The sequence below is a fragment of the Streptomyces sp. NWU339 genome, assembly GCF_003143855.1.
Classification (GTDB): Bacteria; Actinomycetota; Actinomycetes; order Streptomycetales; family Streptomycetaceae; genus Streptomyces.
In genome coordinates, this window is the sequence record NZ_QFRK01000029.1 from 1 (window position 1) to 55318 (window position 55318).

The 55318-nt window shown below is 68.8% G+C and carries 51 protein-coding genes, 1 tRNA gene and 6 pseudogenes (1 of these 58 cut by a window edge); 32 read left to right on the forward strand and 26 right to left on the reverse strand.

Features of this window, described 5'->3' with window-relative positions:
* Positions 1–350 precede the first annotated feature (350 nt).
* The 3 genes and pseudogenes from DIZ27_RS28005 to DIZ27_RS28015 all read left to right on the forward strand — a co-directional run.
* Positions 351–671: pseudogene (locus tag DIZ27_RS28005) on the forward strand (transposase); the annotation flags it as partial.
* Between the two features lie 3 nt (positions 672–674).
* A pseudogene (locus DIZ27_RS28010) lies at positions 675–831 on the forward strand (IS6 family transposase); the annotation flags it as partial.
* 66 nt (positions 832–897) lie between these two features.
* A complete protein-coding gene (locus DIZ27_RS28015; RefSeq protein ID WP_258308565.1) occupies positions 898–1302 on the forward strand; it encodes a transposase in 405 nt (134 codons plus the stop codon).
* Positions 1303–1627: 325 nt separating this feature from the next.
* On the opposite strand, the gene DIZ27_RS28020 is transcribed toward DIZ27_RS28015, so the two are convergent.
* Positions 1628–2005: a MerR family transcriptional regulator gene (locus DIZ27_RS28020; protein WP_109381244.1), complete on the reverse strand. Its 378-nt coding sequence runs from the start codon at positions 2003–2005 to the stop codon at positions 1628–1630.
* A gap of 173 nt (positions 2006–2178) precedes the next feature.
* Here DIZ27_RS28020 and DIZ27_RS28025 point away from each other — a divergent pair, with 173 nt between their 5' ends.
* Both DIZ27_RS28025 and DIZ27_RS28030 read left to right on the forward strand, forming a co-directional pair.
* Positions 2179–2595 (forward strand): carboxymuconolactone decarboxylase family protein, encoded by a 417-nt coding sequence (locus tag DIZ27_RS28025; RefSeq protein WP_109381245.1) that lies wholly within the window; start codon positions 2179–2181, stop codon positions 2593–2595.
* Position 2596: 1 nt separating this feature from the next.
* Positions 2597–3313 carry an SDR family oxidoreductase gene (locus DIZ27_RS28030; RefSeq protein ID WP_109381246.1) on the forward strand — a complete coding sequence of 239 codons (717 nt, stop codon included), beginning with the start codon at positions 2597–2599 and terminating at the stop codon, positions 3311–3313.
* A gap of 424 nt (positions 3314–3737) precedes the next feature.
* Here the strand turns inward: DIZ27_RS28030 and DIZ27_RS28040 are convergent, their stop codons facing one another.
* From DIZ27_RS28040 to DIZ27_RS28050, 3 genes are read right to left on the reverse strand one after another with little or no spacing between them, the layout of a single operon-like run.
* Positions 3738–4247, reverse strand: coding sequence for a hypothetical protein (locus DIZ27_RS28040; protein ID WP_109381247.1), 510 nt, complete (start codon positions 4245–4247; stop codon positions 3738–3740).
* 46 nt (positions 4248–4293) lie between these two features.
* Complete coding sequence (locus DIZ27_RS28045) at positions 4294–5823, reverse strand: hypothetical protein (protein WP_109381248.1); 1530 nt, start codon at positions 5821–5823, stop codon at positions 4294–4296.
* A 60-nt stretch (positions 5824–5883) separates the two neighbouring features.
* A complete protein-coding gene (locus tag DIZ27_RS28050; RefSeq protein ID WP_258308566.1) occupies positions 5884–6498 on the reverse strand; it encodes a hypothetical protein in 615 nt (204 codons plus the stop codon).
* 286 nt (positions 6499–6784) lie between these two features.
* On the opposite strand from DIZ27_RS28050, the gene DIZ27_RS28055 reads away from it, so the two are divergent.
* Positions 6785–7525, forward strand: coding sequence for a cupin (locus tag DIZ27_RS28055; protein WP_109381249.1), 741 nt, complete (start codon positions 6785–6787; stop codon positions 7523–7525).
* 31 nt (positions 7526–7556) lie between these two features.
* Here DIZ27_RS28055 and DIZ27_RS48825 read toward each other — a convergent pair whose 3' ends face one another.
* Positions 7557–7817 (reverse strand): hypothetical protein, encoded by a 261-nt coding sequence (locus DIZ27_RS48825; RefSeq protein WP_375232010.1) that lies wholly within the window; start codon positions 7815–7817, stop codon positions 7557–7559.
* A 161-nt stretch (positions 7818–7978) separates the two neighbouring features.
* On the opposite strand from DIZ27_RS48825, the gene DIZ27_RS28065 reads away from it, so the two are divergent.
* Positions 7979–11467, forward strand: coding sequence for a ThuA domain-containing protein (locus DIZ27_RS28065; RefSeq protein WP_109381251.1), 3489 nt, complete (start codon positions 7979–7981; stop codon positions 11465–11467).
* 16 nt (positions 11468–11483) lie between these two features.
* Positions 11484–12368, forward strand: a complete 885-nt coding sequence (locus tag DIZ27_RS28070) for a sugar phosphate isomerase/epimerase (RefSeq protein WP_109381252.1) — start codon at positions 11484–11486, stop codon at positions 12366–12368.
* A gap of 69 nt (positions 12369–12437) precedes the next feature.
* Here the strand turns inward: DIZ27_RS28070 and DIZ27_RS28075 are convergent, their stop codons facing one another.
* The 3 genes from DIZ27_RS28075 to DIZ27_RS28085 are packed head-to-tail and all read right to left on the reverse strand — an operon-like array spanning position 12438 to position 15211.
* Complete coding sequence (locus tag DIZ27_RS28075) at positions 12438–13283, reverse strand: ABC transporter ATP-binding protein (RefSeq protein ID WP_109381253.1); 846 nt, start codon at positions 13281–13283, stop codon at positions 12438–12440.
* Complete coding sequence (locus DIZ27_RS28080; protein ID WP_109381254.1) at positions 13280–14302, reverse strand: ABC transporter substrate-binding protein; 1023 nt, start codon at positions 14300–14302, stop codon at positions 13280–13282. Before DIZ27_RS28080 ends, DIZ27_RS28075 begins: the two co-directional genes overlap by 4 nt.
* Before the next feature lie 45 nt (positions 14303–14347).
* On the reverse strand, positions 14348–15211 hold the full coding sequence (locus tag DIZ27_RS28085; RefSeq protein WP_109381255.1) for an ABC transporter permease: 864 nt from the start codon (positions 15209–15211) through the stop codon (positions 14348–14350).
* 205 nt (positions 15212–15416) lie between these two features.
* Between DIZ27_RS28085 and DIZ27_RS28090 the strand changes: the two genes are divergently transcribed.
* A complete protein-coding gene (locus tag DIZ27_RS28090) occupies positions 15417–16463 on the forward strand; it encodes a LacI family DNA-binding transcriptional regulator (protein WP_109381256.1) in 1047 nt (348 codons plus the stop codon).
* Between the two features lie 288 nt (positions 16464–16751).
* Here DIZ27_RS28090 and DIZ27_RS28095 read toward each other — a convergent pair whose 3' ends face one another.
* Positions 16752–17471, reverse strand: a complete 720-nt coding sequence (locus DIZ27_RS28095) for an IS6 family transposase (protein ID WP_109381257.1) — start codon at positions 17469–17471, stop codon at positions 16752–16754.
* Positions 17472–17839: 368 nt separating this feature from the next.
* On the opposite strand from DIZ27_RS28095, the gene DIZ27_RS28105 reads away from it, so the two are divergent.
* Both DIZ27_RS28105 and DIZ27_RS28110 read left to right on the forward strand, forming a co-directional pair.
* Positions 17840–20080: a helix-turn-helix transcriptional regulator gene (locus DIZ27_RS28105; protein WP_109381258.1), complete on the forward strand. Its 2241-nt coding sequence runs from the start codon at positions 17840–17842 to the stop codon at positions 20078–20080.
* Between the two features lie 6 nt (positions 20081–20086).
* Positions 20087–20644 carry a DNA-binding protein gene (locus tag DIZ27_RS28110; RefSeq protein WP_109381259.1) on the forward strand — a complete coding sequence of 186 codons (558 nt, stop codon included), beginning with the start codon at positions 20087–20089 and terminating at the stop codon, positions 20642–20644.
* Between the two features lie 179 nt (positions 20645–20823).
* Here DIZ27_RS28110 and DIZ27_RS28115 read toward each other — a convergent pair whose 3' ends face one another.
* The gene (locus DIZ27_RS28115) at positions 20824–21264 is read right to left on the reverse strand and encodes a hypothetical protein (protein ID WP_146228999.1); all 441 of its coding nucleotides are present in this window, start codon (positions 21262–21264) and stop codon (positions 20824–20826) included.
* A gap of 487 nt (positions 21265–21751) precedes the next feature.
* Here DIZ27_RS28115 and DIZ27_RS28120 point away from each other — a divergent pair, with 487 nt between their 5' ends.
* The 8 genes from DIZ27_RS28120 (at position 21752) to DIZ27_RS28155 (ending at position 28071) form a co-directional block, all read left to right on the forward strand.
* On the forward strand, positions 21752–21955 hold the full coding sequence (locus DIZ27_RS28120; protein WP_109381261.1) for a helix-hairpin-helix domain-containing protein: 204 nt from the start codon (positions 21752–21754) through the stop codon (positions 21953–21955).
* 148 nt (positions 21956–22103) lie between these two features.
* The gene (locus DIZ27_RS28125; RefSeq protein ID WP_375232011.1) at positions 22104–22577 is read left to right on the forward strand and encodes an XRE family transcriptional regulator; all 474 of its coding nucleotides are present in this window, start codon (positions 22104–22106) and stop codon (positions 22575–22577) included.
* Positions 22578–22886: 309 nt separating this feature from the next.
* Complete coding sequence (locus DIZ27_RS28130; protein ID WP_181383720.1) at positions 22887–23435, forward strand: RNA polymerase sigma factor; 549 nt, start codon at positions 22887–22889, stop codon at positions 23433–23435.
* On the forward strand, positions 23432–24259 hold the full coding sequence (locus tag DIZ27_RS28135; RefSeq protein WP_181383721.1) for a zf-HC2 domain-containing protein: 828 nt from the start codon (positions 23432–23434) through the stop codon (positions 24257–24259). The genes DIZ27_RS28130 and DIZ27_RS28135 overlap by 4 nt, the downstream gene beginning before the upstream one ends.
* A 35-nt stretch (positions 24260–24294) precedes the next feature.
* A complete protein-coding gene (locus DIZ27_RS28140) occupies positions 24295–25101 on the forward strand; it encodes an ABC transporter ATP-binding protein (RefSeq protein ID WP_109381263.1) in 807 nt (268 codons plus the stop codon).
* Positions 25098–26495, forward strand: coding sequence for a hypothetical protein (locus DIZ27_RS28145; protein ID WP_109381264.1), 1398 nt, complete (start codon positions 25098–25100; stop codon positions 26493–26495). The genes DIZ27_RS28140 and DIZ27_RS28145 overlap by 4 nt, the downstream gene beginning before the upstream one ends.
* Positions 26492–27064 (forward strand): hypothetical protein, encoded by a 573-nt coding sequence (locus DIZ27_RS28150; protein WP_109381265.1) that lies wholly within the window; start codon positions 26492–26494, stop codon positions 27062–27064. The genes DIZ27_RS28145 and DIZ27_RS28150 overlap by 4 nt, the downstream gene beginning before the upstream one ends.
* A 437-nt stretch (positions 27065–27501) precedes the next feature.
* Entirely contained in the window at positions 27502–28071 is a 570-nt protein-coding gene (locus tag DIZ27_RS28155; RefSeq protein WP_258308580.1) for a helix-turn-helix domain-containing protein, read from the forward strand.
* Between the two features lie 15 nt (positions 28072–28086).
* Here DIZ27_RS28155 and DIZ27_RS28160 read toward each other — a convergent pair whose 3' ends face one another.
* Positions 28087–28320 carry a hypothetical protein gene (locus DIZ27_RS28160; protein ID WP_146229000.1) on the reverse strand — a complete coding sequence of 78 codons (234 nt, stop codon included), beginning with the start codon at positions 28318–28320 and terminating at the stop codon, positions 28087–28089.
* A 1610-nt stretch (positions 28321–29930) separates the two neighbouring features.
* Here DIZ27_RS28160 and DIZ27_RS28165 point away from each other — a divergent pair.
* From DIZ27_RS28165 to DIZ27_RS28175, 3 genes are all read left to right on the forward strand, one after another.
* Positions 29931–30269, forward strand: a complete 339-nt coding sequence (locus tag DIZ27_RS28165; protein ID WP_109381267.1) for a MerR family transcriptional regulator — start codon at positions 29931–29933, stop codon at positions 30267–30269.
* A 202-nt stretch (positions 30270–30471) separates the two neighbouring features.
* Complete coding sequence (locus DIZ27_RS28170; RefSeq protein WP_109381268.1) at positions 30472–30678, forward strand: hypothetical protein; 207 nt, start codon at positions 30472–30474, stop codon at positions 30676–30678.
* Between the two features lie 169 nt (positions 30679–30847).
* Positions 30848–30982: a terminal protein gene (locus DIZ27_RS28175; protein WP_258308569.1), complete on the forward strand. Its 135-nt coding sequence runs from the start codon at positions 30848–30850 to the stop codon at positions 30980–30982.
* Here DIZ27_RS28175 and DIZ27_RS28180 read toward each other — a convergent pair.
* Positions 30957–33806, reverse strand: coding sequence for a BTAD domain-containing putative transcriptional regulator (locus DIZ27_RS28180; protein WP_258308570.1), 2850 nt, complete (start codon positions 33804–33806; stop codon positions 30957–30959). The two genes, DIZ27_RS28175 and DIZ27_RS28180, sit on opposite strands and share 26 nt — an antisense overlap.
* 218 nt (positions 33807–34024) lie before the next feature.
* On the opposite strand from DIZ27_RS28180, the gene DIZ27_RS28185 reads away from it, so the two are divergent.
* Positions 34025–35089 (forward strand): hypothetical protein, encoded by a 1065-nt coding sequence (locus tag DIZ27_RS28185; RefSeq protein WP_109381270.1) that lies wholly within the window; start codon positions 34025–34027, stop codon positions 35087–35089.
* 245 nt (positions 35090–35334) lie between these two features.
* Here the strand turns inward: DIZ27_RS28185 and DIZ27_RS28190 are convergent.
* Positions 35335–36134, reverse strand: a protein-coding gene (locus DIZ27_RS28190; RefSeq protein ID WP_181383727.1) for an IS5 family transposase whose coding sequence is annotated in 2 segments (ribosomal slippage) — positions 35335–35786 and positions 35786–36134 — 801 coding nt in all. Because the reading frame shifts where the segments join, the coding sequence is not laid out codon by codon here.
* 282 nt (positions 36135–36416) lie between these two features.
* Between DIZ27_RS28190 and DIZ27_RS47465 the strand changes: the two genes are divergently transcribed.
* Positions 36417–36992: a hypothetical protein gene (locus DIZ27_RS47465; RefSeq protein WP_258308571.1), complete on the forward strand. Its 576-nt coding sequence runs from the start codon at positions 36417–36419 to the stop codon at positions 36990–36992.
* 72 nt (positions 36993–37064) lie between these two features.
* Here the strand turns inward: DIZ27_RS47465 and DIZ27_RS28200 are convergent.
* From DIZ27_RS28200 to DIZ27_RS28210, 3 genes and pseudogenes are all read right to left on the reverse strand, one after another.
* Positions 37065–38068: pseudogene (locus DIZ27_RS28200) on the reverse strand (IS5 family transposase).
* 635 nt (positions 38069–38703) lie between these two features.
* A complete protein-coding gene (locus DIZ27_RS28205; protein ID WP_181383722.1) occupies positions 38704–39198 on the reverse strand; it encodes a DUF1877 family protein in 495 nt (164 codons plus the stop codon).
* Between the two features lie 397 nt (positions 39199–39595).
* Complete coding sequence (locus DIZ27_RS28210) at positions 39596–40024, reverse strand: hypothetical protein (RefSeq protein ID WP_146229001.1); 429 nt, start codon at positions 40022–40024, stop codon at positions 39596–39598.
* Between the two features lie 372 nt (positions 40025–40396).
* Between DIZ27_RS28210 and DIZ27_RS45930 the strand changes: the two genes are divergently transcribed.
* Positions 40397–40488 (forward strand) — tRNA-OTHER (locus DIZ27_RS45930).
* Between the two features lie 50 nt (positions 40489–40538).
* Here the strand turns inward: DIZ27_RS45930 and DIZ27_RS28215 are convergent.
* The 3 genes and pseudogenes from DIZ27_RS28215 to DIZ27_RS28225 form a co-directional block, all read right to left on the reverse strand.
* A pseudogene (locus DIZ27_RS28215) lies at positions 40539–40862 on the reverse strand (helix-turn-helix domain-containing protein).
* Positions 40862–41041, reverse strand: a pseudogene (locus DIZ27_RS28220) (type II toxin-antitoxin system RelE/ParE family toxin); the annotation flags it as partial. The pseudogenes DIZ27_RS28215 and DIZ27_RS28220, both read right to left, overlap by 1 nt.
* Before the next feature lie 205 nt (positions 41042–41246).
* Complete coding sequence (locus tag DIZ27_RS28225; RefSeq protein WP_109381274.1) at positions 41247–41534, reverse strand: hypothetical protein; 288 nt, start codon at positions 41532–41534, stop codon at positions 41247–41249.
* A gap of 374 nt (positions 41535–41908) precedes the next feature.
* Here DIZ27_RS28225 and DIZ27_RS28230 point away from each other — a divergent pair, with 374 nt between their 5' ends.
* Both DIZ27_RS28230 and DIZ27_RS28235 read left to right on the forward strand, forming a co-directional pair.
* Positions 41909–42175, forward strand: a complete 267-nt coding sequence (locus DIZ27_RS28230; protein ID WP_109381275.1) for a hypothetical protein — start codon at positions 41909–41911, stop codon at positions 42173–42175.
* Complete coding sequence (locus tag DIZ27_RS28235) at positions 42172–42618, forward strand: hypothetical protein (protein WP_109381276.1); 447 nt, start codon at positions 42172–42174, stop codon at positions 42616–42618. Before DIZ27_RS28230 ends, DIZ27_RS28235 begins: the two co-directional genes overlap by 4 nt.
* A 693-nt stretch (positions 42619–43311) precedes the next feature.
* On the opposite strand, the gene DIZ27_RS28240 is transcribed toward DIZ27_RS28235, so the two are convergent.
* Complete coding sequence (locus DIZ27_RS28240) at positions 43312–43542, reverse strand: hypothetical protein (protein ID WP_258308572.1); 231 nt, start codon at positions 43540–43542, stop codon at positions 43312–43314.
* Positions 43543–44430: 888 nt separating this feature from the next.
* Here DIZ27_RS28240 and DIZ27_RS28245 point away from each other — a divergent pair.
* The 3 genes from DIZ27_RS28245 (at position 44431) to DIZ27_RS28255 (ending at position 46704) form a co-directional block, all read left to right on the forward strand.
* Entirely contained in the window at positions 44431–45657 is a 1227-nt protein-coding gene (locus DIZ27_RS28245) for an amidase domain-containing protein (RefSeq protein WP_109381277.1), read from the forward strand.
* Positions 45658–45706: 49 nt separating this feature from the next.
* The gene (locus DIZ27_RS28250) at positions 45707–46114 is read left to right on the forward strand and encodes a hypothetical protein (RefSeq protein WP_146229002.1); all 408 of its coding nucleotides are present in this window, start codon (positions 45707–45709) and stop codon (positions 46112–46114) included.
* Positions 46115–46494: 380 nt separating this feature from the next.
* Entirely contained in the window at positions 46495–46704 is a 210-nt protein-coding gene (locus tag DIZ27_RS28255; RefSeq protein WP_258308573.1) for a hypothetical protein, read from the forward strand.
* A gap of 368 nt (positions 46705–47072) precedes the next feature.
* On the opposite strand, the gene DIZ27_RS28260 is transcribed toward DIZ27_RS28255, so the two are convergent.
* The 3 genes from DIZ27_RS28260 to DIZ27_RS28285 all read right to left on the reverse strand — a co-directional run bounded on the left by DIZ27_RS28260 (position 47073) and on the right by DIZ27_RS28285 (position 49551).
* Entirely contained in the window at positions 47073–47540 is a 468-nt protein-coding gene (locus DIZ27_RS28260; protein ID WP_109381279.1) for a type II toxin-antitoxin system VapC family toxin, read from the reverse strand.
* Complete coding sequence (locus DIZ27_RS28265) at positions 47530–47799, reverse strand: type II toxin-antitoxin system Phd/YefM family antitoxin (protein WP_109381335.1); 270 nt, start codon at positions 47797–47799, stop codon at positions 47530–47532. The genes DIZ27_RS28260 and DIZ27_RS28265 overlap by 11 nt, the downstream gene beginning before the upstream one ends.
* A gap of 1485 nt (positions 47800–49284) precedes the next feature.
* Positions 49285–49551 carry a hypothetical protein gene (locus DIZ27_RS28285; protein ID WP_109381281.1) on the reverse strand — a complete coding sequence of 89 codons (267 nt, stop codon included), beginning with the start codon at positions 49549–49551 and terminating at the stop codon, positions 49285–49287.
* A 580-nt stretch (positions 49552–50131) separates the two neighbouring features.
* Here DIZ27_RS28285 and DIZ27_RS28290 point away from each other — a divergent pair.
* Entirely contained in the window at positions 50132–50566 is a 435-nt protein-coding gene (locus tag DIZ27_RS28290; RefSeq protein ID WP_109381282.1) for a DUF5959 family protein, read from the forward strand.
* A 218-nt stretch (positions 50567–50784) separates the two neighbouring features.
* Positions 50785–51006 (forward strand): hypothetical protein, encoded by a 222-nt coding sequence (locus DIZ27_RS28295; RefSeq protein WP_109381283.1) that lies wholly within the window; start codon positions 50785–50787, stop codon positions 51004–51006.
* 484 nt (positions 51007–51490) lie between these two features.
* Here the strand turns inward: DIZ27_RS28295 and DIZ27_RS28305 are convergent, their stop codons facing one another.
* The 3 genes and pseudogenes from DIZ27_RS28305 to DIZ27_RS28315 form a co-directional block, all read right to left on the reverse strand.
* A complete protein-coding gene (locus tag DIZ27_RS28305; protein ID WP_181383723.1) occupies positions 51491–51889 on the reverse strand; it encodes a pyridoxamine 5'-phosphate oxidase family protein in 399 nt (132 codons plus the stop codon).
* A 359-nt stretch (positions 51890–52248) separates the two neighbouring features.
* Positions 52249–53006, reverse strand: a pseudogene (locus tag DIZ27_RS28310) (IS630 family transposase); the annotation flags it as partial.
* Positions 53007–53304: 298 nt separating this feature from the next.
* Positions 53305–55318 carry the 3' portion of a VCBS repeat-containing protein gene (locus tag DIZ27_RS28315; protein ID WP_109381285.1) on the reverse strand. The gene runs 74 nt beyond the window's last position, so only the last 2014 of its 2088 coding nucleotides appear in the window; its start codon lies off the right edge, out of view — the gene reads right to left on this strand; the stop codon is at positions 53305–53307.

Here is a 55318-nt window from a genome sequence, read left to right on the forward strand (position 1 = left end):
CAACAGGGTCTTACCCTCGGCGTCCAGAACAAGGCCGTGGTGATGGCCCTTGCCACTGTCGATCCCCGCCCATATCCGGCTCATCGTGCTCCTGACGTGCGTGTTCGTACTGCTCGTGCCACGGACGACTTCGCCGGCATTGCTCTACACAGCGACTTGTTCGCACTTCCTAATCGGCGGCCGAGTCGTCGTGGGGCGCCGGGCGGCGAAGCAAGGAAAGCCACGAGACGGCAGCCGCCTGATAGCCACACCCAGCGCCCCTGGGCGACCCAACCCTACGAATGGCTCGATCAACCCGATCAAGAAGGTAGAGCCGCCTGAGCAGGGCGGATGATTAATCGGCACCCACACAGTTCCCCAAGGTCAAAGCCATGCTCCTGGAGGCCAAGACGGACCTGACCGCGTTCGCGGACTTCCCCGAGCGACATTGGAAGAAGATCCAGTCGACCAACCCCCTGGAGCGGGTCAACCGGGAGATCAAGCGCCGCGTCGACGTCGTCCAGATCTTCCCCAACCCCGACGCCCTCGAACGCCTCGCCACCGTCGTCCTCGTCGAGATGCACGACGAATGGATCGCCTTCCCCCGCCGCTACCTCCCCGAAGGCAGCATGGACAGGATCTACCTCAACGAAGATCAACCCGACGCCGTTACACCACTGCAAGGGACATGACCAGCGCAGCGGTTTCTGTCCGCGTTCAGCGGCATCTCACCCCCACTTCAGGCCCCGACGCCACCTGATGACCGCCACCGACCACCGCGCCGAGATGACCGTCCGCTTCGCGATCTGGGAGCAGATCACCGGCACCGTCGGCCTGCCCGCCACGGCCTGAGCGCGGAGCCGGAAACCGGCCCCAGCACGCCCCGACGCCCCGCCAAGCGCCAACACCCTCGACAACGTGACAACGCCCCTGTGGCAACTCGGCAACCGAGTCTCGGACTTCACGCACCTGATCCGCGACCGAGATGCGAAGTTCACTACCGCCTTCGACGCCGTCTTCATCAGCGAGGACATCACCGTTGCCAAGATCCCGCCGAGGAGCCCGCACTGCAACCCGCACGCCGAACGCTTCGTCCGCTCCGCACGGGAGGAGTGCACCGACCGGTTCCTGATCTACGGCCGCGACCACGCCGAGAAGATCCTCCACGAGTACGCGACCCACTTCAACCGGCATCGGCCTCACCAAGGCCGAGATCAGCTGGCTCCCCTCGACGACCCGAAGGTCATCCCCTTCCCCACGGCCCGAATCCAACGCCGACAAGCCGTCGCCAGCCTTATCAACGAGTACCGCCCGGCGAGCTGACCACCCGAGACCGACACACTTCAGAGGCTGTGAAGCCATTTTGAAGCGGTACGGGGGCTCTGCCGCCCGTGTCTGGCCTGGTCTCCCCACCGGCCCCGTGGAGCGTGCGGGGCGGGACCGTGGAAGGCGCTGCTGGTGTGGTCCGCCGGAGTTGGTACGCGGTGGGGGATGCCCTAATCAGCCCGCGGTCCAGAACTCTGCCGCAGACCGGGCAGCCGTAGAGGGCGGTGAACTGCTGTTGAAGTCCCACCTGGCAGGCTTCGAAGAAGACCAGGCTGCTGCGATCTGCCCCATGCTGGCATGAGGCGGGGCGAGGACCTGATCGTCACCCGGCGGCTTGCGGTGACGGTTCGTCGTAGATCCCGACGCGTAGGACGTGCTCGATGACGCCGTCGAGCTTGTCGCGTGCCGCGGTCAGCTCAGTGATGCGCTGCTGGATGGCGTCGCGCTCGTGCCGGATCTTGTCGTACATGCTGCCGGTGACCATTCCCGTAGACACGCACGGCAGCAGATCGACGATCGTGTGGCTGGGCAGGCCTGCGGCGTAGAGCTGCTGGATGAGCTGAACTCGCTCGACCGCGCCCTCGTCGTAGGTACGCTGCCCGCCCGCGGTGCGGTCCGAGTCCAGCAACCCCTGCTGCTCGTAGTAACGCAGCGAGCGCACGCTGACGCCGGCTCGATCCGCCAGTTCCCCGATCCTCATCGTGTCTCCCGTCACATTCGCCTTGGCGGATTTGTCTCTGACATCAATGTCAGGTTCTAGCGTAGGCGACGGCTCCAAGAACGGAGACCACCACACACCCGGCCCGTTCTCGCGCCCTGGTGCACGAGCAGACGGGACCGGGCAGAACGAATCGGCCTGAGGAGGCACACATCATGAGTGACAGCATCGACCTGTCCGGCAAGAGCGAGCGGTACAAGAAGGGCATCGCCTACTACGAGTCGATCCACGGCGCGGCCGGCGCGCGGTCCTTCGACGCTTTGGAGGGCATCGCCCCCGGGTTCGCGGACCTGCTCATCGAGTTCACGCTCGGCGACATCCACTCCCGCCCCGGCCTGGACGTCAAGACGCGCGAGCTCATCACCGTGGCCGCGCTGACCGCCATGGGCACCGCGAACCTCCAGCTCAAGACCCACGTCGACAGCGCGATGAACGTCGGCTGGACCAAGGAGGAGATCATCGAGACCATCACCCAGATGGCCGTCTACGCCGGGTTCCCCGCCGCTCTCAACGGGTTCTTCGCCGCGGCCGAGGTCTTCGCCGCCCGCGAGGCCGCCGGCCAGGAGGCCTGAAATGGAACTCGCAGGACAGACCGCCCTGGTCACGGGCGCGAACCGGGGTATCGGCCGCCGGTTCGTCGCCGAGCTCCTCGCTCGTGACGTGCGCAAGGTCTACGCCGGCATCCGCAACCCGGATACCGCCGACCAGGAGATGCGTGAGGACCCACGCGTCGAGCTCGTGCGCCTGGACATCACCGACAGCGACGCGGTCGAGGCGGCAGCACGCCGGGCCGAAGACGTGTCGGTGTTGGTCAACAACGCCGGGATCTCCACCTCCCAGCCCCTCCTGGAGGCCGACGTTGACACCGTCAGGCGCGAGATCGAGACACACGTGTTCGGGACCCTTTCCATGGCCCGGGCGTTCGCCCCCGCACTACGAGCGCACCAGGGCGCGATGGCCAACATCCTGTCCGCGCTGTCATGGTTCTCCTACCCCGGCTCCGGTGCCTACTCCGCGGCCAAAGCAGCCGAATGGAGCCTGACCAACAGCCTGCGTCTCGAGCTCGCCCCCGCAGGTGTCCTGGTCCAGGGCGTACATCTGGGAGCGGCCGACACCGATATCAGCGCCGGGTACGAGGGACCCAAGATCGACCCCACCGACGTCGCACGCTTCAGCCTCGACGGGATCGAGAACAATCAGATCGAAGTCCTCGTCGACGACTGGAGTCGAACCGTCAAGGCCGCACTCACCAGCGAACCCAACGCCGTGCTCACCGCACTGGCCGGCTAGAAAAAGCCGACCACAGGTGTGTGGCGTGCCCGTGCTGGCACGGGCACGCCACACACGGCATGGGTGCCGCACTCGGCCAGGACCGCCACCCTCGCCTGCGGATACGCACTGCGGCCCTGCCCGCGAATGGTGCCAGGACGCCCGAAGAGCTGAGCGTTCGCCGCGATGTCCGGAATGTCGAAGACCGTGCCCCCCACCGCGACAAGCCGCCACCACCGATACCAGGCGCCCTGCGTCCGCGCGACCGCGACCGGCCGGCACACGCCCACGCCGACTTCGCCGCCCTCCAGGCGGGCGAGAGCAACCGGTCACTCTGAGCTACTTGCCACTTTGCCGGAGTTTCGGGAGGACAGGGCCGTGATTCCCGTGGGTTCGGGGAAACCGAGGACTCTTCAGCTCGAACCCACGGGTCCAACGGTGTGCTTCAGGTCTGTGCATCCGTGGGTTCGGTTGAAACACAAGGGTGCTGAGCGAGCCGGAGGACTTCGGCCGTGACATCGGCGTCGACCTGCGCCGATGTTCTGTCGCCGTATTCGAGGGTGTCGTACTCGTCATCGAGTTCGGCGAGCCGTTCGGCCAGCGGCAGCTCGTGTCCGAAGCGCTGGTGGATCCGGAAGGCCAACTCTCGTGGGGTCAGCTCGCCGGCCAGCATCCGGGCGGCAAGTGCTCGTGCGGCAGCTTCCTGGCCGCCAACGCTGCCGGGCGGATAGAAGGTGAGGCCCAGTTCGTCGAGCACTGGGGGCAGGAGCTCGGGAACGTCGTAATCCGCCTCCGCACGTGTGCAAGCGGCAAGGATCCGCAGGGCGGGACCGTCGAGGCCGGCAACGAGTGCATCACAGGCAGCGTTGACGACGTCAATGGCACGGCTCTCGCCGATGCTCCAGAGAACGGCATGGTCCTGAAGCGCGCGGGCTGCTGATTCGGTCGACGGCATCTGTCCATGATCTCGGCACAGGGTGAACCAGGGCGAGCCGATTTCGTCACTGTGATGCCTGCTCGGCGGCCTCTCCCAGAAGTGCGCGGGCCGAGTCCGCGTAGCGGATGGCGGTCTTCTCGTCGATGCCGAAGACGAGGGCGAGGTGGAGTGGGTCGGCGCCGTGGGTGAGGGCCTCTTCGAGCTGGCGGTCGACGCGGAGCCGTTCGAGGGTGGCGGTGAGGTTGCGGGTGGCCCGGGTGGTCCAGAGCTTGCCGGCCGGGCCGAGTTCGACGGCGGTCTTCTGGGGGATCAGCAGGTGAGGGTTGGCCGTGGTCGGCCAGCGGCTGCGGCGGTAGTCGAGCCAGTCCAGGAGAGCACGGCGGGTGAGGTCGTCGAGCGGGCGGACGTGGCCGCCGACGGTGATGCGCCGGTTGCCGATGTCCACATCGTCCAGCAGCATCGTGCGGATCGTCTTGGGCCGTGCCGCGTGGACGGCGGCCAGGGCGATGATGAGCCGGAGGTCCGGGGTGGTGGTGGCGGTGGTGATGACCTGGTCGACGTCTGCCTGGTCGAGGGCCTGGATCACACCGTCGGCCTGCCGGGGGACACGGATGCGGATCGTGGGGTTGCGGAAGATCTGCCCATTCTTTTTCGCCTGCCGGAACAGCGACCGCAGAGCGACGATCCGGCTCTCGCGTTGTTTGCCGGTGGCGGCGTCCCGGGCCGCGATGATGTCCTGTCGGGTGACTTCCCGCAGGTGGTCATAGCGGCCAGACCACTCCAGCAGCACCGGCTGGATCTCACCCAGGTAGGCCCATGCCGTGTGCCGGGAGCGGGGTTCGGACCGCGGGCCGCCGTCGAGGAGAGTGCGAACCCAGGCTTCGACGGCGCGATGGATGCCCGGGGCCATCCCGTCGCGTTTTTGCTCCAGCCACCGGTCGACGGCGGGGGCCCGGTCGTCGACGAACAGGCCGAGGCGGTCGAGGACTTCGGCGGTCCGCACGACGGGCAGCCCCCGGACGCGCAGGGCCGGGAAGAGCTCGGAGTACCGGATCGGCTCACCTTCGCGGAAGCCGGACAGCACGATGACCAGGGCTCGGTTCACGTCGCTGGTGATCCAGCGGCTCCAGCCGCGGGCCTCGCCCAGTGCCCGAGCGGCCTGCCGGGCCCGGACCAGCCACGGATTGGCCAGGTCGGCGTGGAGTTCCCGGTCGAACCGGCGGAAGTCCCGAGGGACGGTGAACAACGTCAGTTGCGTCGACGTCGTGATCACGCGATGCGGTTCGGGAAGCGGCGGCTTCAGCACGCGCCGCCCGGCCTTGCCGACCCGCGGCCCGCCGTTCTTGGGCCGCTGGAGGTTCGCGAAGAACAGCTGCTGGCAGGTCATCCGCCGTAGGTACGGCTCGATCACCGAAGCCTTGCCACTGGCCTTGATCGCCCAGGACGCCCGGGCCCGGCAGAGACGGCAGTAGCCGTACTTGTCATCGACCGGAACCTGCCGCCGGCAGCCGACGCACTCGCCGACGGCGTGTTGCTGGCCGTAGGTGTAGCAGCCGCGGCAGAACCGGCCCGGCAGCCGACCCAGGCGAAACAACCTGTGCAGGAGGTCGCCGGCTTGTTGTCGCTGATCTTCCCCATCGTGATGACGGCCTGGTCACATCGGGGGCAGCGAGCGACCGTCGCGCCGCTTGATGTCGGCCAAGTCGAGCTTGCACGCCTCGCTCACCCGCAGTCCGACCTGAGACATCAGCTTCGCCGCGGTGTAGTTCCGCGCGGTCGGGGCGAACTTGCGGCAACTCACCAGCTCGCCACCCCAGCCGGTGAACAACATCTTGATCTCCGGCCCGGTCGGCGGGATCCGCAGAGCCGCGTCCTTGGATCCGCGCGGCCGGTTCATCTCGTCGATCGGGCACTCGACCACCCCTCCGGTCATCCGGTGGATCTCGACCTTGTGCCGCAGCTCCAGGAACAGGAAGTACGTGGTCAAAGACTGTGCACGAGCCAGCCGGGTGCCGCTGGGCGAGCCCCGCAGCACCTTCCCGAAGTACCCGTCGGCGTCGGCCGGCTCCATCTCCCACAGCGGTCGGCCGAACCAGGCCCGCATCTGATCCAGGTGCCCGACGTCCCCGCGGATGGTGCCGTCCGCCAGCCCCGCCGAGGCCCGCGCGAGCACGAACCCGGCCAGCACGTCGGTCTCGAACCGCTCGAGTTCCTCCGTGGAGACCGGACCGCGGAACTCGCGCAGGTCGCGTACGGCTGCCAGCGCCAACCCGAGCCTCCTCACCTTCACCCCGACTGCGAGACGGTCGGACGAGATGAGAACGCTGCAGGAATCCCGAAGTTACGTCACAAGATGGAAGAGCGCCCCGCCGAGGAAGAAAGCCCTGGCCACGAGAACAGGCGCTCAGTGAGCCTCAAGAGAACTCACGGGATGTCGCACACACAGGCTCTTGACCGTCTCGCCGGGATGGCCTAACTTCCAGACAGAAAGCGCTTGCCGCCCTGTTGTGCCGTCGCCTCCCGGCCTGCGCCCCGGCCGACCGAAGGAGTTCCCCATGGCGAGCAGGGCCGACACATCCGTCGCATACGACGGCCTGCCCGGCGGGATCGGCGTCTCCCAGCTGCGGGTGTACGACTGGCTGGCCGCCGACGGCCTGCGCGGCGGCACGCCCCATGTCCATCTGAGCTGTTCGGAGGGGTACGTCGTGACCGGCGGCCGGGGCGCGGTGCAGACCCTGACGGCATCCGGGTTCGAGCAGACCGAGCTGACGCCGGGCGCGCTGGTGTGGTTCACGCCGGGCACGATCCACCGGCTAGTCAACGAGGGAGGCCTGACCATCGTCGTGCTGATGCAGAACTGCGGTCTGCCGGAGGCGGGTGACGCGGTGCTGACGCTGCCGCCGCATCTGCTCGCCGACCTCGTCGCCTACCGTGCGGCCGTCACCCTGCCGGAGGCGGGCTCCGAGGAGGAGTTGGAAGCGGCGGCCCGCCACCGCCGCGATCTGGCCCTTGAGGGTTTCGCGGCACTGCGCAAGGCGACCGAGGCTGGGGATCCGGAGCCGCTGGCGGCGTTCCACCGGGCCGCCGCGGCGCTGGTACGGCCACTGGTCGGCCGGTGGCGCGGACGCTGGCGGGACGGGGCGGCCGCCGCGTCCGCGGCGACCGACGCACAGCTCGACCGTCTCGAGCGCGGCGACGCGAACCATCTTGCGCAGGCGAGACTGCGGACCGAACAGCCCACCGTCCGGGGCCGGTTCGGTATGTGCGGCCGCCTCGACGTGTACGACATCGGCTGAGCGACGGCGCCCCGGTCCCGGCCCGGCCGCTTCACTCCCCCGAGGGCGCCAGGAGCTTCCTGGACTCCAGGTAGTCGCGCGCCACGTCCTCCGGCAGCCGCCGCCAGCTGTCGACCTGCTCGTTGAGCCGTGCCAGGTCGGCTGTGGTGAGGACGATATTGAGCGCGGCCAGTGCATGGGTGGTGCCCTGTCCGCCCGTCTCCAGACGGAACGTGGGCATGCCCCATGCGAGCTTCTCGATCGCTCCGGGCAGGCCAAGCGCGATCCTTCGTACATCGTCGGCAGTGGCCATGGCGCAACCGTACGACCCGCTACCGACAGGGCCCCAGCTACCGTGCCACATTGCGAGCTTCCGACCCATTGACCCCCCGCAACGCCGGAACCTACGCTGTGCGGCGTATCTAGAAAGCGCTTTCTCAACCTGCAGCAGGACCTACCAGCACCGGGAGCGCCATGACTGATCATCACCCCAGACGGCATGAACGGCCGAGAGCCCTTCGCACCGCACTCTCCCCCGTCTCCGTCATCACCGCACTGCTGGCGCTGCTCCTCGGCCTCGGAGTGACCCTGTCACCCCGTGCCGAAGCAGCGCCCTACCGCGTACTCGTCTTCTCCAAGGTCACCAACTTCACCCATGACTCGATCCCCGCCGGTATCGAGGCCGTCAAGAAGCTCGGCAGCGAGAACGGCTTCGAGGTCGAGGCCACCGACGACGCCTCGGCGTTCACCGACGTGAACCTCGCCCGCTTCCAGGCGATAGTCTTCAACAACACCAACTCCACCCCGGAGAGCGGCGACCTCCTCGACGCCGCGCAGCGGGCCGCACTGCAGAAGTACGTCCGGGGCGGTGGTGGATGGGTCGGCCTGCACGCCGCCTCCGCGAGCGAGCGCGACTGGGACTGGTACGAGGGCCTGGTCGGAGCGATCTTCGACAAGCATCCGGCGGTGCAGACCGGCCGGGTGAAGGTGCTCGACCGCTCGCACCCCTCCACCGAGAGCCTTCCCGAGCTCTGGGAGCGCACGGAGGAGTGGTACAACTGGCGCACCAACCCGACCGGCAAGGTGCACACGCTCGCGCAGGTCAAGGTGCGTGACGGGGTCACCGGCCTCGACGAGGGTGTCGACCAGCCGTATTCCTGGTGCCAGAACTACGACGGCGGACGCTCCTGGTTCACCGCCGGCGGCCACGCCGATTCCGCCTTCCAGGAGCCGGACTTCCTGAAGCACCTGCTGGGCGGCATCCAGTGGGCGGCGGGCAACAAGCCCGGTGACTGCACGGCCAGCAAGACCGGCGCCTTCCAGCGCACCCCGCTGGCCACCAGCGACCTCGCCGACCCGTTCGAGCTGGCCGTGGCGCCCGACCGCCGAGTCTTCTTCATCGAGCGCACCGGCAAGGTGAAGGTCATCGACCAGTCGACGCTCAAGGTCGCGACCGCGCTGGACTTCGAGTACACGCCCGAGATGACGAGTCAGTCGGACGGCCTGCTGGGACTCGCCCTCGACCCGGACTTCGGCGGGAACAACTGGCTGTACCTGCTGAACTCCGACAAGACCGAGAAACAGCTCAACGTCTCCCGCTTCACCGTCTCCGGCAGCACCATCGACCCGGCGTCCGAGAAGCGGCTGCTCACCATCCCCACCTTCCGCGGCGAGGGCCGGGCCAACTCCCACATGGCGGGTTCGCTCGCCTTCGACAAGGACGGCAGCCTGTATGTCGCCACCGGCGACAACACCGACCCGTTCGCGTCCAATGGCTTCACACCCATCGACGAGGGTGATGGCCGCCGCGCCTGGGACGCCCAGGCCACCTCGGGCAACACCAACGACCTGCGGGGCAAGATCCTTCGCATCACGCCCCAGGACGACGGCACGTACACCGTGCCCGAGGGCAACCTCTTCGCGCCCGGCACCGAGAAGACCCGTGCCGAGATCTACGCCATGGGCATGCGCAACCCGTTCCGGATCACCACCGACCCCGTCAGCGGTGCGCTGCTGGTCGGCGACTACGGCCCCGACGCCCGTGCAGCCAGGCCCGACCGCGGGCCGGAGGGCACCGTCGAGTACATGCGGATCACGAAGGCAGGCAACTTCGGCTGGCCGTACTGCATCGGCAACAACACCCCGTTCAACGACTACGACTTCCAGACGCAGACGTCGGGACCGAAGTTCGACTGCGCAAACCTCGTCAACGAATCGCCGAACAACACGGGTCTGACGAATCTCCCGCCGGCCCAGCCGGCCACGGTCTGGTACGCCTACTCGGCCTCCGCCGAGTTCCCCGAACTCGGCACCGGTGGCGGCGGCCCCATGGGCGGCCCGGTCTACGACCACGACCCCGCCAACACCTACCAGGGCAAGTTCCCGACGGCGTTCGAGGGCAAGTGGTTCAACTACGAACTGACCCGCAAGTGGTTCAAGACCTTCTCCATCCAGCAGCAGGACCAGACGTTCACCGACCCACGCTTCGAGCCGGTGAAGGCCGGGGACTTGCACTCCATCAACACCGTCTTCGGTGACATGACGTGGAACCAGCCCTTCGACGCCGAGTTCGGACCGGACGGCGCGATGTACGTCATCGACTTCGGACTCGGCAGCGGCACCGGCCGGGGCGGCAGCAACGAGGGCTCCGGCATCTACCGCATCGACTACGTGGCCGACAACCGGCTGCCCACGGCCAAGGCGACGGCCACCCCCGACAGCGGTTCCGTCCCGCTGACCGTCCAGTTCTCCAGCGAGGGCTCCGGACTGCCCGATGACAAGCCCGTGACGTACGCCTGGGACTTCGACGGCAACGGGACGACCGACTCGACCGAGGCGAACCCGACCCATGTGTACAAGGAGAAGGGCCGCTTCACCGCCCGGCTCACCGCCACCGGACCCGGCGACCTGACGGGCCTCGCCGTCCAGGACATCACCGTCGGCAACACCCGGCCCGAGGTCACCATCCAGCAGCCGGCGAACGGCGGGATGTTCAGCTTCGGCGACACCATCCCCTTCACCGTGAAGGTCAAGGACAAGGAGGACGGCAAACGGATCGACTGCTCCCGTGTCGTCGTGCAGTCGCAGCTCGGACACGACTCCCATCTCCACCCGCTGGACAACTACACCGGCTGCACGGGCGAGATCGTGACCGACGCCGGTGACAGCCACGGCCCCGGCCAGAACCTCTACTACGGCATCACCGCCCAGTACGAGGACAAGGCGGCGCCTGGCGTGCCCGCCCTGACCGGGTCGGCCTCGCTGACGCTGCGCACCAACTTCCGTGAGGCGGAGCACATGACATCGACCGGCGGAGCGCACGCCGGCGCGGTCGTGAGCAGCCACACCGACGCCTCCGGCGGCAGGCGGCTCAGTGAGATCGAGCACGGCGACTGGATCAGCTTCGACCCGGTCAACCTCAAGGGCATCGACTCCGTGACCGTGGGGGTCGGTTCGGGCGGCATCGGCGGCACCGTGGAGTTCCGTGCCGGATCACCGACCGGCAAGCTACTCGGCAAGGTGACCGTGCCGGACACGGGCGAGGGCAACGTCGTCTCCCCCACGACCGCACTGGCGGACCCGGGGGGCACGACCAAGCTGTACGCGGTCTTCACCAACCCGAAGTGGACCGCGGACAAGGCCGACCTGTTCGCCGTGGACTGGCTGCACTTCAACGGGCCCGGCGTGGAGAAGCGCCAAGGCGCCAAGGTGACCGTCACAGCCACGCCGGCCACCGGGAAGGCACCGCTCGCCGTCCAGTTGTCCGGCGGTGTCCGTCTGCCCGAGGGCCGTGCCGCCGCCTCGTACCACTGGGACTTCGGCGACAACGCCCGGCCCGCGGGCGAGGAGACCGCGAAGGCCACCCATACCTATGCCCGCCCGGGCACGTACACCGCCCGGCTCACGGTCACCGACGACAAGGGCGACACGACCACCGGCTCCGTCCGCATCAACGTCGGCTGACGTGAAGGAGATCCGAATGAACGGCACCAGACGCGCATTCCTCGGCAAGGCCCTTGGCGTCGCCACCGCGGGCGTGGCACTCACCGCTGCCGGTCCCGTCGCCCACGCCGCCGAGGCGAACGGCACGGCCGCACAGCGCCACCGCCGCATTCCGCCCTCCGGAATCGGCATGCACCTCTTCACCATGCGCTCCGCGCTGGCGGCGGACTTCAAGGGGACGCTCGCCCGCCTCGCGGAGATCGGTTACGCGACGGTCGGCGTCAGCGGCCGGCACGGCAACAGCGCCGCCGCGATCCGCGCCATGCTCGACGAAACGCGTCTGCGGGCGGTCCTGGAGCACGTGGGCTACGACACCGTACGGGGCAGCGGCCTGCCGCAGGCCCTCGACGACATCCGCACCCTCGGCGCCCGGTGGATCGTCGTGCCCAGCCTCCCCGGGGCGATGCACACGCCGGCTGGGTTCCGGGAAGCGGCGAGGGAGTTCAACAAGGCGGGGCTCGCGGCCCGCAAGGCGGGGCTCGGCCCGCTGCTGTTCCACAACCACGGCGCGGACCACCAGGTGGTCGACGGCGAGAACCTGTACGACATCCTGCTGCGGGAGACGGACCCCGACCTGGTCGGCTTCGAGCTGGACGTCTACTGGGCGGCGAAGGGCGGCGGCAGCGACCCGCAGGACCTGTTTGTGGAGCACCCTCGCCGCTTCCCGGCGCTGCACGTCAAGGACATGGCCCCGAGCGGCGGCTTCGCCGATGTCGGGTCCGGGGTGCTGGACTTCGCGGCGATGTTCGACACGGCGCGCAGCGGTGGTGTGAAGCAGTGGCTGGTGGAGCACGACTCGCCCACCGACCCGTTCGCCACCGCGCAGAACAGCTACACGTACCTGGCGAACCTGAGGTACTGACCGGTCCGTACGAAGGAGCCCCGCACCACCCCCCGTGGATGGTGCGGGGCTCCTGCGCTCCCCGGAAGCTCAGTCCGCTGCGGAGACCGCGCCGAGCAGGCCGCGGATGTGGGTGGTGGCCTCCCGGAACTCGGGCCGTCCCATCGTCTCCGTGTAGTCGCGTTCCGGGGGCAGGCCCACGTCGATGATCTCGGTGATGGTGCCGGGCCTGGGACTCATCACCACCACCTGGTCGGCGAGGTAGCAGGCCTCGGAGATGGAGTGGGTGACCAGGAGCACGGTGGTGCCGGTCTCCCGCCAGATGCGGTTGAGTTCGGTGTTCATCTGCTCGCGGGTGAGCGCGTCGAGCGCGCCGAACGGCTCGTCCATCAGCAGGACGGGCGGCTCGTGCAGCAGGGCGCGGCACAGGGCGACGCGCTGCTGCATACCGCCGGACAGCTCGTGCGGCAGCGCGTCCTCGAAGCCGCTCAGGCCGGTCATCGCGATGAGCTCGTCGGCGCGCCGGCGCCCCAGCTCCGCTGGCATCTTCCGCATCTCCGCCTGCAGCAGGATGTTGCGGCGCGCCGAACGCCACTCCAGCAAGGCCGCGCGCTGGAAGACGTAGCCGATGTCGTGGCGCGCCCCCTGCACCCGCTCGCCATTCAGCAGCACATCGCCCGCGGACGGCTTCAGAAGCCCGGCGACCAGCTTGAGCAGCGTCGACTTGCCGCATCCGGACGGGCCGACGATCGCGACGAACTGCCCCATGGGCACCTCGAGATCGATGTCGGTCAACGCGGTCACGTCACGGTTCTTGGTACGGAAGCGGACGGCGACGTCCTTGATGCCGACCGCCGCTGTGCTGCCGGGACCGCTGCTCTGACCGTCCTTCGTCACTTCCGGCTCCCGCACTGTGGTGTTTCTGGGCATCGTCATCCCTTCATCGCGGTGGCGCTGTCCCAGTACTCGGCCACGGCCTTGGGGCTGCTCACCAGTCCGGCCTCGGCGAAGACGTCGATGGTCTGCTGCCAGTCGGCCTCGATGTTGACGCCCGGCGCCTTGCCCTGCGTCGACTCGGTGTGCAGGAGTGTGAGCGTCGTGGCGAACTGCTCGGACAGGACCTCCTTCGGCGGGAGCTGCTCACTCGCGCCCTCCATCGAGGCGACGGCCGGCTCCGGTGCCTTCTCTGCGGCAGCGAAGGATTCACTGACCGCCTTCGCCATGCGCTGGGCGAGATCCTTCTTGCCGGCGAGGACCTTCTGGCCGGCGATGAGGCCGTTGGAGTAGAAGTTCAGCCCGTTCTCGGAGAAGCGCAGGTACGCGACCGGCTTCTTGGCCTTGTTCTGCATGGTGGGCCCCTGGTCGCTGGCGTAACCGAGCAGTCCGTCGGTCTTGCCGGAGATCACGGCGGCGATCTTGCCAGCCGGGTCCGTGTTCTGAACCTTCACGTCGGACTCAGCAAGGCCGTTCTTCTTCAGGAAGATGGGGAACGTCTTGGAGAGCGCGTCGCCGGCGGTGCCCGCGATGGTCCTGCCCTTGAGGTCGGCGGGGCTGTTGATGCCCTGCGACTCGAAGAACTGCACCGACGCCGGAGTGGTCTGCAGGAAGACGCCGAGGCTCTTGACCTTGACGCCCGCGTCGACACCGGACAGGACGGCGGGCGTGTCGGCCCAGCCGAAGTCGGTCTGTCCGGCACCGGTGGCCTGCACCGTCTTCTGGGAGCCCTGGCCAGCGCGGATCTCCAGGTCGATGCCGTGATTCTCGAAGATCTTCTGCTGATTGCCGTAGTAGAACGGCGCGTGTTCGCCGTACGGGTACCAGTTGAGCGTCAGCGTCACCTTGTCCAGCTCCTTACCGGAGGAGCTGGACGATGTGTCCGAGCCTTCCTCCCCGCAGGCCGTGGCGACCAGAAGCAGCGGTACGAGGCCGGTCAGAAGCAGTCTGCGCGCAGTCATGGCTGATCCTTCTCGTGAGCTTGGGACATGTGGCCGGTCATCAGGTCAGTACGTGGTGGTGACGCCGGTCTCACGGCGGCTGGCGTGCCACGGGAGCAGCAACTTCTCGGCGATCTCGACGAGGACGAAGAGGACAACGCCGATCAGGGACATCACCAGCAGGCCGGCGAAGAGCATCGGGGTGTCGAGGTTGCCGTTGGCCTGGAGGATCACATAGCCGAGCCCCTCGTTGGCGCCGACGAACTCGCCGACGACCGCGCCCGTCACGGCGAGCGTCACCGCGACCTTAAGGCCGGAGAACAGATGTGGCAGCGAGGCGGGCATGCGGATCTTGACAAAGGTCTGCCAGGGGCTCGCGCCCATGGTCGAGGAGAGCTGGAGCATCTCCGGGTCGACCGCCTTGAGTCCCGTCACCATGGAGATGACGACGGGGAAGAAGGCGATCAGCACCGCGATGAGGATCTTCGGTGCGATGCCGAAGCCCAGCCACACGACGAACAGCGGGGCGATGGCGATCTTCGGCACGACCTGGGCGAACAGCAGGATCGGGTAGAGGGTCTTCTCGACGGTGGCCGAGTAGACCATCACCACGGCGGCGAACACCCCGACGACGACGGCGATCAGGAAGCCGAGGAGCGTCTCGTAGGTGGTCACCCACGTGTGCTGCCAGATGTAGTCGGCCTTCCCGGTCAGCACGTCGAGCGTCGCGCCGGGCGAGGGAACGAGGTAGGGCTCGACCAGTTCGGCGGCGGCGATCACCCACCAAGCGGCGAAGCACGCGAGCAGCAGGGCGGCGGGGCGCCAGCTCTGCTCGAGCAGCCGCGACGTCCGCTCCCCCGCGCTCGGCCTGTTCCGCCTGTCGACTCCCGCCACCTGCGCGGGTGGTGCTTTGATGGCGCTCTGACTCACGGTCAACTCCTGGGTCTCCGGAGCGGTCGGGAAGAGCCGTCCGGGCTGGCCGGGTTCATCGAGCTCTCTGCCTCTGCGGGAAAACGCTTTCAGAAAGCGCTTTCTGATACAGTGCGGCCACGCTAATGAGTGCCAGTCCGCACGGTCAATAGGTCGTCCCGAAGTTTCGGGGGGTCAAGTGAGTGAACGGGAACCACAGGCTCATGTGACGCTGGACGCCGTCGCCCGCAGAGCGGGTGTGTCCCTCGCAACGGCGTCACGAGCCCTGAACGGCACCACCAGGGTCCGTGAGGACCTGCGCAGCCGGGTACGCGCGGCCGCCGACCAACTGGGCTACATCCCCAACGCCCATGCCCAGGCACTCGCCAGCGCGTCGAACAACACCGTGGGCCTGATCTGCCACGACGTGGGCGACCCCTACTTCGCCGCGATCGCCGCCGGCGTGATGCGCGCAGCCGCGGAGAAGGATCTGCTGGTGATGCTGGCCAGCACCTTCCGCGAACCGGCCCGCGAGATCGCATACGTGTCCACACTGCGCGCTCAGCGGGCCCGCGCCATCCTGCTGATCGGCTCCGGCTTCCAGGACCGGACCTGGGAGCGGGCGCTCGCTGCGGAACTCGAGCCGTACGTGCGCGCGGGCGGACGCGTCGCGGTCGTCAGCCGGCACCGCAGCCTGCGGGTCGACGCCGTGCTGCCGGAGAACCGGGGCGGCGCCTCGGCCCTGGCCCGGGCGCTGCTCGACCTGGGGCACCGGGAGTTCGCGGTACTCACCGGACCGCCCTCGCTGACCACGGTCTCCGACCGGCTCGCCGGCTTCCGGGACGAACTGGCGCGGGCCGGTGTCACCCTAGCGCCCGATCGGATCGTGCGCGGACCCTTCACCCGCGAAGGCGGGTACACGGCGGCACGAGCGCTGCTCGCCCGCGGCGAACGGCCCACCTGCGTCTTCGCGGTGACCGACGTGATGGCCATGGGCGCGCTCGCCGCCTTCCGGGAACGGGGCGTACGTGTGCCGGAGGACATCTCGCTGGCCGGCTTCGACGACATCCCCCTCGTGAGGGAACTCTCACCGCCGCTCACGACGGTCGCCCTCCCGCTCACCGCCATGGGGCAGGAGGTGATGGCACTCGCCCTGCGCGAGCCGCGCGGGCCCCGGTCACGGGTGCTGAGGATGGGCGGTGAGGTCGTCCTGCGCGCCAGCGTCGCTCCCCCACCGCCACGGTCGGCCAGGGCCGACGGGGGCGCGCACTGACACTGCGGGTGCCGAATCATCATCCGGCCCGCTCAGCGGCATGATCAGTGAGGAAGTTCCATCGTGATTCGTGCAGGTCACCGGCCCTGACGTGACGAGTCGTTGGAGTGCTCGCGCAGCACATCGGCCGACAGCGTCAAGGGTGGCTGCGCGCCACGCACAAGAAGATCGCCGACAAGCTGGGCGTGGAGCGGTCGAACGTGTCCCGGGGGCGCTGTCACGTTGTTGGGTGTGTGAGTGTCTGATGGTGTTGTCGGGGCGTGGTGGGCTTGCGTTTCGGGCCTGGGGTCAGGCCGTGGTGGACCGGCCGGCAGCGCCGGTGATCTGGTCCCAGACGACGAAGCGGACGGTCATCTCAGCGCGGTAGTGGGCGGCGGTCATCAAGTGGCGGTAAGGCCGGAAGTGGGGTGAGATGCCGCTGAACGCGGACAGGAACTGCTGGGCCCCACCCACGCTGCGGAAGCCCTTCATCGCGCGCTCGCGCTGCCGGGTGGGCTGGTGACTGTTCTCCGCCCGGTTGTTCAGGCCCTTATGCGAACGGTGCTCGACGGAGGGCATCACTTCGCGGTGGGCGGCGCCGTAGGAGCGCAGCTTGTCGGTGACGACCACCCGGGGCACCGCGCGCGTCTTCTTCATCAGGTGGCGGAAGAAGCGCCTGGCCGCGGCGGTGTCCCGGCGGCTCTGCACGAGGATGTCCAGGACGGTGCCGTCGGCGTCCACGGCCCGCCACAGGTACTTCAGCTCTCCGTTGATCCTGACGAACACCTCGTCCAGGTGCCATTTGTCGCCCGGCCTCGCATGTCGGCGTCGCAGGCCGTTGGCGTAGACCTGCCCGAACTTGGCGCACCAGCGGCGGACCGTCTCATGGGAGACGAGCACACCGCGCCCGGGCATCAGCTCCCCGGCCTCGCGGAACGACAGCGGGAAGCGGAAGTACAGCCACACGCAGTGCGCGATCACCTCGGCCGGGTACCGATGCCCCTGGTACGACGGCGGCGCGCTCTCCACGGACAACCCCTCCCAGCATGACCAACCAGAAGATCATTCCACCCGGTTGGTCAACGTGACAGTGCCCCGCACTGGCCAACGCGGACCTCGCCGGGATCAAGGCACTCCTGGATCAAGGACAGGAGGAGGGCTGGTGGCACTACGAGGTCGGCTGCGGCACCGACGATTGGTGGAACGCCTGACTCCTAAGGGCGCCGAAGTCTTCGCGATCAGCCTTCGATGGCACGCACTCAGCCTTCGCTGTCACGGGACACCTGGCTAGGACCGCTCTCGCCACCATCGAACGCATTCAGTACGCTATTCGTACGGGAAACGTACGCGATTCGTACGTTTCATGGGGTAGGGTGTTGGTTAGCAGGAGGTGTTCCATGTCCGAGTTGTTCGACGCGGTCGACGCACTGCTCGCGTCCCGCGCCACGCTGCCGCCACCGGTGGAGCGCAAGCGGCTGCGTGCCGCGCACGGCCTGACGATCGACGAAGTGGCCACCGCGCTGAAGGTGCGCCGGGCCACGGTGTCCGGCTGGGAGTCCGGCAAGACCGAGCCCCGCCCGCCGGAGCGCGACGCCTACGCCCGGCTGCTGGACAAGCTCGCGGAGCTCTACCCCGCCGACCCGCCCGCGCCCGCCCAGGACGCTGCGGTGCCGGCCGCGTTCACCGCCGCGCCCGCCCCGGCTGCAGAGGCGCAGCCTCTGTCCCCAGGGCCGGCATCCGACGCTGCGGACACGACCGCACACGAAAACACCCAGACCAGCCCCGCCCCCGTCGCCGCCGCTCCGACGGCCGCGCCGCGTCCGGCGCGCACCGCCAGGACGTCGTCGACGTCGCGCCGTCCGGGCGCGAAGCAGGCGGCCCCGGCCGGCACCCTGGCGAGCAAGACGGACCCGCGGTTCGAGAACGGGCCGCTGGCGGTCGTCGACGTCGAGGACGGGCAGGTGCTGGCGTACTGCACCGGCGGCCTGGTCCTGGACGTGCCCGCCAAGTCCCTCCCGGCCCTGGTCGACTGGACGCTGCGCGAGGCGAAGCTCGGTCAGCCCAAGCTGTCCGGCCCGGGCAAGGACGCCGACCCGCTGCTCGTGCTCACCGAGGCCGCCCTGGAGCGCTACGGCCTGCCGACGACGCTCACGGAGGAGGAGCGGCTCGCCGGGCGCCTGCCGGAGGGCCACAAGGTCATCAAGCAGCTGGCGCGTGCGGAGTGGAAGCTGACCAAGCGCGGCTTCGGGCCGTGGGCGCGGATCTACCGCCCCGCGCAGGGCTCGGAGCGGGCCTGCGTGCAGCTGTGCATCCCGTCCTGGCAGGCGCTCGACTCCCGCCACTGGGGCGGGGCCGGGCAGCTCCCGCCGGCGGACCTCGCCCGCGTGCTGGGCGTGTACGCGTCCCGGGTGATGACGCCGCGCGGTTCGACCGCCGTCACCGGCCTGGAGCTGATGACCGCGCTGCACCCGCCGACCCGGGCCTCCGCACCGGACGCCGACGGCCAGCGGCACTCCGAGCACAACCCCGGCTCGCTGGGCAAGGACCCGGTCGACCCGGCGCCGTGCGAGGCCCCCGACGGGCACCCGCTACTCAAGAACCTGCCCCGCTTCCCCGTCCGCGGCCCGGCGGAGAAGCTGTGCGAGGAGGCGTACGACTGGGCGCGGCCGATGACCGATGCCGAGTGCACCCTGCGGCACCTGGTCGGCATCGACGTGAACATGGCCTTCGCCGCCGGCGCCAACGGCCTGGTCGTCGGCCTCGGTGCGCCCACGCAGGTCAAGGCGCCGGTGTTCGACCCGAAGCTGCCCGGCTCGTGGCTGGTGGACCTGTCCCACGTCGACCTGTCGAAGGTGAAGGTCGGCAAGGGCAAGTGGGCGGAGCTGGACGCCTGTCTGCTGCCCAGCCCGTTCACGCCGACGGGCGCGCGCCCCGAGGGCCCGGCCTGGTACGCGACCCCCACCGTCGCCTACGCGGTGGAGCTGGGCTACGAGGTGCGCCCGCTCGAGGCCTGGGTGCGCTACGAGAACGGCCGCTACCTGGACGGCTGGTACCAGCGGCTGCGCGACGCCTACCTCGCCACCATGGCCGACCTCGGCGTGCATGCGGACCTGGAGCCGGCCGACTTCCTGGCGGCCATGGACGGCTACAGGGAGCGCGACCCCCAGTTGGCGCTCGTCGTCTCGGCGATCAAGGCGACGGTCAAGGGCGGCCTGGGCAAGCTGCGCGAACGCCCGCGCGGGGAGGGCTGGCGGCCCGGCGAGCCGTGGCGCGCGCTGTCCCGCCCGACGTGGCGGCCGGACATCCGCGCGGCGGTCATCTCCCGCACGCGCATCAACCTGCACCGCAAGATCGTCAAGCATGCGGCGTTCACCGGCGACTACCCGGTCGCGATCCTGTCCGACTGCGTCGTCTACGCGGCCGACGGCACCAGCCCGCTGGACTTCCTGCCCTACCGCGACGGCAAGCCGCTGCCCGGCGGCTTCAAGCTCGGCCTCAACCCGGGCCTGGTCAAGCACGAGGGCACCCAGACCGTCCTGTGGGGCGAGGAGGTCCGCGAGCGGTTCAACGCCCCGGAGCTCAACCTCGCCCGGTACATCAAGGACGGCACCGTCACCGGCCAGGACAACGGGGAGTAGCAGGCGATGAGCATGTTCGGGGACGGCCTGGACGCCGCGGTACAGAAAACCTTCACCCGCCCGGCGCCCAAGAGCGCGCCCGCGCAGATGCGGTACCTGGTCAAGCAGCTCAAGGGCACCAGGGCGGTCGCCCAGATGCTGCGGATCTCCCAGCGCACCGTCGAGCGGTACGTGAAGGGCCAGATCAAAAAGCCCCGCCCGGACCTCGCCGCCCGGATGGAGCGCGAGGTCAAGAAGCGCTGGCAGCCGCAGATCCGGGCGAAGGCCCGGCAGAAGGCGGCGACCACCGGCGGCATCGTCATCGACACCCGCGCCCGGCTCGGTTACACCGCGCCGATCGGGTCGACGGACCAGGACCGCATCCGGCACCTGACCGTCGCCCTGCCGCCGCAGTACGCGGCCCGCCTCTTCGACGCCCGGCAGGCCGGCGCCGGCGACCAGCAGCTGCAGCAGATCGCTGCCGAAGCGCTCAAGGAAGTGTACTTCCAGGACGGCGGCCGCCGCGCCGGCCAGCTGGAGGAGGTCCGGTTCACGGACATCGAGCACCTGGAGTTCGACCTGTAGCAAGCGACCGAGTCATACCGGCCTAAGCGGGGTGTGGTCGGGTGCTTCAGTTGGCCACTGAGTGCTCCCCTTGGCCAATTCGGTGCTCAGCTCAGCGTCGTTCGTGTGACTTTTCGAGAAAGGTGACGTCGAGTCGCGCTGACTGACACCGACCCCACGCGCCGCCGGTCGGCGTGCTGTTACCGGAGGGTGTACTCGCACATGTGCTTGCCGTCGACGCCGCCCGGCTCCTCGGCGACCTTCTTTCCGTCGACGGTGATCGAGCAAGGAGCCGCGGCGAGCTGGCCGTTGGACAGCTTCACCGGCCCCGGCACGACGGACACGGTGATCCCGACCTTGCGTTCGGTGCTGTTCAAGGTGAGGTTGTCCGACTTCTCCCACGGCAGCGTGACCTGCTCGGAGCGGTTCGTGTCGAGGTTGTAGTAGACGCTGGACTTGCCCTCGCCGCCGACCTCGAAGGTGACCTCGTACGTCTTGTCATGGCCCTCGGAGGCCGGCTTGGATGACGACGTGGCCGTGCCCTTGTCGGCGCGCTCCTTCTTGGCGTCGCCGCCGCTGCCGCACGCGGTCATCAGCCCGGCCGTCGCGATGAGCACCGTGATGGTCATTGCCCTGCGCATGTGTGTGCTCCCCCGTGGTGCGGATGTGACCCGGTGTGTGGAATGAGTCGTACGGAGCATCGTAGGGGTGTGGTTCCTGACGTCGGTGGGTGGGCTGGTGGCCGGGCCCGGAGCGGGGGCTCGTGAGGGTGCCGGTGGGCCAGTGCGATGTGTCGGGTTCGGGTCAGTGGAGTGGTCGGCAGCCGTCGTCGGTCGCTGCCGGCCGTCTTCCCGCTGGTCGCCGTGGAGGCGCGGGGACCAGCGGTCCGCCGCCGACATGGGCATCGGATTTCCCTGTCCTGAGGCGATGGGTCCCCGGGTGGTCCGCCGGCATGCAGCCGAGGGAGCGCAGCCGGTGAGCCGGCGCGGGGCCGGCCGCCACGGCACCCCCCGGGAGCCGGTCCCGCAGCTGAACCGTGGGCCCGGGCCGGATCCGCGGTCCTCAAGTCGCCGGTGCCCCTTGCCCGTCTCGGAAGCAGGGACGACGCTCACGTGTCACGATCGCCTCATGGAACCTACCGAAGCAGGCACCGGGCTTCCTCGTGGCATGGGAGCGCCGGCGACTCGCGCTCTCGCAGCCGCGGGATACACCGATCTCAGCCGGCTCGCCGATGTGTCCGAGGAGGAACTCAAGGCCCTGCACGGCGTGGGCCCGAAGGCTGTGCGTGTGCTTCGCGAGGCCCTGGCGGAGCGTGGCCTCAGCCTGAGCTGACGGAAGCGCCCTCTGACGTGCCGCGTTCCTGCACGTCGGACCGCTGCACGGTGAGCGCTTCAGTCGGCGAGCACGTCAGGTGCAGCGCTCGGTGTCACAGCCGTGCTGCAGGTGTTCACCCCCCCTCCCCACGTCGGCCGGCACCCAGATGCGGTACCTGGTCAGACACCTCAAGGGCACCCGCGCGGTGGCCGACCTGCTCGGCGTCTCGCAGCGCACCGTGGAGCGATACGTCAAAGACCAGATCCGTCGGCCCCGCCCGGACCTCGCCCGACGCCTTCAGGACGCCGTCCGTGCCCGCCGGCAGCCCCGTATTCGCGAGCGCGCCCGCCGCCGGGCGGCCACCAGCACCGGCCTGGTCGTCGATACCCGGGCCCGGTTCGGCTTCACCGCCGCGCCCGGCACTACCGACGACGCCCGCATCCGTCACCTCACCCTGGCCCTGCCCCCGCAGCACGCGGCCCGCCTCTTCGACGCCCAGGACGCCGGCGCCGGCGAACAGCAGCTACTCGACCTCGCCGCAGAGGCCCTGGGCGAGGTCTACTTCCGCGACGGCGGCCGCCGCGCCACCGGCCTGGAGGTGGAGTTCACCGACGTCGTGCACCTGGAATTCAATTTGTAGGCGGTCCCGTTGCAGTGGCTTCGTTAGCTCAGGTGTGACTGAGCGCTTCGGTTGGCGAGTGAGTACTTCAGCTGGCGGGCTGGACCTTCGGCATCGATTGCGACTGCGAGTCAGTCGGCGTACTCGGTCAGGGCTGCACCGAGAAGGGTGCAGCACCGCGAGGCGCCAGGGTTCGCCACGAGCCGGATCGCAACCGGCGACCGGGGTTCACGGGGATCGGAATCCTCCACGCGTGGCACTGTGACGCGGATCACGTAAGGCGTAGAACCTGTGCGCATCATCGGGCGTCTGGCTGGTGTGAGATCACGTGTGAGAGCACTGGACGAGCTGGACGAGGAGCGCCTCGTCCGGCTGGTGGCCAGAGGTGACCGCGGGGCGTTCGACGAGTTGTACCGGCGCACGTCGCCGTGGCTGGCTGTGCGGTTGCGCCGCCGCTGCGCGGACGAGCAGATCGTCGCCGAGGTCATGCAGGAGACCTATCTGGCGGTGTGGCGCGCGGCCGGTGCGTTCGCCGGGAGTGCGGTCGGCGGGACGGCCGTCGGATGGTTGTGGACGATCGCGGCGCGCCGCCTCGTCGACGCGTTCCGGCGCCGTGCCCACCATGCCAAGCCGCCGGTTGCCGCCGCCGAGCGGGCGGTGGTGCCCGCGGCGGAGGACGAGGCACTGGCCGGGACCGTCGACGGGGACGTCGGTGACGCTCTTCGGCGACTGGCGCCGGAACTTCGAGAGGTCCTGCAGGCCATGGTGCTGGACGGGTTCTCCGTGCGGGAGACCGCCGTCCTGCTCAGACTGCCCGAAGGCACGGTCAAGACCCGCGCCCGCCGGGCCCGGATCGCGATGCGGGAGGCGCTGGCATGAGCGGGGAACACGCGTCGATGCGGCTGCTCGACGACTACGCACGTGGTGATACGGAGATGGCCGTGGACGCGGTGTGGGCGTTGGAGGCCCATCTGGAGACGTGCGCGATGTGCCGGAGTCGTCTGGCGGCCTCCGTGGCCACCGAGGTGCCAGGCATCGCCACGCTCCTCGACACCGTCCGGGCCGGTCTGGAACCGCAGTTGGACGCGGCCGTCAGGGCACCCTCGCGGCGACACCGCCCGAGATGGCTGTCGGCCTGGCTGACGCCGGCCATGGCCCCGTGGCTGGCCATGACCGTCGTGGTTACCCTGATGGCGCTGCTGCTGGACTCGCTCGCGCCGCCTGCGTTCTTCGGCGACATCTCTCCCGTGTCGGCGATCGCACCCGTGCTGCCGCTGTGTGGTGTCGCCGCATCGTGGTCGCGCGGCCTGGACCCGGCGCACGAAATGACGGCCTCGACCGCCCGAGCCGGCCTGCCCCTGCTCCTCAGGCGCACCACGGCGGTTCTCGTGGTGGTCCTGCCCGGGCTCCTGGTGGGGGGCTGGCTGACCGGAACCATGACGGCCGCGCAGTGGCTGCTGCCCTCCCTGGCCTTCACCTCCACCGCCCTGGCGCTGGGCAGCGTGGTCGGCGTGACTCGCGCCGCCACCGGGCTGGCGGTCGCGTGGGGCGTCGTCGTCGTTGCACCCACGTGGATCACCGGCCACGTCCCCCTTGCCCTGCGAGTTGTTTTCCAGCCCGACCAACTGCCCGTGTGGGGGCTGCTCCTCGCGCTCGGCATTGGCGCCGTGATCACCCGCAGAAACGCGTACTCAACGCTGTGAAACCATCGTCGACCTTCGAAAGGGACCCCCGCACGATGCCCACCACAAACGCGGCCGACATCGCGCCGAAAACCTATGCCTGGGAGATCCGGGCCAGCGGCCTGAGGGTACGCGTCGGACGCAAGAAGATGGCCGTTGACGGACTCGACCTCTGCCTGGGCATCGGCACCCACGGCCTCCTGGGACCCAACGGAGCAGGAAAGACCACCCTGATCCGGACGCTGGCCACCGTGCTGCGCCCCACCGAGGGCGAACTGGAGATGCTCGGCACCTGCGTGGGCCCGATGGCTGACCACCGGGCCCTGCGCCGCCGGATCGGCTACCTGCCGCAGGCTTTCGGCTACTACAAGCGCTTCACGGTGCGTGAGTTCGTTGAGTACATGGCCTGGTTGAAGGAGGTTCCGAAGGCAGCCGTCCCCGCAGCCGTCCAGCGGGCCGTGGAACGGGTGGGCCTGGCGGACCGCGCCGACCATCGGATGAAGACCCTGTCCGGCGGCATGGTGCGGCGGGCCGGCATCGCTCAGGCCATCGTCAACGATCCCGCGGTGCTGCTGCTGGACGAGCCGACAGTCGGCCTGGACCCGGCGCAGCGGTTGCGCTTCCGCGAGCTGTTGCAGGAACTGGGCCGCGACACGTGTGTGGTCGTCTCCACCCATCTGGTCGAGGACGTCGCGGCCGCCTGCTCCGACGTGGTGCTCTTCGCCGACGGCCGCCTCGTCTTCCAGGGCACGCCGGACGACCTGGCCGCGGCGGGCGGCCCCGAATACCCGGGCGGCAGCCCCCTGGAGCGCGGCTACTCAGCACTGCTCCAGGACTCCGAGCAGCCGGGAGGCACCTGGTGAACGCGCGAGTCCTGCGCATCGAGCTGAAGCGCTCCATCGCCCCGTGGCCCGGCATCGTCGTCCTGGCGGGCAGCCTGGCGGTCCTCCTGCTGATCGACGGGATCTGGTGGCAGGGTGACGCGGGATGGACGGCCCAGTGGACCTCCATGGCCCTGTGGACCCGGTACCTGCTGAGCTTCTGGTGGCCGCTCGTGGTGGGCCTGGGCGCGGTGTACGGGCTACGCGACTCCCGCTCGCGGATGGCCGAACTGCTGACGACCACGCCGCTGCCGGCCTGGCGCCGTGCGGCGCTGCCGGCCAGCGCAACGGCACTCGTGCTGACGTCCGGCTTCGGCCTCCTGGTCCTCGTGGGCGGAGTCCAGGTGGCCCTCGGCGCCACCGCCTACACGAGTCTCGGCTGGCTACCGATCTCGCTGGTGGCGGCGCTGTCCCTCGTCGCAGGGGCCGTGTTCGGCATGGGCCTCGCGCGGGCCGTGCCCTCCGCACTCACCCCGCCGGCCCTGACGGTGTTCCTCTTGCTGACGGCCCTCTCCCTGCGGCAGAGCAATGACGAGGCACTGCCGTCGAGCATCGCGCCGAACCGGCTCGCCCTACTGTTCCCGGCGACTGCGGAGCCGCGGGAGATGCTGCTGACCCTGTCCGGCTCCGTCCACCTCGGCCAGACACTCTGGCTGCTCGGCCTGCTCGCCACCGGTTTCGCACTGCTGTCGGCCGCGACCCTCCGAGCCCGACTGCTCGCGGTGGCCCCCGTCCTGGCCGGCGCGGCCCTGGCCCTGCTGATCCTCCCGGCCACTCCGCGCGACACCTACGTCATCGACAAGGCCGCCGCCACCCTGGTCTGCGACGGACCGGTGTGCGTGACGCAGGCAAACCGCTCACACCTGCCCGAACTCGCGCCGCGCGGCAAGGACGCGCTGCGCGTGCTGCACGACGCCCTGGGCAACAAGGCGCCGAACTCGGTGCGGGAGGACACCCAGCTGCGCGCGCTCGGCGACGAACGCCGACTCTCCGGCGACGCGGTGCTGGTCGACTTCGACGACCCGCTGATCGCCCATGCGACGGGGGCGGAACTGACCCGCCTCCTGGTCGCCCAGGGCCTGGCACCGAACTGCGCACCGCGCACCCCTTGGGAGGGCGGGGGGCAGGTCGACATTCCCGTACAGAGCATCGCCGCGAGCTGGGCACTGGGCGATCACCAGTTCAAACCGCTGCAGAAGCCGGACCCCTACGCGTACTCGCAGCGTGAATGGGCGGACGCCGACGTCGCCTGGCAACGGCTGATGGCGCTGTCACCGGCCGAGCAGCGCTCGCGGATCGCCGAGGTGCACGCCGCCGCCCTCTCCTGCACGGTCCACGACGAGCTTTCGGTGTTGGCGGGGAAGGCGTCGCAATGAGGTGGCTGATCCTGTACGCCCGTTCACGACAGGTGCCCACCTCGGCCGCAGCGGTCGCGCTCGTCGCGCTGGCGGCATGGGCCTTCAACCAGGACGGCGCCGGCCCGGTGAACCCGGGGATCGCGGTCCTGATCCTCACCGCGAACGTGGCGGCCGCTTCCGTCGGGCTCGGTGGGCGGGACGCCGCGCTGGATCGGACGGCCGCGATCCGGTGGATGCCCCGGCGGGCAGCGCACGTGCTGCTGGCCGGCGCGGTCGCCGGGGCGGCGCTGCTGGCGGTCCAGGCAGCTGGAGCCAAGCTCGCCCCGGCCGCGCTCGTCGTCCGCGACAGCGCTGGCTTGGTCGGCCTGGCCGCGCTCGGGGCGGTGCTCTGCGGGGCCCAGTTCGCATGGACCCTACCGGTCGGCTGGCTCGCGTTCACCCTCCTCGTCCCGGCTCCGCCCGGCATCGCGGGAGAGGTGAGCAACTGGATGATCATTTCCCCCGCTACGACGGCCTCCGCCGCGACCGCGTGGGCCCTGCTGGCGACCGGCACCGTGCTGTACGCCGCAGCAGGACCGAGACGGTAACGGACGCGCCCCGCGCTGAGCGCTTCAGTTGGCGAAACTCGCCAACTGAAGCGCTCAGTCACATCAGGGTGAGCCGGGGTCGGCCTGGCCCTCGCTGTGACTGCCGGAGGTGGTCTGCCGCCGTTGCGGTCATCCGGGTGTGGTGGGGCCGGCTCCGAGGATGCGGCGTCCGGCGGTGGTGAGGCGCGGCTTCGACTCGGCGGCCGGGACGGACGACAGGCGTTCGGCGGCTGCGATCTCTCGGTTTCGGGACAGTGGGGTGAGTGACAGTGGGGTCTGGGTGTGTTGTTGCTGGTGGGTGGCGGTTTAGGGGCGTGGGGCCACTGTCATGAGGGTGAGAGATCCGTGGGTATCGCTGTCGTGGGGGTGTTATCGCATGAGGGGTGACGCTGTCTCAGTTTCGTGAGTTCTGATCCACTGGCCAGCGAGTGATTGGTCTGCTCGGGGTGTGGATCAGGGAGAACAGAGACGGCCTGGACCGCGCCGTCCAGCAGGCGTTCACCCGCCCCATACCGAAGTCGGCCGGGGCGCAGATGCGTTACCTGGTCAAGCAGCTCAAGGGCACCCGCGCGGTGGCCGACGCCCTCGGCGTCTCGCAGCGCACCGTGGAACGTTACGTGAAGGACCAGATCCGCCGGCCCCGCCCGGACCTCGCCCGACGGCTGGAGGACGCGGTACGCGCCCGGTGGCAGCCCCGCGTCCGCGCCCAGGCCCGCAAGCAGGCGGCCACCACCGGCGGCATCGTCATCGACACCCGCGCCCGCTTCGGGTTCACCGCCGCGCCCGGCACCACCGACGACGCCCGGATCCGCCGACTCACCCTCGCCCTGCCACCGCACCACGCGGCCCGCCTGTTCGACGCCCAGGATCGCGGTGCCGGCGAACGGCAGCTGCGTGACCTGGCGGCCGAAGCGCTCGGCGAGGTCTACTTCCGCGACGGGGGCCGCCGCGCGACCGGCCTGGCGGTGCAGTTCACCGACGTCGAGTACCTGGAGTTCGATCTGTAGGGCCGGGCTGCGCCATCAGACCGTGGGTGGCTGCGCGGCTGTGCGTTCGGTTGTGGGTGGCTGTGGATGACCGCCGGGGCCGGTGCCCAGGGCGCGGCGACCGGTGGCCGGGCGTGCGGGCATCGGGTGGCCGGGGGCCGGGGCGGTGGGCAGGCGTTCGGCGGCGAGTTGGGCGCGTGGCGCGGGCGGCAGCTTTGCTTCGGTGGCGGTGCGGGTCGGTCCGGTGCCCAGTGGGCGGCGGTCGGTCATGCCGGATTCTCCCCGCCGCCGGAACTTCTTCTTCACCGCTTGGTCGGCTGCTCCGGCCCGGCCCCAGGTGCGCGTGCGTGCGAGGCGGTGAACTCCGGCGAGCACCAGGCGGTGGTCCGGGCGGCGGCGCTGCCCGGCCGGAGCAGGGTGCCGGGGCCTCGGCGGAACCGGGCCGGTACCGCCCGCAGGAGCCCCGTAACAGCGGTGGCAGGCACCGCTGGACGCTGACCAACCCGTTGCAGACGGCTGCGTGCCAACGACTTGGTACGCGGTAGCGCGGGGCCAGCCGTGGCATGACGGCGGCCGCGCGGGGTGAGTGGATTGTGACGGCCTTCTCGGCCCGCGCGGCCTTGTCCCATCCTGCCTTCTGCGGCCTTGATCGTGCACATCTCGGCGATTTGATCGAAGAGTTGGCCGGTCCGCGGACGGCCCGGTACGAGTCCGCGCTCCGGGAACGACGCGGCCGCGACCGTCAGCGGGCGGCTGGTGCCGGGCCCGATCACCAGCGGGTCTTCGTCGACCGGGTGCTGATTGATGGGCGGCATCCATTTTTCGCTGTGGCGCGTCATGTGGTTTCACCGGTTCTTGTGGTGGTCACGGGGTTCTGGTGTCGTCAGGCCGGTGAAAAGACGTGTCGTTTCGCGAGGGAACTGGATGGCGCGTGTATGCGCTGGGGTACGGGATGACTCCAGCCTTGTGAGGCCAGCGGTTCGATGGGACGGCTGTGCCGGTAGGGGGGAGCGGTCACCGTGTCGTGACGCTCGTTGCCCACGGGGCGGCTTTGCTCCCTTGCCGGCTCGTGGGTCCTGTCTACGGGGTGCTGGTGCCCCGGCCTGTCCCGTCGACCGGGCGGTGACGGTCGTGCGCCTGCCCCGTCGCTGTTCGAGGTCGATTACCTCACCGTCGAACACGCGGAAATCTATGGCGGCCGCAGTAGACATTGGAGGGTGGTGTGGTTATGGTTCCTCCCGTAGCCGAGATCAGCAGGGCCCGGCAGAGACGAACTGCCGGGCAGCAGTACCCGCAGTCGCGGGATGCATGACGGTGCGGTGGTGGAGTTCCGAAGCCAGAGCTTGCAGGACGGCGACGGGGCTGACGACCGGACCGGGTGGCCCGCAGTGATCAGGGGCCGCCGTGAGCAGTACCCCGCAGCGAAGTCAGTGAGCAGCACCCCGGTGAAGGCGTCGGCTGCGGACGCGCGCACCGGGAAGTTCGGCAGTGGGGTTCCAGGCCGGAGCAGACGCAGGACGGGCGACGGGGCCGGCTGCCGAAGGGTGGCGCTGTCCCAGGCCACCAGCAGTTCGCGGTACCAGCAGTTCGCAGTACCAGCAGTAGGCAAGTGATTGATCCCCGAGGGAAGAACGGAGGAGCCGAGCGCCATCAGGATCGCCCGGGCGGACGTCTTGGGCCCGGGTACCGCAGGACATCGATAGTGAGGTGGTCTCCGGTCAAGCAACCGCGATCCCCGCACCCCCGGCAGCGTCTCGGCCGGGTCTGCGGACACAGGAGGCCGGCGCAGGATCAGGGCCGGCAGATGGTGTAGTAGTTCCTTCGGGGCCCTGGTGCCATTGGCACCGGGGCCCCTCCCCGCGTTTTACCGAGAGGTGCAAGTGACCGCAGACGACTCCTTCGGCCGGCTCGATGACGACGACTACCCCGCCTACACCATGGGCCGGGCCGCCGCGATGCTCGGCACCAGCCCGGGCTTCCTGCGCGCCCTCGGCGAAGCCCGTCTGATCACCCCGCTGCGCTCCGAGGGCGGCCACCGCCGCTACTCCCGCTACCAGCTGCGCATCGCCGCCCGCGCCCGGGAACTCGTCGACCAGGGCACCGCCATCGAGGCCGCCTGCCGCATCGTCATCCTCGAGGACCAGCTCGAGGAGGCCCAGCGCCTCAACGCCGCATACCGCCGCGCCGCCGAAGCGGCGAACCCGACGACCGCGGCCTGAGACGGCTGAGATCTGCAACCCCCCGGAGCTGCGCGGCCGCCGCCCGGAAAGGGGGGCGTCGACGGTCCGGGCGCCGGCCCCGGCCGGGGCGACCTGTGCCACCACGGCCTGGCCGTGGAGGACGTCCTCGCGGGCCTGTGGGCGAGTGTGGTCACGGCGGGCCTGTCGCTGCGCGTCGACACGCCGGACGGAGGCTGGTGGGATGAGACTCGGTTCCGACCGGCGTTATCACCTGATCCTGATCGCGGCAGGCCGCCCGACGATGCACGGCTGGTGGGGCAGCGAGGCCGTGGCCCGCGACAAGTTCGTCGCCTGGGTCGGCGTGTACGGTGCGCTGCCGGACGCCCGGGTCACCCTGGTCGATGCGGAGGCCGGAGCGGTGTTGAGGGTGTGGCCGGACGAGAGATGACCCCGCCCGCCATTCGGCCGAAGAGCCCCGGTTCGCGACCGCGACGCGTGCGGGAAGGGTGCGCCGTGCCTGTGCCGGTATGACCAGTGCGCCCACACGGGCGGCGCACTCGGGAAACAGCTGATCACGCCCCGTCGTCGGCCGCTATCCACGGCTCATGCTCACAGCTGTGCTGCGCGGCATCGCCGCCGAAGGCCCGGGTGCGGTCTACTTCCGCGACGGCGGCCGGCGCGCCCACGGCCTGGCGGTTCAGTTCACCGAAGTGAAGCACCTCGAGTTCAGTAGCTCGTGGTTTCGCTCCTGAGGTTGTCGGCAGGCGGGGCGTGAAGGAGGTCGCTGAGCTTGCCGCGCAGTTCGGTGGTGGCGGGGTGGCCGATTTCGTCGGCGATCTCCAGGGCGTGGCGCCAGGCACGCCGGGCCGCCTGGGGATCGGCGACGGCGAGATGCGTATCGCCGAGGTGGTGCAGTATCTCTGTCTCGCCGTAGCGGTCGCCGAAACTGCGGTCCAGTTCGAGGGCCCGCTGGTAGCAGTCGAGGGCGTCGGTGTATTCGGTGAGATGGTGGTGTGCGTAGCCGAGACTGTCCCACGCCCCTGCCTCGCCGTGCCGGTCGCCGATCGCCTGGTTGAGGGCCACCGCCTGGGCGCAGTAGTCGAGTGCGGCCCGATGGTCGCCGAGCGCGATGTTCAGCCAACCGACGTTGTTCAGTGCCTTGGCCTGGCCGGCCTGATGGCCGGTCTGCCGGTACAGCGTCAAAGCCTGCGTGGCGTGGTCGAGTGCGTCCCGCTGGCGCCCCTGCTGGTTGCACACCCAGCCCAGGCCTCGGTGGGTATGGGCCTGGCTGTCCCGATCGCCCAGGTTGTCATAGAGATCCAGGGCGTGGCGGAAGTGGGTGTGGCCTTTGTCGAGCCGACCGATCTGGGTGTAGACGTTGCCGAGGCTACGGTGCGCTGCGGCCTTCCAGGACACGTTGTCGAGCCGTTGTGCCGCGTCAAGCGCGATGTGCTGGCTGGCGGTCCAGTCGTGCCAGTGACCGCGGTAGTCGAAGAACGTCTCAAGGGCCCAGGCCAGCTGCCAGGCGTGCGCGTCGTGGCGCGTTCTGACGGCCAGGTCGATGGTGCTGAGCAGCGCGGGGTGCTCGACGGTGAACCAGGCCAGGGCCGCGTCGTGGTCCGCCAAGGTCAGGGGAGTTACGCCAGGCCGGGCAGCCACCAGGCGGATTTCGTCCCGGTGCGGGTCCAGCCGCTGTGCCGCCGTGTAGGCCGTGTGGAGGTAGAAGTCCACCACTCTCAAAAGCGCTTCGGCGCCGCCGTCGGCCATTTCTGTTTTTGCCTGTTCGACTGCGTAAAGGCGGACCAGGTCGTGCAGGCGGTAGCGGCCAGGTTCGGGTTGCCGGACGAGGTGGGCATTTTCCAGTTCCCGCAGCGCCGCCCGTAGGACGGTGGCCGGGCAGGCGACCAGGCTGGCGATGGCGGCCTGTCCGATCTCTGGGCCCGGGGCCAGTCCCACGAGCCGGAACACTTCCGCGGCCCCCGCGGTCAGGGCTCGGTACGACACGGTGAAGGCCGCGCGCACGCTGGCGGTCAGATCACCCGCGTCCAGCGCGTCCAGCCGCGCCGACTCGTCCCGGAGCTCCTCGGCCAGCACGGCGAGCGGGAAGTCCGGGTGGGCCGCCGCGCGGGCTGCCACCACGCTGATCGCCAGCGGCAGCCCCGCGCAGTGCTCCAGCAGCGCGGCGACGGCTTCCGGCTCGGCCGCCACGCGGTCTTCCCCCAGGTGGCGGCACATCAGCTCCCGTGCTTCGGTGTCGGTCAGCACGTCGAGCGTCAGCATCCGGGCCCCATGGGCGCTCGTCAACCCGGCCAGCCGCCGGCGGCTGGTGACCAGCACCGTGCAGGTGGCGCTGCCCGGCAGCAGCGCGGCCGCCTGCTCGGCGTCGACGGCGTTGTCCAGCACGACCAGCATTCGTTTGCCCTCGAGCAGGCTCCGGTACAGCCCGAGCTGAGCCTGCACCTCCACCGGCACGGACCCGGAGTCCACCCCCAGCGCGTCGAGGAACCCACGTACCGCCGCGGCAAGCGCGACGGGCTTACCCGAGGGATCGAAACCGCGCAGATCGACGTAGAGCTGCCCATCCGGGAACCGCTCGAGGTTGTGGTGCGCCCACTGCAGGACCAGCCAGGTCTTGCCCATCCCACCACTGCCGCCGATCGCGGAGATCACCACCGTCCCGCCCGGCTCCCTCGTTGAGCCCAACGCCTTGGTCAGCTCCGCGAGCTGGCGCTCCCGGCCGGTGAACCAGCGCGGCCGGCCGGGAAGCTGGCGGGGCACCGGGGCGGGCGCCCCGGTGCGCGGGGCGGGCTCAGGCTTCGCAAGGGTCAGGGCCGTGTCCGCGGTGAGGATCTGCTGGTGCAGCTGCTGCAGGGGCGCTCCGGGATCGACCCCCAGCTCCTCGGCCAGCCATCCCCGCACGTGCTGGTAGTGGGCCAGCGCGTCCGCGGCCCGTCCGGCTCGGTACAGGGCGAGCATGAACTGGCCGGCCACCCGCTCGTCCAGCGGATGCCGCTCGGCCCGCGCGGACAGGGCGGGCAGGCACTCACTGTGACGGCCGGTGCGCAGCAGGGCGTCGGTCCGGTCCAGCTCCGCGGCCCATTGCTCGTCCCGCAGCTGCTCGCGCACGGTGTGCAGCCATGGGGAGTCCAGGCCGGCCAGTGGCTCGCCCTGCCACAGCCCCAGTGCCTCCTCGAACAGGGGCAGGGCGGACCGGTCGTCCGCGTCCTCGCGGGCCCGGGCGATCAGGTGGCGGAAGCGGTGCAGGTCCACCGTGGCCTCGCCGAGGTCGATCACGTAGCCGCCGGACCGGCGGACCAGCCGGACGCCGTGCGGCTCCAGCCCGCGGCGCAGGCGGGACAGGTAGGCGTAGAGCGTGTCCCGCCCCCGGTGGGGCACGCGGTCGCCCCACACCCGGTGAAGCAGCCGGTAGGCCGGCACCGGACGGCCGACATCGAGCAGCAGGGCCGCGAGAACACACTGCTGCCGCGCATGCCCCAAGGCCACAGGCCGCCCCCCGGCCCGCACCTCGAGCGTGCCCAATAATTGGAACTCCACCATGCCCTGCTCCCCCTTCATGCCGGTATCGACCCGGCAGGCACCACTGTGACCTGCCGCGCAAGGTTTCCCGCAAGGTTTCTCGCAAGGTCGGCCGTACATCGTTGCCGGCGTGTCCAGAACCGGGCGGCCCACCGCCCAGGCACCTTGACGAAAGTGAGCTTCCCCCGCTGTGCGGGAGTGGCGGGAATGGACTTTTCGCTCGTGCCTCACATGACCTTTGATTGGGAGGAACATTCATGCGCAAGCACCTGCGCCTCGGTCTGCCGTGCTTGGCGGCGGCCGTGATGATGCTGGTTCCGAGCGGGCCGGGGGCGCTGGCCGCTCCGGCTGGGGGCGAGGATGTCACCGTTTACGTCGGCTCCGGCGGAGCCTCGCTTGCCGGGCTTTCGGGGAAGTCGCTTCTGCGGGCGGCGGGGAAGGCCGGCCTCACGGCGCAGAGTCCGGTCAGGTCCCTGCGTGATGCCCAGGCCGTGCTCGAGGCCAGGCACACGAAGAACGCGACGATCATGCTCCGCGGCGGCACCTACACTGATGCCGGGGTGGAGTGGGGGCCGGGCATCGCCAGCGGTACGGTCACGCTCAAGGCTCAGCCGGGGACGGGCCCCGTCACGTTCGACGGGCGGGCGGCCAAGGCCGGGTACTGGACGAAGGTCGGCCCGACGTCACCCAAGCTGAACTTCCAGGGGCCGTACACCGTGCAGCGCTACGGCGACGGTGGGCTCAAGGCCACCGGGACCAAGAAGGACGGCCCGGTCAAAGGGCTCGTGGTCAACCGGATCACCTTCAAGCAGATCGGCAATGCCTGGGTCAAGAGCGGCAAGGGCTACGCCGGCGTGCAGCTGAACTACGTTTCGAAGGCCAAGATCACCAACAACTCGTTCGTCAATCTCGAGAACAAGACGGTCCCGGGGAACACCCACGGTGTCTACCTTGCCTTCAACCAGACGCAGAAGACCCCTGGGAGCAACGAGAACCTGGTGAAGGGGAACACCTTCCAGGTCGTCTCAGGCGACCCGGTCCGCGCCAGCGACGGCAGCAGCGGCAACAAGGTCCAGAACAACGTCTTCAAGAAGGGCCGCGACTACAAAGGGAAGACCCGGGGGAACGGCAACTACGGGATGTTCACCTACTGGGTGTTCCCCAGGGCCAACACCTGCGGAAAGGGCGGAAACACGTTCTCGGGCAACACCTACACCGTGAACTACTACAACAAGAAGGCTCCGGCCGTCCGCTCAGGGTCCAAGACCGGCCGCACCTGCAAGTCCGTCAAGGACACGGGCGGCAACACCTACAAGCGCTAACCTCGACCTTTCGTGACGGTCCGCCGACTCCGTCGGCGGACCGTTTCGCGTTCTGTGGCTGATGGCGGGCAGCCCGATGGCCCACCTGCCGCCGTGGGTTCCTCCGCACCAGCCCTTGAGCTCCTCACCTCGGTTCAAGGCTGAATATCTGATCGGACCACCTCGTCGATCCAGTCGGCGAGGTGCCGCGGCTCACCCGGCTGCGATGTGTCGGGTTCGTGTCAGCTTGAGATTAAGAAGTCATCTCATTTGGTGAGTCTGCGGTAGCAGATGAGGGTGCAGGCGATGCTCGTGAAGGCCAGGAAGTGCTCGGCCTTGCGCTCGTAGCGGCGGTGCAGGCGGCGGCAGCCGGCCAGCCAGGCCATGGTGCGTTCGATGGTCCAGCGGTGCCGCCCCAGCCGCTGCGAGGTCTCGACGCCCTTGCGGGCGATGCGATGCCGGATGCCCCGCTTCGACAGCCATCGCCGCAGGTGGCGGTAGTCGTAGCCCTTGTCGGCGTGCAGCTTGCCGGGCCTGCGCCGGCGGGGTCCCCGCCGGGAGCGGACCGGCGGGATGCCCTGCACCAGCGGGATCAGGGCCTGGCTGTCGTGGACGTTGGCGCCGGAGATGCCGACGGACAGGGGCAGACCCGTCCGCTCCGTGAGCAAATGGATCTTCGACCCGTACGTGCCCCGGTCCACAGGATTCGGACCTGTCAGCTCCCCCTTTTCAAAGCCCGCATGTTCACCGAGTCGATCGCACACCGCGACCAGTCCAGCTCGCCACGGGCTCCGAGCTCGTCCAGGACCAGGCGGTGCAGCCTGGCCCACACCCGGGCCTTGGTCCACTCGGTGAACCGGCGGTGGGCCGTCGCGCCGGACGGCCCGAACGAGGCGGCGGGCAGCTGCTGCCACGTGCAGCCGGACGTCGCCACGAACACGATCGCGGCCAGCACCTCCCGGTCACCGTGCCGACGCCGACCGCCACCCTGAGGTCGCGTCGGTGCCTCCGGCACCACGCGCTGGAACAGTTCCCACAACTCATCCGGCACCAGCCGCTCAACGATCCCTGCCACGGCCGACAGCCTACCGAGCCAATTGAGATGACCTCTAATTCACCAACGGCACCGGGAGGCCCGCAACGGGCCTCCCACCCCACCCAGCCCCTCACGGGCCTTTTCACGCCGCCACCCGCGCACAGCGCTCTACCGCGGCCACGCCGGGCCAACGCCTCACGTTCCTGCCCGGCCTCTTTCACCGCGCCGCCCCGGCCATGAGTCGAGCCGCCCACAGGGCCCGCTCCTCACCGCCCCTTCGCGCGCGCTCACCCCAACCGCAAGGAATCACCCATGATCCCGGTCAAGAGCACCGAGAAGCAGCGCGCCGTCTACACCCAGGCCATCGTGGACAAGTGGAACATCGCCACTCCCGACCAAAAGCGACGCGGACGCGAGTGGTACGCCACCGCACACGAATTCGCCGCCGAAATCGCTGCGGGAAACACCAGCAAGGGCGCGGGCGTTCTCGCCGCACTGTCCGCCAACAAGTCGTGGGCGGACAATTGCAGGCTTGCCCGTAAAGCCTTCGCCGAAGGAACGGCAAGCGGACACGTCCACGACGCGATCACCAAGGCAAACCGAATCATGGCGGGCACCGACCCGAACGAAATCCTCCCCATGCACATCAAAACGGGATTCTTCTACGTGTGCATTGCCGATCCGGAACATGCAGAAGCCGTAGTGATTGACCGCCACGCGCACGATATCGCGGTACGCCAGATCTACGGCCAGCGAGACCGAGGATTGGGAGCGGTCGGACGTTACAACCTACTCGCCGACTGCTACCGCGCCGCTGCCCAGAAAATCGGAGAGGTACCCAGCAAAATCCAGGCCGTTACATGGGTGGCCCACATCGAGCGCAAGTGAGGCTTGCCCCAGCACCGGGGCGGGCCCTGGTGCCAGAGTTGATCCGGGGCTAGGGCGCGTATCGAGTCGTGATCAATGGGCGCCTCGGGTGAGGTCTTTGATCCAGATCATCGAGGCGCGCAGGTGGAGGCCGGCGAGGTAGCTCTCCGGGGTCTTGTCGTACCGGGTGGCGATACCTCGCCAGGCCTTCAGCTTGTTGATCAGGCGCTCGACGGTGTTCCTCTCCTTGTAGAGGTCGGCGTCGTGGCGGACGGGCCGGCCGCCCCTGGAGCCCTTCTTCTTCCGGTTGGCGGCCTGGTCCGACTTCTCCGGGATGAYTGCCTTGATGTGGCGTTTCCGCAGGTGGGCGCGGTTGCGGCGGGATGAGTAGGCCTTGTCCCCGGCGACCGCGTCCGGCCGGGTACGGGGGCGGCCGACAAGACCGCGGACCCGAATCTTCCCCAGCACCGGGATGAACTGCGGGCTGTCGGCGGCCTGTCCAGCGGTCAGGACGAACACCAGCGGGCGGCACCTGCGGTCCGCGGCGAGGTGGACCTTGCTCGTCTGCCCGCCCCGCGAGCGTCCGAGAAGGGCCGCCTTCAGCCGGAGCTTTCGCCGGCGCCGGATGCGTCGTCGCTCTTCCCGCTCAGGATCGGCTTCGGCGTCCTGCCCGTTTCGTTCTTCGTAGCTGCCCCCTTTGACCTGGCCTTCTCCTCCTCGGCGGCAGCCTTCTCCAACGCGGTGAGCACGTCCTCGTCCAGGTGCATCCCCGCGGCGTCGTGGTGGGCCCGCGCGGTGGTGGAGTCGATGCTGACCAGGGACAAGTCCACCTCGCCCCGCTTCGCGGCCTCCGCGATCAGCCCCTCCAGCAGGGCCTCGAACACACCCGCGTCACGCCACTGCCGGAAGCGGTTGGAAACGGTTGACCAGGCGCCGAACTCGGTCGGCATCTCCCGCCACTGCCCGCCCGTCTTGAACCGCCAGATCACGCCCTCGAACTGCTGCCGCAGCCGCTCGGGGTACGGCCCGTACTGGCCGATCGGCAGGTACGGGCCGATGAACTCCCACTCCGCATCCGTCAGTTGCACTCGCGTCACATAAAACGATCTACCGGATCAGGTCCCGCCCCAAGAGCGAAACCCGCAGATTGATCACGACCCGATACGCGCCCTAGAGCGGCGCCACATCGTGCCCCACCCGGCGGATCTGGACTATCTGTGGACGTGCTACCAGCCACCCCGAGCCGCTGACATCCACTCCTGACATCAACGACGGCGGACGCACGCGGATCGCGACGGTATTCCTGGGAGCGGGATCACCCGCCATGGCATGCCAGTCCAGCAGCAGTCCAGCCCCTTGACCGAACTCCTAATGCGGTGGTCGCGAGTGCTGTACAGCAGCGAAGTACAGCAACCGCTGCGACCGCAGCCGACTGTCACCAGCTTCAGATACTCGACTGACCAGCCAAGCAGACCTCAGCGACCGTCCCGCCCGCAGTTCGCATCGAGAGGTTCATCGTGCCCGCTGCGTGCCCGTTCGGAGGGGACGCAGCGGGGACTCACGGGGAACGGCGGCGCCAACCTCGCTCCGGACCAGGTCAGGGAGTCGCCAGGTCAGCGTCCATCCGCATACGGCGTCTTCCAAACTGGTGCTTCAGGACTCGGACAGCGGCGCTTGACCGGTCATTGCTGCCGACCGCTCGGTACCGCGAGCCGAGGATGAAGACTGCGGTTCAGTACCAGAAGGCCTTGACGACGGCGTGCCCCGTGGGGACGGTCCGGGTGTAGAAGGCCTGCAGGTCCGTGTGGTGGGTGAGGAACCAGCCCTTGACCTCAGCCTCGTCGAAGGCAGAGAAGGGAGGCAGGACCTTCGGCCGGGCCGCGTCCCAAAGATCGTCGAAGGAGACCGCATCCAGGAAGTCCGCTACCTCGCGTACCTGAGTGGGGCGGAGTATCAGAAACGGCGGCTGGTCGTAGGTGGCGTGGTGCACAGGGCTGCCCCCGAAGACCGGGAGCTCCCAGTCAGGAGAGCCCCGCAGGGTGTACGCCGCTTTGTAGACCTCATGGAGGGCGGGAAAGTGGTACTCCACGACTTCGGCGATTCCGGCCCGGCGCTCGGCCTGGAAGCGGTCGAAGTCCCCCGCGGCCCCCATGAACTCCTCCAGCCAAGCCCAGTCCTCTCGGATCTCGGACTCCGGCATGACGCGCAGCTGCATCTCGATGCTCATGCCGCGCATTCTGGCCGAGGCAACCGACAACGCTGAGTCGGTCGGTCGACATCAACGGCTGACACCAACAGGTGCGGACAGCGCCGACCAACGCCGAATCACAACGGACGATCAGCCAAGGACACCGGCCGGTCGGCCGACGTTGCCGATGCCCCGTGATCGACCTGATAAGGATGAGGCTCGAACCTGTCCCGGGCGGGGCGCCACCCACAATCAATCTGTCCTCGGTGGGATGTGGATCTGGTAGCAAGGGCGGCGCCGAACCGATCCACACGTCCAAGATCAGGGGTCAAGTCCCTACGGCCAAGTTGGCGCGTCGAGTGGAACGCTACGAGCGCGAAAGACGCTGACCGCGTACGCATCCACGTTGGGCATGGCCGAGCCTGGGCGGTGGGGGTCAGCCCTTGGGATCAGAGCAGTACATTCCGATGGCGGGCCAGGTGTCCGAGGTGACGCGCCCGCCCGTGTACACCCGGGCAGCCTGCTCATCTTTGACCCACTCGCCATGACAGACGTAATCCTCGATGCCCTTGTCGTTTTTGCTGCGGATCACGTTGATGCCGTAGTTCAACGGGCCGTCGATGGTTTTGGCGTAGTCCTGAATGGCTGCTTTGGCGCTGTCCACAGTGGCGGTCGGGATGACGAGGTCTACACTGCCGACCCCAAACTTCTCGATCTTGTTCACCACGGTGTAGGCCGGCGCCGTGGGCGTGTCCACCACCTTGGGTGTCTCCACCGCCTTGTCCTCCTGGTCGCTGCTACTGCACGCCGTGAGCGTGGCGAGGAGCAGGCCGATCGTCATGATGGCTGTGGTGCTGGTGCGCATGGTCCCCCCAGGGATGTCATATGAGGAGGACATCATCTCGGGCAGACCGGGGCGCATGCGGGTGGGGAGGGCGAAGATCCCGAGCTTGAATTGCGGTTCGGTGCGGAAATCCCCGTCGCGTCATACCGAGCCCCTTGCGATCGACCTGACAGGGACGAGCCCCTGGCGGGGCGGTACAGCAGTGAAGTACAGCAACCACAGCAACCGCCCCCGGTCGGCAACGCACTTACAGGACCTCAGCGCAACTGGTATGACCGCCACCGACCGATCCACATAGAGCTACGGATCAGAAGCGCCGTGCCACACCCGTGCCAGATCCAGCGGGGAGCCACGGGGAACGGCAGTTGCCGACGGGTGACTGATCTCCTGTCCGCCCATGTGGACCCTTCGCAGGTGAGAGCCGCACTCGCCTCACCTCGCTCCTAAAGCGGGTGTCGCAGGTTCGAATCCTGCCGGGGGCACCAGCCGAAGGGCCCCGGGCCGATCATGGTCCGGGGCCTTTGGCGGTTCGGTTTCAGGCGGTGTGCGGGGTGAAGGTGACGCGGGAGTTGCCCTCGTCGACGGCCAGGTTCAGGGTGCCGTCCAGGGCCTTGGCCAAACTTCGCAGCAGCGGAAGCGTCGGCACGGTGTCGCCGCCCTCCATCCGGGACACCTGAGGCTGCGTCACCCCGGCCCGCTCGGCCAGTTCGTTCTGGGACAGGCCGAGTTCGATCCGACGGTCGTAGACCGCCTGGCCCGAGGTCGCCGGCCAGCCGCGCGTCGACGTACTCCTGGTCGTACTCCACCGTCTCACCCGTAAGCTGCCGGGCCCGGCGCGCCTCCACGTGCTGTGATTCATCAACTCTCCTCGCGCCGACCGTAGGTGTGTTCGGCCCGGCTGTGCTCGGCCCCGCAGACCTTCTGCGCCTGGTGCGCACGCTCGGCTTCCGCTGCCTCACTCATCCGCGTCTTGCGGAACACCGTCAGCAGAACGATCCGCTGCCCGGGGGCGAGCCGGTACGGGAGGCGCACGGCCTCGGGCACCGGGCTCGTTCGCCGCGATGACCGAGAACATCTGCCGTGGACGGCACAACTCGCGGCTCAACGCATTCCGGTCGCACCGGACCAGTACTGATCAGCCCACGTCGCGGTGGCTCTCCTGCCTTCCGGAGAGCCACTTGCACCGTTTCCTCGTGCTGAGGTCTCAGATTCGGCAACCTTCGGTGTCGGGTGCCGTCAGGGATCAGCCCGCCGTACGGACCACGACTTCAAATCCGAGGTCGCTCAACAGCTTGGCAGCGTGGTCCTTGCCGCCGGAGAACTCGTCGCTTCCCAGAGGTTCCCGTCCGGACAGATAGCCGTGCGCCGCCCCCACGATGGCCTTTGAGTCGTACTCCTTGCCATCGATCTCGAGCAGGTAGCTACGCGACGGTCCGAATCCGTATCTCTCCAGGAACGCATCCCGACCGAGTCGGTCGTACTCCGCAACAGCCTGCAGGATCGCAGATCGAGTGATTTCGTTCAGCGTCATGAGGGGAAGGTAGACGAAGCCACCGATATACGGGGCCGTGCCGGCCGGGAAGAGCCCTCCGGCGGTCGTCCGGCCGTGGGCGCGGACTCCGCCGGTGACGACGCCAAATCGTTTTCAGCTGAGTATCGACGGGCGTTCCTGCACCGTCGTGGTCGATGGCCAGGGCGTGGGCGAGTACGCGGCCGCTGTGGATGTTCACGCCGTGCCTCACGACCTGTCGCGGGTCGTGCTGCATCTGCGCCCGATCGGGACGTGGTCGGCCGAGCCGGAGTCCTCGCCCGGGTGGAGGGCGGCATCCCGTGCACCCCTGCTCTTCGGAGTCGGCTTCTTCGAGGAGTCGAGCCATGCCACCCAGAACCTGGCATACTCACAGTATGGCAACTCGGAAGATCACCATCACCGTGCCGGAAGAGCTGGTGGAATCGATCAAGGAGCGCGTCGACGCGCGCGGGGTGTCCGGCTACATCGCGGCCGCCGCCGCCCACCAGGACGCCATGGACCGACTACGCGAGTTGGCCGACCGGCTCGAGGAAGAGCACGGCGCCGTGACGGACGACGAGCAGCAGGCAGCGCTGGAGCGCATCGCCGCCATCGACGGCTGGCATGACGAGCAGCGATCGGCTTCGGACGAGGCCGCGTGAGCCGCACCGCCCGAGCGAAGCTGCACCGGCCGCGGCAGCGCGTCTTCGTGTTCGATTCCGAAGCTCTCTCCAAGGCGGTCCAGGGCGATCGGGAGATGACCGCGCTGATCAAGACGGCCCCGCGGCTCGACATCCCGATCATCACCTCGGCGCTCACGACCCTGGAGGCCTGGGACCCGCGCGAAGCGTCGCGGCAGGCACTGTGGAACTGGACGCTGTCCCGGATCCGCATCGTGCACACGGACGACCAGGTGATCGCCATGGCGCGCGACATGCTGAAGGCGGCCGGCCTGCACGGGCACAAGTACGCCATCGACGCCGTCCTGGCGGCCGTGGCCGGGCGGGAAGCCGCACAGGGGGCCGAGGCAACCGTCTTCACCTCCGACACCCACGACATGAAYCMACTCCTCGCGGGCCACTCCGTGCGAGTCGAGAAGGTCTGACGGGACWCCCACACCTCACTCCGGCCGCTCGCCGAGCCCCAAGCACCCCATGGCCTTCGCCGGACAGCACACTCACCGGCACGGATTCGGCACACATGAGGCCGGGAAGCCTCGCAAAGACGTGAGAACTGCCGAGGAGAGTTTTCCCAGGCCAGACAGCTATCAGCAGACGTTTCCGCAGGTCACAACCCCGCCCAGGGAAAACTCCTCAAGCGGGTGTCGCAGGTTCGAATCCTGCCGGGGGCACAGCGAAAAGGGCCAGCTCAGGAGGGGTTTCCTCCCAGGCTGGCCCTTCGTCGTGTCCAGGCACTGGGCCCCTCACCCAGCCCGGTACGGGTCACCTCTACCGAACCCGGAGCGGTTCAGGCGAGTAGTTGCCGACTGCTTTCCGGCCGATCGGGCGCCACTCGTGAAGCCGGACGGTGAGTCTCTTGGCAAGGCTTGTTTCGCTCCGGCTGTACAGCAGCGGAGTACAGCAGCCACAACGACCAGTCCCGGGCGTCAGCAGCCGCACCGGACCGATGCGTGCCCGATACGACCGTCGATGACCGATCCACATAGAGCTATGGATCAGAAGCCTGCTGACATCCACGGCTGACATCAACGACGCCGGACGGGGGCGCACACCAGCGCCCCGGTCCGGCCGTCGCACCAGTCGCCGGCCGCAGCCGGAGCAGGCTCGGGTCGAACTCCTCAAGCGGGTGTCGCAGGGTCGAGGTAGAGCTTGCCGTTGTCCTTGGCGTACGCCTCGACGATGTGCGCACGGCAGGCATCGAGGTCGACGCGCCCCACCTTCAGCACGGAAGCCTCGCCCCAACGCAGGCCGGTGTAGGGCAGCAGCAGGATGAACGCCCGATAGACGCCTGACGCGTTGGCCAGCGCGTCGACCTGCATGTCGTCGAGGTACACGTGGTCAGCCGGCATCGCCTTCGGCAGGGGCACGCCGACAACCGGGTTGACCGTCAGACGACGACCTTTGACCGCGCAGCGGGCCAGCCGCAGACGGCCGGTCTCGGTCAGGGGGCATTACGGTGGGGCACGAGGGCCTTTCTGCTGCTGGGCGTAGATGTCGCAATCCACACCGAGCCAGAAGGCCCTCACCCATTTCAAGATCCCTCAGCCGAGACCTCCGTCACCAACCTCCGTGGACAGAACACCCCAACCGGCAGGCACCGCCGTGCCGGACTCACCCGACCAACGGGGCGGCGGCGGGTTGAACACCAAGTTCCGGGTCAGTTCCGGTGGTTCGGGGCGGTCGGTCACGCCTGGGCGGGCACGGTTGCCGGCGGATCTCATCGAGGCCACGAGGCTGACCTCCGCGTACCTCCACCGCTCTCAGGCCACTGCGGCCTTGCGGGACCGGACATGGTCCGGGACAGATCGCCACCGACCGGGCGGTGATGCTCGCCGCCGGCGGCGAGGCCATTGCAGACCGGGCCGTGCTGGACCAGGCCAAAGCGTTCGGCTCGATCGCCTCGACACCGACTGCCTGGCGGCTGCTCGCCGACGTTGACGAGCGGACAATGGCTTCTGTGCACTCGCCCCGCGCTGCGGCTGGGGGGGGTCGCCTGGCTGCAGCCGCCGAGACCGGTGAGGGAATACCCGCTGACCTGGCCGCGGGACACGTGCTGCCCGGCCTCGTCCCTGAACCTCGACGCCACTCTGATCACCTGGCGCTCCGGAAGGGTCCCGGAGCCCGAAACGGAACCCGGACATCCAGGAACGCGTGTACGAAAAGACCTCGCCGCACGTGACTGGAGGTGACAGGATTCCTTCAACCGGCCTGCTAAAGGCCAGAGTTGGGGGATATTCATGAGGAACGGGAGCTACAGACGTGCCACGGCGCTGACCCTGGGCGCGACGCTGCTGGCCGCACTGCCGCCCGCCGCGACCGCTCATGCCACGGACAGCGCAGCCGCCCAGGCCACGGCGGAGGCGGCCCGCACCGTGGATGCCGAGACCACCGATGACTTCGCCGCCCTCGCGGATGCCGTACTGACCAGACGGACCTCCGCGCTCCTGGACGGGTCTCAGGCCACCCGCCGTGCCGGCGCGGTGTTGCCGCTGAAGGGCGACGTGCACGTCACCAGCAGTCTGGCTCGCACGGAGGACACGGCGACCGAGATACTGCGTGACCGCAGGGCGCGGCTCGCCGACCTGGACGAGGCGTACACGGCGGCCGAGACCGAGATCGACGTGGACAAGGTGCGGGTGACCGGCGACCGGGCGACTGCCCAGGTCACCGAGACGACGATGCTCACGTACAAGAAGATCCAGGGCGACGAGCCGCCGACCACCGGCTTTCAGGCCAGGCACGAGCTGACCTTCGTCGCCGCGCCGGACGGCACGTGGGAGCTGACCGGATTCACGCCTCTCGACGAGGAAGGGCCGGCCGCGGTCAACTCGGTGGCGGACACCGCCGGGGACACCGGGCCCACGTTCACCGGCATGGCTGAGGACCCGATCGACGAGGGCGGCGAGCCCGAAACCGACGGCCCCGCGCCCCAGGAGAGCCAGGCGGGCACCACCCAGCCCACAGTCCAGGCCCAGGCCAAGGCCAGCGCCACCGCGAGCTACAACTACACCGCCATGGCGAAGTACGCGGAGAAGTACTGGAAGAACTACAACCCCAACTACCGTAAGTTCAACGACGTCGGGGGCGACTGCACGAACTTCATCAGCCAGGCACTGCGGGCCGGCGGCTGGAAAAACGACACAGGTTGGTACAAGAGCTACAAGAACTGGTGGTACAACTCCTCGAACCAGACGACGTCCTGGATCAACGTCAACTACTGGGCGTCCTTCGCTCTGCACAGCGACCGGGCCTACAACCTGGACAACGTGTACAAGCTGGGGATCGGGGACATCCTCCAGATGGACTTCAGCGGCAACAGGTCCAAGGACCACTCCATGATCACCACGTACAAGAGCGGCGGAGTGCCCTACCTCACCTACCACTCGACCAACACCTACCGGAAGTCGGTGAAGAGCCTTGTGGCGCAGTACCCGCGCGCGACCTACTACGCCTTCCGCACCTGACGGAAGCGGACATCGCTCGTGGCGGCGTCGCGCCGGGCTGCTCATGGCGGTGCTCTGCGCGGTAGCGCTCACCGCGTGCGGCGGCGGGGACGGCTCTGCGTCCGCGAAACCCGACCTGGCGGACCAGGACCGTTTCCTGCACGACTACGTACGGTTCCTCAACCGCTCGGACGAAGACGGGCTGGCCGGGCTGCTCGACGCCCATCCCCAGGGCTCCAAGGATGCCCGTGCCCGGATCAAGGCGTACGGCGGACAGGACTGGGACGTCCGGTGGACGCGCACCTCTGACTTCGAGGGCGTATGGAAAGTGGACGTGTCCGGCACCGCAGGTGCCAAGCGCCGACCCGTCCGCGTCACCGAGACCATCACCTGGGAGAAGGCGCGGTGGGTGATGAGCCCGCTCCCGGGTGTCGTACCGACCCCACCCGACGCGGCGGGGACCGAACCGCCCGGGTGAGCGCATCAGAGCCCGGCCGTTTCGCCTGAGCGGCGTCCGGTCTTGAACAAAACAGCGAATGTACCTCCTGACCTGGGGCGGCCGGGCTTGTCCAAGGCTTCTGCCGTTCCAGCAGGAAGACGCTTTCTGCGTACACACCATCGCCTGGCCCCCAGGCCCGTCGTCTCGGCCGACGCCCACGGAGTGGTCAGCCACGCAGGATCGCGTGCCCACGCTTGCCTTCTTCGCCGGGCTGTTCGCGCTTCGGTCACCGCAGACCGCAAGAGGCAGCCAAGCGAAGGCACCCGCCAGGCGCAGGTGCGCATCGTGCACGTCACCGACCGAACACACCATGGGTGAGTCGGCGGAACCAGCCTCGAAGATGCCGACACATCCGCATCGTGCACACGGACGACCAGGTGATCGCCATGGCGCGCGACATGCTGAAGGCGGCCGGCCTGCACGGGCACAAGTACGCCATCGACGCCGTCCTGGCGGCCGTGGCCGGGCGGGAAGCCGCACAGGGGGCCGAGGCAACCGTCTTCACCTCCGACACCCACGACATGAATCAACTCCTCGCGGGCCACTCCGTGCGAGTCGAGAAGGTCTGACGGGACTCCCACACCTCACTCCGGCCGCTCGCCGAGCCCCAAGCACCCCATGGCCTTCGCCGGACAGCACACTCACCGGCACGGATTCGGCACACATGAGGCCGGGAAACTCCGCGAACACGTGAGAACCGCTGAGGAGTCCTTCCCCTGGTCAGACGCCCTGCGGCTCACGTCTCCGCAGGTCACAGCCCCGTTCCGGGAAAACTCCTCAAGCGGGTGTCGCAGGTTCGAATCCTGCCGGGGGCACAGCAGCCAAGGGCCGGTTCGAGGGCTTGAGCCTCCGAACCGGCCCTGCTGCATGACCGCGTCCGCGCCACGCTCGCACCACGAGGTCCGTTGCGCTCCCACCCACACGGCGCGCCCTGGCATCAGCCGTCGTGGGGCACCTTCGGGCGGGTGACCGGCACGACGGTGAGGAGGTCGTCCAGCCCCTTGAAGTCGTCGGGGTTGGTGGTGAAGAGAGGAAGGTCCTCGGCCACGGCGATGGCGGCGATCATCAGGTCGGCCACCCGGCGACGCGGCTTGCGGCCGGCACTGATCACCGCCGCACAGATGCGGCCGTAGATGCGGGCCGCGTCGGCATCGAAGGGGAGGGGGTCGAACTCGTTCTCGGCGCGTTGCAGGACGTCGAGCCTGCGGGCGCGTTCGACATGTTCGTCGTAGGCGCTCTGTTCGTCGTTGCGACGGACCTCGTGCGGACCGGCGGACAACTCGGCCAGGGTGACGGCGGTGATCGCCATTTCGTCCGGCAGCTCCTCGGGGGCCACCCACCGGCGCAGAATCATGATGTTGGTGTCGAGGAGTCCCTGCGCGTACGTCGAGCGGTCAGCGGGCATAGGGATCGTCCAGGTAGGTGTCGGCCGTGGCGTCCTGGTCGGCGCGGAACGTGTCGAGGTCGATATCGGGGGCGGTCCTGGACATCGCGGCGAACTCCTGGCGGGAGACGAACCGACGGCGTCGCCGCAGAGGGACGAGCTGACCGATCGGGTGTCCGTCACGGGTGACGGTGAACGACTGGCCGCCCTGGATGGCGTCCATGATCTCTCGGGACCGGTTGCGCAGATCCCGCTGGGTGATTTCGGGCTGAACGCTCATACCGACCACGGTAGCACCCAGTGCTACCAGGTAGCACTCCGTCTGGAGGCTTGCGCTGACAAGCCTCCGGCCGCGAACGCAGTGAGGACCAGGGCCGGACCGGCGGGCGTCCTGAGCAGCCTGAAGCGCTCCGGCAAGCGTGCACTGCATCACCTCGGCCCAAACCGTGACACGAGTGGCAAAACTTCTCACGTCTGCGACACAGGGCGGGTGGGTGTCCGTCTCACGGGCAGCCCCCGCCGGAACGGATTCAGCACACATGAGGACGGGAAACCCCGCGAACAAGCGAGAACTACGAAGGGGCATCCGACCAGGTCAGCCGCCCTACGGTCGACGTTTATGCAGGTCATGGGCCTGTCCGGGGAAAACTCCTCAAGCGGGTGTCGCAGGTTCGAATCCTGCCGGGGGCACAGGTCGAAGGGCCAGCTCAGGAGGGGTTTCCTCCCCAGCTGGCCCTTCGTCGCATCCGGGGTCGTGCCACACGCGTGCCACTAATGCCACGCAGATGCCACATCCCCTAGCCGGAGGCCCCTCCCCCGCCCTCGTGGATCATGACTCCGAGCCGATAGCGACAGCCCGACCCGAATGCTGGTCATGTGCTGCAAATCAGCGCTACTCACTGGCTGTTCTCTATCCGTTTGCGTGGTCGATCGGCTTCGAACAGGGTGCTGGATCGGGTGACTTGGCTGCTGGTGGGGCATAGAGGAAGGGCCTCTTGGTAGCTCGCGGTTGTCGAATCCAGCGAGTGGCAAGAGGCCCTGGTGTCGAAGTGTTGCGTGGTGGTGGTCGGGGAGTCCGGCCGGGCCACCCGGGAGTGTGGCTGTCTCGCCCACCGGTTCGGGAACGCGGCCGACCGGCCGGAACGCCGGCCCCGGTACGACTCGGACATGAGCGATGCGGAGTGGGAACTGGTGCGCGATCTGCTGCCGGTGCCGGCAGCACCGAGCCGGGCACCGCTCCGGCAACCGGCCGCGGTCGCTGATCAGGCACAGCCATCGGCATGCACTCTCTGTCGCGCGACTCCGCGAGGACCTGCCCGACCGTCTCCCGGGCAATCACGAACCGCTCCCACGCGGCCTCCGCCTCCCGAAGTTCAGCCTGCAGAACCTCCACCCGCTGTCGGGCCGCACGCTCCCGCTCCTCCAGCAACCCCATCACCGACGGCACCCGGCACCTCCCGAGGAGACAACAAGACATGCCATCACTGCCGCGCGAGAACCGGACTATGCCTGACCAGCAGAAACGCAGCCATCACGCCCGGAAGGACAACGGCTTCCAAGGGACCCTCAACGGTTCGACTAAGCATGACCGGACCAAACCCGACCCCCCGGCCCTCCTCGGCCTGACGTGATCAAAAACGCGAGGCCGAACCATGCCGAAGCCCTGGGAGCCCACCCGACACAACAGCCGGATCACTCGCCTGCCTGCCAACGCCCCGACAAGCCAAACGGCCCGACGGGCGAACCGCCGGACCGTTAGGGAAGATCAAGACCCGAAGGTGATGATGTAGACGGGGCTGTTGGAGCTGCCCTCGTTGTGCACTACCGGACAGGACGTCTTCTGCTCGCTGTCCTTGGTCTTGACCTGAATTCCGCAGAAGGGCGAATCGTCCCAGTTGAGCGTGTTGATGTTGCTGAGCACGGGGATGTTGTCCCCCCCGTTACCGGTGGCAGCGCTGGCCCCGCCGATGCCGGCGAAGAGGATTCCGCAGGTGGCTACGGTCACCGCTGCGATCTTCTGGACGTTCCTCATATGTTCTCCTCCGCTTCTCTGCCCCGGATCGGGCAGACACTTGGAGAAAGCTACACAAAAGGGATCAGAGCGTAACGTCCTTCATGCTTTGATCACTCCTACGGCCGTACAAATTCCCAAGCCGAGGGCTCGGCCGGCCGCCGTCGTCAGGCGCTGGCCGTCGGCACTTGCTCCGGTCGACGGCGCAGGCAGCATGACTGAGGCCGGTGGGGGTGCAACGAGGCACACACGTGCGTGATCGGTTGGCGTACCCGCCATCGTGGCTGACTGTCGTCGGCTGAGGTTCAGACGGGTCCCATCGAAGGTGCCGGCCGTCAGAGCCGAGCGCGCCGAAGCTGGGCCGTGCCTGGGCCGTCCGAGGCCGCTCGACAGTGGCCAACGACGACCGACGACGACCACCAGGTGCACGATCCCACCGTCTCTGACCAGCAAAAACCCAGCTCACCAAGATCCCCGGCAAGACCTGGGGCAAGAAGACAGGTCTTGAGTCACCCATGGAGACGGTGAGCGCAGCAGGCATCGTCAGTGGTGCTGTCCAGAGTGCGCAGCATCGACGCTGGAGAACACCCAGGGGTGGGACATGAAGGAGCCCGAGCAGTTCGCACTGCTGCGGATCACCGGTAAGTACGGCGGCAGTGTTGTGGTCGAGTTGAACGACTCCCATGCCCCGGGCATCCCGGACGTGGAGGGGCGACTCCTGGTCCACAACGATTTCGTGGCCGGTGTCCTCGACACCTATGTGGATCCGAGAGACCTGGCCGGCTGGGCACACGTATGGGACGAGGTCGCCGCGGGGCACGACGCCGTCTGGCGTGAGGCTGCGCGAGTCGCCGAGATCGGCATCCGCCTGAACTGGCGGGAGGACGGCCACGATGGGATCACGGTCACCATCGCAGACCAGCAGACCACCAGGCTGGCCCTCTCCCTCGAAGTGGACCGCGGCTGGATCGACGAGCAGCGTGCCCTGCTCAAGAGGCTCGGCACCGTCTGGGCGCACCTGATCCCGACGGACTGAGGAGCTTCAGGGGGCAGTCCGTGCCACAGGCGTGCCAGATACAAGGGTCAGCCACGGTCAACGGGGTTGTCTCGCGGTCGAGTTCTCAATGGCCTGCCCAGGTGCCGAAGCTCCAGGTCAGCGCCCCCACCCCCGCCTCTCTCCCAAAACGGTGGTTGCCGTCCGGATCTGTGTCGACGGTCACAGCAAGCGGGATGCCCGTAGGCGCATACTGGGCTATGACAAAGCCTGCTGCACCGAAGCGCCATCTGCCGACCAGCCCCTTCAAGGCCCCGGTCACGCCGACTCCCGAGCACTTCGTCGTGGGCGACCAGGTCACACACGACATGTACGGCCTCGGCCGGGTGATCGGCATCGAGGACGGAATCGCGGCGCTCGTGGATTTCGGCTCGGCGCACATGCGGATCCTGAGCCCGTACGCCAAGATGACCAAGCTGTAGGACCGCTGTGCCCGGTCACGGCACACCCAGGCCCCTTCAGGGACCTGTAACGAAAGAGAGACCTCCCATCGATCTGACATCGCTGTTCTCCGCCCCGGAGGGGCAACCCCGCCGCTCCACGGCAGCATCGCCGCCTCCGACGACCAACCCCTTCCAGGCCCCGGACTTCGGGGAGGACGAGGCCTTCCCGCTCGAGGATCCACAGGAGCCGGCCTCGGACATGCGTGCGGTGCGCCCCAAGGCGGCTTAGTTCCACGAGTAACGGTGGCCTCGACAGCCGACCGCGGGCCGTCTCCGGTGCTGCAGTGAGGAGTGCGGCCGTCTCAGTTTCCGTCTCATTCAGCCCCGTGCACCGTTGTTCAGCCGAGACCGTGTGCCGGGCCCTTCCCGTAGGCCGGACCCATGAACACGGGTGAGCGCCCCTGCACACAGCCAGGCCACCCACCAACACCGTTGGAAAGCGTGCGCTTGGCCGTCTGTGCTGTTACCACGATCGATCGTGCAGTCGAGGCGGACGATCGGGTGCGAACCGAACCATCTTGGTTGCAGGGTCATCCAGCGGAGCGGAGAAGCGCACTGGCCACAGGTCCTCAGGCCCGAGGTAGCGGGTCAGCTTTCGGACTGCCTTGGCTCGGTCGAGCGGCACAACCTCAGCCACGCCTTGGCAGGTCACAGAGAACACTGCACCCGCGGACAGGTCGCACGTATCGATCACCAGCGCGACGCGTGAGTCCTCGGTGAGAAGCTGCTCCAGTCGGGAGTACGAGCCGGTGAGCCACCAGAACGCGCCGTCCTCCCAGATGAACCACACTGGCCGGACCTCAGGGCCGTTGGTCGCTAAGCGTGCGACCAAGGGTTGGGATAAGAACTCGTTCACGTCCATGCGTCGAAGGTTGCTGTACAGCAGCGAAGTACAGCAACCCCAGCAACCGGCAGCACCCCACACCGGCCCTCATGGGCTTCCCGGCAGCCTGTATGACCTTCAATGCCCGATCTCTGCAGAGCTACGGATCAGAAGGTCTCTGACATCATCAACGACGTCGGACGGAGGCACACACCAGCGGCTTCATCCGACTGTCGCACCAGTCGACGGCAGCAGCCAGAGCGGGTCCGGATCGAACTCCTCAAGCGGGTGTCACAGGTCCGAACCCTGCCGACGGCACAGAGAGAAGGGCCAGCTCAGAGGGTTTCCCTCCCAGGCTGGCCCTTTGTCGTGTTCGGGGTCGTGCCACACGCGTGCCACTAGTCTCCTGAGTCAGGAATTCTGTTCAAATATGCAGCGAGGCGTTCGAGGATCTCATCGGCGGTCTTCGTCCAGACGTACGGCTTGGGATCGCTGTTCCAGGCGGCGATCCAGTCGCGGATGTCCTGCTCCAGAGCGTGAACCGTCTGGTGGACGCCTCGGCGTATCCGCTTGTTGGTCAGCTCGGCGAACCACCGCTCGACCAGGTTGAGCCAGGACGAGCCGGTGGGGGTGAAGTGCAGGTGGAAGCGGGGGTGGGCCAGCAGCCAGGTCTTGATCGCCGGGGTCTTGTGGGTGGCGTAGTCGTCCAGCACCAGGTGCACGTCCAGGCCCGCCGGCACCTCCCGGTCCAGCTTGATGAGGAACTTCTTGAACTCCTCGGCCCGGTGCCGACGGTGCGGGGAGCCGACCACCTTGCCGGTGGCCACCTCCAGGGCGGCGAACAGCGTGGTGGTGCCCGCCCGCACGGAGTCGTGGGTGATCCGCCGCGGGACCCCGGGCATCATCGGCAGCACCGGCTGGGACCGGTCCAGGGCCTGGATCTGGGACTTCTCGTCCACGCAGAACACCAGCGCCCGCTCCGGCGGATCCAGATACAGGCCGACCACATCGTGGACCTTGTCGACGAAGTACGGGTCGGTGGACAGCAGAGACGTCTCGGTGCGGTGCGGCTGCAGGCCCGCCAGATGCGCGAGACGGTCGACTGTGACAGGCCCATCTCCTGGGCCATCGCCCGCGTCGACCAGTGGGTGGCGTTCTACGGCCAGCGCCATCGTCATCCGGTAGCCGGAATCCCCGGCCGTTTCTGCCCGTGTACCGGCTTTCGGTGTCGTCCGTCTCACTGGTCGGCATGGCCGCGCGGAAGGGCGGCATCGGGCCGGGCCTCCTAACATCTGCCGCAACACCTGGACGTCCGGCGACGACCCGGCGTACGCGGAACGGGCCCGGCCGGTCCACCTGCCCCTGTGGGTCGAGGTGGTCCGGACGGACCCGTCGGAACCGGACGCCTGGCCGGATGGGCCCCCGTGTCTCCGAGGGGCCCCGGGTCCGCGCCGTCAGGAGATGCGGATGCCCGACCAGTTCGTGGCCTTGCCGACCTGCGACCGGTTGCCGAAGCCGCCGCGGCCGTCGCCCCGGTTCAGCCAGGCGCGGCCGTTCTTGTCGAGCGAGATCAGGTCGGCCCGACCGTCCCCGGACAGGTCGAGCCCGCCGACCACGTCCTTGTAGGACGTGCCCCAGTTCTTGAAGACCAGCGCCCGGGGCTTGAAGGTGCCCTTGCCGGTCCCGTTGAACCGCCACAGCTCGTTCGACTTGTCGAGGGCCAGCAGGTCGTTCCTGCCGTCGCCGTTGAGGTCGCCGGCGGCGATCAGCTTCTTGTAGCCGCCGAAGCCGGACCCGGCGAGCTTCCGGGCCTTGAAGCCGCCCTTGCCGTTGTTCGCGTACAGGTACAGCTTCCCGGTCGAGGCGGACCGGACCAGCAGGTCGGCCCGGCCGTCGCCGGTCACATCGCCGGGCGAGAGGACCGCGTTGTACCCGCTCCAGTTGGAGGAGACCTTCACGGAGGACGTCTGCTGGTCCGGCAGCCCGCCGCAGACCGGCTTGTAGACGCGGGCCTCGCCCTTCGGGTGCCGGACGAACACGTCGTTGCAGCGGTCGCCGTCGAGGTCGCCGAACGGCAGCACCAGCGTGCCCGTCGGCCAGCTGCTCGCGCGCTTCTGGGCGGACAGCTTCGTCGCGCCGCCCGCGTACACCTTCAGCCCGCTGCCGCTCCGGCCGAAGAGGTCGGCCTTGCCGTCGTCCGTGTAGTCCCGCCACTTGGGCAGCGCCCGGCCGGCGGTGGTGGTCTGGTAGGCCCCGCCCAGAATGTAGGCACCCGACTTGTTCACCGTGTACTCGTCCCACAGCACCACGGGGCGCCCGAGCGCGTCGGAGGCCGCCCGGGGCGCGCCGGTGGCCGTGGCGCTCGCCGCGCTCAGCCGCTGCGCCGCGGACCAGGTGCCGCCCTTGAAGACGGCGGCCATCACGTACTCACGACCCGAGGAGCCCGCCCGCCACGTCACCGTGACCGTGCCGCCCGAGGTGGCGACCGCGTCGACCGCCTGCGCCCGGGTCGTGGAGAACGACTGCTTGTACGGCAGCCAGGCGCCGGTGGCCGCCGAGCGCACCGCGTACCAGGAGCTGGTCGAGCCGGGCCCCCCGCTGGCGACGAAGAGGTCGCCGTTGGGCAGGTGGACGGGCGCCGTCATCCCGCTGGTGCTGCCGGAGGCCGAAGAGGACCGCGGGGTGCTCCACTTCGTGGCGCCGGCGGACCGGCGCGTGTGCATGACGTGTCCGGCGTCGTTGTAGAACAGCTCGAAGCCGCCCTTCGGGCCGGCGAACACCTTCGGCTGCGCCCGGTCCACACTCGGGACCGGGAAGTTCTTGGCCGTGGTCCAGCCGGACGCGCCGGGGGCCTTCTCCATGGCGGTGACGACCTTGGTCGTCGACCCCTGCCACACCAGCAGGGCGGTGCCGTCCTTGGCGACCGCCAGCTCCATGCCGGAGATGGTCCGGCTGCCGATCGGCGGCTGCGCGTTGAGGCCGACCGGAGCGGTCCACGCGGCCTTCGGGCCGGCCTTCTCGGCGGTCATCACGACGCCCCCGTCCGCCCACGCGACGGTCACCCGGCCGTCGGGGGTCGCCGCCAGGTGGTGGTAGCCACTCCTGGGGACCTCGGCGATGTCCTCGGGCTCGGAGAAGGCGGTCGCGCCGGGCGCGAGGGTGGCCATCTTCAGCCAGTAGTCGTTGTGTTCGTCGGCGGCCCGCCAGACCAGGCGCACCGAGCCGTCGCTGAGCGAGACCAGCTCGGTGTTGTACCCGCCGGCGTCCGGCCAGGCCTGCGGGGCGAGCCAGCGGGTGCTGCCGGCGGGCCGGATCCGGGTGCCGTCGGCGAGGGAGACGAGGGTGCCGTTCCGGGCCGACACCAGGGCCCGCAAGCTACCCGGTGCGTGCGCGGTGCGGGTGCCCCACGCGCCCGGCGCACGCTTCTCGACGGTGGTCGTGGTCGTGGTGGTGCCGGTGGCCGCGGCT

Excerpts from the sequence above, each read along its gene's own strand:
- DIZ27_RS28020 (WP_109381244.1), bottom strand. The coding sequence starts at position 2,005 with ATGAGGATCGGGGAACTGGCGGATCGAGCCGGCGTCAGCGTGCGCTCG.
- DIZ27_RS28025 (WP_109381245.1), top strand. The coding sequence starts at position 2,179 with ATGAGTGACAGCATCGACCTGTCCGGCAAGAGCGAGCGGTACAAGAAG.
- DIZ27_RS28030 (WP_109381246.1), top strand. The coding sequence starts at position 2,597 with ATGGAACTCGCAGGACAGACCGCCCTGGTCACGGGCGCGAACCGGGGT.
- DIZ27_RS28040 (WP_109381247.1), bottom strand. The coding sequence starts at position 4,247 with ATGCCGTCGACCGAATCAGCAGCCCGCGCGCTTCAGGACCATGCCGTT.
- DIZ27_RS28055 (WP_109381249.1), top strand. The coding sequence starts at position 6,785 with ATGGCGAGCAGGGCCGACACATCCGTCGCATACGACGGCCTGCCCGGC.
- DIZ27_RS48825 (WP_375232010.1), bottom strand. The coding sequence starts at position 7,817 with ATGGCCACTGCCGACGATGTACGAAGGATCGCGCTTGGCCTGCCCGGA.
- DIZ27_RS28065 (WP_109381251.1), top strand. The coding sequence starts at position 7,979 with ATGACTGATCATCACCCCAGACGGCATGAACGGCCGAGAGCCCTTCGC.
- DIZ27_RS28070 (WP_109381252.1), top strand. The coding sequence starts at position 11,484 with ATGAACGGCACCAGACGCGCATTCCTCGGCAAGGCCCTTGGCGTCGCC.
- DIZ27_RS28075 (WP_109381253.1), bottom strand. The coding sequence starts at position 13,283 with ATGACGATGCCCAGAAACACCACAGTGCGGGAGCCGGAAGTGACGAAG.
- DIZ27_RS28080 (WP_109381254.1), bottom strand. The coding sequence starts at position 14,302 with ATGACTGCGCGCAGACTGCTTCTGACCGGCCTCGTACCGCTGCTTCTG.
- DIZ27_RS28105 (WP_109381258.1), top strand. The coding sequence starts at position 17,840 with ATGTCCGAGTTGTTCGACGCGGTCGACGCACTGCTCGCGTCCCGCGCC.
- DIZ27_RS28110 (WP_109381259.1), top strand. The coding sequence starts at position 20,087 with ATGAGCATGTTCGGGGACGGCCTGGACGCCGCGGTACAGAAAACCTTC.
- DIZ27_RS28115 (WP_146228999.1), bottom strand. The coding sequence starts at position 21,264 with ATGCGCAGGGCAATGACCATCACGGTGCTCATCGCGACGGCCGGGCTG.
- DIZ27_RS28120 (WP_109381261.1), top strand. The coding sequence starts at position 21,752 with ATGGAACCTACCGAAGCAGGCACCGGGCTTCCTCGTGGCATGGGAGCG.
- DIZ27_RS28125 (WP_375232011.1), top strand. The coding sequence starts at position 22,104 with ATGCGGTACCTGGTCAGACACCTCAAGGGCACCCGCGCGGTGGCCGAC.
- DIZ27_RS28135 (WP_181383721.1), top strand. The coding sequence starts at position 23,432 with ATGAGCGGGGAACACGCGTCGATGCGGCTGCTCGACGACTACGCACGT.
- DIZ27_RS28140 (WP_109381263.1), top strand. The coding sequence starts at position 24,295 with ATGCCCACCACAAACGCGGCCGACATCGCGCCGAAAACCTATGCCTGG.
- DIZ27_RS28150 (WP_109381265.1), top strand. The coding sequence starts at position 26,492 with ATGAGGTGGCTGATCCTGTACGCCCGTTCACGACAGGTGCCCACCTCG.
- DIZ27_RS28160 (WP_146229000.1), bottom strand. The coding sequence starts at position 28,320 with ATGACCGACCGCCGCCCACTGGGCACCGGACCGACCCGCACCGCCACC.
- DIZ27_RS28170 (WP_109381268.1), top strand. The coding sequence starts at position 30,472 with ATGAGACTCGGTTCCGACCGGCGTTATCACCTGATCCTGATCGCGGCA.
- DIZ27_RS28180 (WP_258308570.1), bottom strand. The coding sequence starts at position 33,806 with ATGAAGGGGGAGCAGGGCATGGTGGAGTTCCAATTATTGGGCACGCTC.
- DIZ27_RS28185 (WP_109381270.1), top strand. The coding sequence starts at position 34,025 with ATGCGCAAGCACCTGCGCCTCGGTCTGCCGTGCTTGGCGGCGGCCGTG.
- DIZ27_RS47465 (WP_258308571.1), top strand. The coding sequence starts at position 36,417 with ATGATCCCGGTCAAGAGCACCGAGAAGCAGCGCGCCGTCTACACCCAG.
- DIZ27_RS28205 (WP_181383722.1), bottom strand. The coding sequence starts at position 39,198 with ATGAGCATCGAGATGCAGCTGCGCGTCATGCCGGAGTCCGAGATCCGA.
- DIZ27_RS28210 (WP_146229001.1), bottom strand. The coding sequence starts at position 40,024 with ATGCGCACCAGCACCACAGCCATCATGACGATCGGCCTGCTCCTCGCC.
- DIZ27_RS28225 (WP_109381274.1), bottom strand. The coding sequence starts at position 41,534 with ATGACGCTGAACGAAATCACTCGATCTGCGATCCTGCAGGCTGTTGCG.
- DIZ27_RS28230 (WP_109381275.1), top strand. The coding sequence starts at position 41,909 with ATGGCAACTCGGAAGATCACCATCACCGTGCCGGAAGAGCTGGTGGAA.
- DIZ27_RS28240 (WP_258308572.1), bottom strand. The coding sequence starts at position 43,542 with ATGCCGGCTGACCACGTGTACCTCGACGACATGCAGGTCGACGCGCTG.
- DIZ27_RS28245 (WP_109381277.1), top strand. The coding sequence starts at position 44,431 with ATGAGGAACGGGAGCTACAGACGTGCCACGGCGCTGACCCTGGGCGCG.
- DIZ27_RS28260 (WP_109381279.1), bottom strand. The coding sequence starts at position 47,540 with ATGCCCGCTGACCGCTCGACGTACGCGCAGGGACTCCTCGACACCAAC.
- DIZ27_RS28265 (WP_109381335.1), bottom strand. The coding sequence starts at position 47,799 with ATGAGCGTTCAGCCCGAAATCACCCAGCGGGATCTGCGCAACCGGTCC.
- DIZ27_RS28285 (WP_109381281.1), bottom strand. The coding sequence starts at position 49,551 with ATGAGGAACGTCCAGAAGATCGCAGCGGTGACCGTAGCCACCTGCGGA.
- DIZ27_RS28290 (WP_109381282.1), top strand. The coding sequence starts at position 50,132 with ATGAAGGAGCCCGAGCAGTTCGCACTGCTGCGGATCACCGGTAAGTAC.
- DIZ27_RS28295 (WP_109381283.1), top strand. The coding sequence starts at position 50,785 with ATGACAAAGCCTGCTGCACCGAAGCGCCATCTGCCGACCAGCCCCTTC.
- DIZ27_RS28305 (WP_181383723.1), bottom strand. The coding sequence starts at position 51,889 with ATGGACGTGAACGAGTTCTTATCCCAACCCTTGGTCGCACGCTTAGCG.